The sequence below is a fragment of the Pseudarthrobacter sp. C4D7 genome, from assembly GCF_013359725.1.
In the GTDB taxonomy this organism is placed as follows: domain Bacteria; phylum Actinomycetota; class Actinomycetes; order Actinomycetales; family Micrococcaceae; genus Arthrobacter.
Window position 1 is genome coordinate 50095 of the sequence record NZ_JABFMW010000016.1, and the last position, 41185, is coordinate 91279.

At 67.4% G+C, this 41185-nt stretch carries 38 protein-coding genes and 1 tRNA gene; 20 read left to right on the forward strand and 19 right to left on the reverse strand.

Going from position 1 to position 41185, the window contains the following annotated elements; genetic code table 11:
* The 3 genes from HNO81_RS12505 (at position 1) to HNO81_RS12515 (ending at position 1867) form a co-directional block, all read left to right on the forward strand.
* A tRNA-Val gene (locus tag HNO81_RS12505) sits at positions 1-72 on the forward strand.
* A gap of 147 nt (positions 73-219) precedes the next feature.
* Positions 220-483, forward strand: a complete 264-nt coding sequence (locus HNO81_RS12510) for an antitoxin (RefSeq protein ID WP_175318437.1) — start codon at positions 220-222, stop codon at positions 481-483.
* A 139-nt stretch (positions 484-622) separates the two neighbouring features.
* On the forward strand, positions 623-1867 hold the full coding sequence (locus HNO81_RS12515; RefSeq protein ID WP_175318438.1) for a benzoate/H(+) symporter BenE family transporter: 1245 nt from the start codon (positions 623-625) through the stop codon (positions 1865-1867).
* Here HNO81_RS12515 and zapE read toward each other — a convergent pair.
* On the reverse strand, positions 1864-2901 hold the full coding sequence (gene zapE / locus HNO81_RS12520; RefSeq protein ID WP_175318439.1) for a cell division protein ZapE: 1038 nt from the start codon (positions 2899-2901) through the stop codon (positions 1864-1866). The two genes, HNO81_RS12515 and zapE, sit on opposite strands and share 4 nt — an antisense overlap.
* Positions 2902-3115: 214 nt before the next feature.
* Between zapE and HNO81_RS12525 the strand changes: the two genes are divergently transcribed.
* From HNO81_RS12525 to ybaK, 3 genes are read left to right on the forward strand one after another with little or no spacing between them, the layout of a single operon-like run.
* Positions 3116-4042: a sulfurtransferase gene (locus HNO81_RS12525; protein WP_175318440.1), complete on the forward strand. Its 927-nt coding sequence runs from the start codon at positions 3116-3118 to the stop codon at positions 4040-4042.
* Positions 4043-4069: 27 nt separating this feature from the next.
* The gene (locus HNO81_RS12530) at positions 4070-4519 is read left to right on the forward strand and encodes a SufE family protein (RefSeq protein WP_175318441.1); all 450 of its coding nucleotides are present in this window, start codon (positions 4070-4072) and stop codon (positions 4517-4519) included.
* A gap of 10 nt (positions 4520-4529) precedes the next feature.
* Positions 4530-5042 (forward strand): Cys-tRNA(Pro) deacylase, encoded by a 513-nt coding sequence (ybaK, locus tag HNO81_RS12535; protein ID WP_175318442.1) that lies wholly within the window; start codon positions 4530-4532, stop codon positions 5040-5042.
* Here ybaK and HNO81_RS12540 read toward each other — a convergent pair.
* From HNO81_RS12540 to HNO81_RS12550, 3 genes are read right to left on the reverse strand one after another with little or no spacing between them, the layout of a single operon-like run.
* Positions 5039-5872 carry an SDR family oxidoreductase gene (locus HNO81_RS12540; protein WP_175318443.1) on the reverse strand — a complete coding sequence of 278 codons (834 nt, stop codon included), beginning with the start codon at positions 5870-5872 and terminating at the stop codon, positions 5039-5041. The two genes, ybaK and HNO81_RS12540, sit on opposite strands and share 4 nt — an antisense overlap.
* Before the next feature lie 36 nt (positions 5873-5908).
* A complete protein-coding gene (locus HNO81_RS12545; RefSeq protein ID WP_175318402.1) occupies positions 5909-7480 on the reverse strand; it encodes a succinic semialdehyde dehydrogenase in 1572 nt (523 codons plus the stop codon).
* Between the two features lie 2 nt (positions 7481-7482).
* Positions 7483-8754, reverse strand: a complete 1272-nt coding sequence (locus HNO81_RS12550) for a S9 family peptidase (protein ID WP_175318474.1) — start codon at positions 8752-8754, stop codon at positions 7483-7485.
* Positions 8755-8921: 167 nt separating this feature from the next.
* On the opposite strand from HNO81_RS12550, the gene HNO81_RS12555 reads away from it, so the two are divergent.
* The 9 genes from HNO81_RS12555 to HNO81_RS12595 all read left to right on the forward strand — a co-directional run bounded on the left by HNO81_RS12555 (position 8922) and on the right by HNO81_RS12595 (position 19058).
* Positions 8922-9413: a hypothetical protein gene (locus HNO81_RS12555; RefSeq protein WP_175318444.1), complete on the forward strand. Its 492-nt coding sequence runs from the start codon at positions 8922-8924 to the stop codon at positions 9411-9413.
* Positions 9414-9427: 14 nt separating this feature from the next.
* Positions 9428-9946, forward strand: coding sequence for a peptide-methionine (R)-S-oxide reductase MsrB (gene msrB / locus HNO81_RS12560; protein ID WP_175318445.1), 519 nt, complete (start codon positions 9428-9430; stop codon positions 9944-9946).
* A gap of 201 nt (positions 9947-10147) precedes the next feature.
* Positions 10148-11515, forward strand: a complete 1368-nt coding sequence (locus tag HNO81_RS12565) for a DUF6421 family protein (protein ID WP_175318446.1) — start codon at positions 10148-10150, stop codon at positions 11513-11515.
* Complete coding sequence (locus tag HNO81_RS12570) at positions 11512-12258, forward strand: SDR family NAD(P)-dependent oxidoreductase (protein ID WP_175318447.1); 747 nt, start codon at positions 11512-11514, stop codon at positions 12256-12258. Before HNO81_RS12565 ends, HNO81_RS12570 begins: the two co-directional genes overlap by 4 nt.
* Positions 12259-12300: 42 nt before the next feature.
* Positions 12301-13398: a low specificity L-threonine aldolase gene (locus HNO81_RS12575; protein ID WP_175318475.1), complete on the forward strand. Its 1098-nt coding sequence runs from the start codon at positions 12301-12303 to the stop codon at positions 13396-13398.
* A 58-nt stretch (positions 13399-13456) separates the two neighbouring features.
* A complete protein-coding gene (locus tag HNO81_RS12580; protein WP_175318448.1) occupies positions 13457-14146 on the forward strand; it encodes a DUF3000 domain-containing protein in 690 nt (229 codons plus the stop codon).
* Positions 14147-14158: 12 nt separating this feature from the next.
* Entirely contained in the window at positions 14159-15493 is a 1335-nt protein-coding gene (locus HNO81_RS12585; protein WP_175318449.1) for an HRDC domain-containing protein, read from the forward strand.
* Positions 15494-15615: 122 nt separating this feature from the next.
* On the forward strand, positions 15616-16896 hold the full coding sequence (locus HNO81_RS12590) for an acetyl-CoA C-acyltransferase (protein WP_175318450.1): 1281 nt from the start codon (positions 15616-15618) through the stop codon (positions 16894-16896).
* Positions 16893-19058, forward strand: a complete 2166-nt coding sequence (locus HNO81_RS12595; RefSeq protein WP_175318451.1) for a 3-hydroxyacyl-CoA dehydrogenase NAD-binding domain-containing protein — start codon at positions 16893-16895, stop codon at positions 19056-19058. The genes HNO81_RS12590 and HNO81_RS12595 overlap by 4 nt, the downstream gene beginning before the upstream one ends.
* 12 nt (positions 19059-19070) lie before the next feature.
* Here HNO81_RS12595 and HNO81_RS12600 read toward each other — a convergent pair whose 3' ends face one another.
* The 11 genes from HNO81_RS12600 to HNO81_RS12650 form a co-directional block, all read right to left on the reverse strand.
* A complete protein-coding gene (locus tag HNO81_RS12600) occupies positions 19071-20693 on the reverse strand; it encodes an ABC transporter ATP-binding protein (RefSeq protein ID WP_175318452.1) in 1623 nt (540 codons plus the stop codon).
* Positions 20686-21474 (reverse strand): CbiQ family ECF transporter T component, encoded by a 789-nt coding sequence (locus tag HNO81_RS12605; RefSeq protein ID WP_175318453.1) that lies wholly within the window; start codon positions 21472-21474, stop codon positions 20686-20688. Before HNO81_RS12605 ends, HNO81_RS12600 begins: the two co-directional genes overlap by 8 nt.
* An 11-nt stretch (positions 21475-21485) precedes the next feature.
* Positions 21486-22358, reverse strand: coding sequence for an ECF transporter S component (locus HNO81_RS12610; RefSeq protein ID WP_175318454.1), 873 nt, complete (start codon positions 22356-22358; stop codon positions 21486-21488).
* Between the two features lie 149 nt (positions 22359-22507).
* The gene (locus HNO81_RS12615) at positions 22508-23533 is read right to left on the reverse strand and encodes a nucleoside hydrolase (RefSeq protein WP_175318455.1); all 1026 of its coding nucleotides are present in this window, start codon (positions 23531-23533) and stop codon (positions 22508-22510) included.
* A gap of 6 nt (positions 23534-23539) precedes the next feature.
* Positions 23540-24517, reverse strand: coding sequence for an aldo/keto reductase (locus tag HNO81_RS12620; protein WP_175318456.1), 978 nt, complete (start codon positions 24515-24517; stop codon positions 23540-23542).
* 9 nt (positions 24518-24526) lie between these two features.
* The gene (locus HNO81_RS12625) at positions 24527-25087 is read right to left on the reverse strand and encodes a hypothetical protein (protein WP_175318457.1); all 561 of its coding nucleotides are present in this window, start codon (positions 25085-25087) and stop codon (positions 24527-24529) included.
* On the reverse strand, positions 25084-25704 hold the full coding sequence (locus tag HNO81_RS12630; RefSeq protein ID WP_175318458.1) for a YgaC family protein: 621 nt from the start codon (positions 25702-25704) through the stop codon (positions 25084-25086). The genes HNO81_RS12625 and HNO81_RS12630 overlap by 4 nt, the downstream gene beginning before the upstream one ends.
* Positions 25701-27674 carry a 1-deoxy-D-xylulose-5-phosphate synthase gene (gene dxs / locus HNO81_RS12635; RefSeq protein WP_175318459.1) on the reverse strand — a complete coding sequence of 658 codons (1974 nt, stop codon included), beginning with the start codon at positions 27672-27674 and terminating at the stop codon, positions 25701-25703. The genes HNO81_RS12630 and dxs overlap by 4 nt, the downstream gene beginning before the upstream one ends.
* 129 nt (positions 27675-27803) lie before the next feature.
* Positions 27804-30617, reverse strand: coding sequence for an aconitate hydratase (locus HNO81_RS12640; RefSeq protein ID WP_175318460.1), 2814 nt, complete (start codon positions 30615-30617; stop codon positions 27804-27806).
* 166 nt (positions 30618-30783) lie between these two features.
* Complete coding sequence (locus HNO81_RS12645; protein ID WP_175318461.1) at positions 30784-32190, reverse strand: class I SAM-dependent RNA methyltransferase; 1407 nt, start codon at positions 32188-32190, stop codon at positions 30784-30786.
* Complete coding sequence (locus HNO81_RS12650) at positions 32187-34163, reverse strand: APC family permease (RefSeq protein WP_175318462.1); 1977 nt, start codon at positions 34161-34163, stop codon at positions 32187-32189. The genes HNO81_RS12645 and HNO81_RS12650 overlap by 4 nt, the downstream gene beginning before the upstream one ends.
* A 118-nt stretch (positions 34164-34281) precedes the next feature.
* Here HNO81_RS12650 and HNO81_RS12655 point away from each other — a divergent pair, with 118 nt between their 5' ends.
* A complete protein-coding gene (locus tag HNO81_RS12655; RefSeq protein WP_175318463.1) occupies positions 34282-34956 on the forward strand; it encodes an NAD-binding protein in 675 nt (224 codons plus the stop codon).
* On the forward strand, positions 34953-35711 hold the full coding sequence (locus HNO81_RS12660; protein ID WP_175318464.1) for a TrkA family potassium uptake protein: 759 nt from the start codon (positions 34953-34955) through the stop codon (positions 35709-35711). The genes HNO81_RS12655 and HNO81_RS12660 overlap by 4 nt, the downstream gene beginning before the upstream one ends.
* A gap of 33 nt (positions 35712-35744) precedes the next feature.
* On the opposite strand, the gene HNO81_RS12665 is transcribed toward HNO81_RS12660, so the two are convergent.
* The 4 genes from HNO81_RS12665 to dut form a co-directional block, all read right to left on the reverse strand.
* A complete protein-coding gene (locus HNO81_RS12665) occupies positions 35745-36518 on the reverse strand; it encodes a DUF3159 domain-containing protein (RefSeq protein ID WP_217509372.1) in 774 nt (257 codons plus the stop codon).
* Positions 36515-36895 carry a hypothetical protein gene (locus tag HNO81_RS12670; RefSeq protein ID WP_371818252.1) on the reverse strand — a complete coding sequence of 127 codons (381 nt, stop codon included), beginning with the start codon at positions 36893-36895 and terminating at the stop codon, positions 36515-36517. Before HNO81_RS12670 ends, HNO81_RS12665 begins: the two co-directional genes overlap by 4 nt.
* Positions 36867-37580: a DUF3710 domain-containing protein gene (locus HNO81_RS12675; RefSeq protein WP_175318465.1), complete on the reverse strand. Its 714-nt coding sequence runs from the start codon at positions 37578-37580 to the stop codon at positions 36867-36869. The genes HNO81_RS12670 and HNO81_RS12675 overlap by 29 nt, the downstream gene beginning before the upstream one ends.
* 107 nt (positions 37581-37687) lie before the next feature.
* Entirely contained in the window at positions 37688-38206 is a 519-nt protein-coding gene (gene dut, locus HNO81_RS12680) for a dUTP diphosphatase (protein WP_175318466.1), read from the reverse strand.
* A gap of 116 nt (positions 38207-38322) precedes the next feature.
* Here dut and HNO81_RS12685 point away from each other — a divergent pair, with 116 nt between their 5' ends.
* The 3 genes from HNO81_RS12685 (at position 38323) to HNO81_RS12695 (ending at position 40989) form a co-directional block, all read left to right on the forward strand.
* Positions 38323-38811, forward strand: coding sequence for a DUF3093 domain-containing protein (locus HNO81_RS12685; protein WP_175318467.1), 489 nt, complete (start codon positions 38323-38325; stop codon positions 38809-38811).
* 129 nt (positions 38812-38940) lie between these two features.
* Positions 38941-40272 carry a septation protein SepH gene (gene sepH, locus HNO81_RS12690; protein WP_175318468.1) on the forward strand — a complete coding sequence of 444 codons (1332 nt, stop codon included), beginning with the start codon at positions 38941-38943 and terminating at the stop codon, positions 40270-40272.
* 129 nt (positions 40273-40401) lie between these two features.
* Positions 40402-40989 carry a dihydrofolate reductase family protein gene (locus HNO81_RS12695; protein ID WP_217509373.1) on the forward strand — a complete coding sequence of 196 codons (588 nt, stop codon included), beginning with the start codon at positions 40402-40404 and terminating at the stop codon, positions 40987-40989.
* The last annotated feature ends 196 nt before the right edge of the window (positions 40990-41185 follow it).

Here is a 41185-nt window from a genome sequence, read left to right on the forward strand (position 1 = left end):
GGGCGATTGGCGCAGCGGTAGCGCGCTTCCCTGACACGGAAGAGGTCACTGGTTCGATCCCAGTATCGCCCACACACGAACAGCAGCTCTCCGGAGCTGCTTTTTTCGTTTCCGCGTATCCGCTGCAGGCGAACGCAATTCCCTTGGCACGCCTCCCCCGCCCGGCTAGGATCGAATGCGCGAGGAGCGACCTGGCTCCGCGATAGAAGGGAGGTGCCCGTGGGTTTGATTGACGATCTAAAGGGCAAGGCTCAGGGTCTCATCCGCGGCAACGAGCAGGCCATCAAGGACGGCATCACCAAGGCCGGCGATTTCGTCGACACCAAGACCGGCGGCAAGTACGCAGGCCATGTCGACAAAATCCAGGATGGCGCTTCCAAGCTCGTTGACAAGAACGGCACCCCGGGGCAGTCACCTGCTCCAGGGCAGGTTCCCCCGGCAGCTCCCGAAAATCCGGTTCCGCCGGTTGACAGGGCTCCGTAAAGGATTTGGCCAGGGCTTTGCCCGGCACGTCAAGGAGGTGCGGGTCCGCCGGGAGGCGGCGCCCGCACCTTTGGCGTTTAATGGCGACTCAAAGTGCAGTGATTGCCGGTTGCCCAACCCGCGCAGGTAACCTGCCGGTATGCCCAAGTCCCCCGCATCCACCACGGCAGCAAAGGCCGGAGCGATCCGGACCGATTCCCGGCCGGCAGTCGCCGGAATCGTGACCGCACTGGTGGGCTTCACTTCCTCCTTCGCCGTAGTCCTGGCCGGCCTGAAGGCCGTGGGCGCCGACCCGGCCCAGGCTGCGTCCGGTCTGCTGGCCGTCACGCTCACCGTTGGACTCGGCGTCCTGGTCCTTGCATGGCGTTCCAGGGTTCCCGTGACCCTGGCCTGGTCAACTCCGGGTGCAGCCCTGCTCGCGGCATCGGGCGTGCCCGACGGCGGGTGGCCGGCCGCCGTCGGAGCCTTCCTGGGAGCCGGTGTCCTGCTGGCCATGACTGGACTGGTGCCGGCGCTCGGCCGGCTGATGGCGCGCATCCCGTCTTCCCTGGCGCAGGCCATGTTGGCGGGGATCCTCCTCCAGCTCTGCCTGGCACCCTTCAAAGCACTCGGCACAGTTCCGGTCTTTGTTGCTCCGGTGATCCTGTGCTGGCTGCTAATGATGAAGTTCGCACCGCGCTGGGCGGTGCCCGGAGCCCTTCTCGTGGCCTTGGCAGTGATCGGAACAACGCTGGCCTCGGCAGGAACCCCGGTTGCACCGGCAACCCTGCTTCCGGCACTCGCCTGGACCACCCCAGTGTTCAGTCTCCAGGCGATGGTGGGCATTGCGGTCCCGTTGTTCGTGGTGACCATGGCCTCGCAGAACATTCCCGGGGTGGCCGTGCTGAGGTCCTTCGGCTACGAAACACCGTGGCGGCCGACGATGCTCGTCACGGGAGTGGGGACCGTTGCGGGGGCGCCGTTCGGCGGCCACGCCATTAACCTCGCAGCACTCAGTGCCGCCCTTGCCGCAGGCGAGGAAGCCGGCGGGGACCGCAGCAGGAGGTGGATCGCGGGCGTTAGCTCCGGGCTGGCCTACCTGGTGTTGGCTGCTTTCTCGGCCGCGCTGGTGTCGGTGGTCAGCAAGGCGCCGGCCGGGATGCTGGAAGCCGTTGCCGGGCTTGCCCTGCTGGGCACCCTTGCCTCGGCCGTCTCGGCTGCGCTGGCGGACCCGGAGGACCGGATCGCCCCGGCCGTGACGTTCCTGATGGCCGCGTCCGGCCTGGCGTTTGCCGGGATCGGGTCCGCGTTCTGGGCGCTGCTGGCCGGCCTGGTGGTCCGGCTGGCGCTGCGGCCCCGGACCGGGAAAGGGACGATGCCCGCAGAGGCAAAGAAGTCCGCCTAGGAGGGCTCGTGGTTCTGGCCTTCGCGGGCCAGCGCGGTGAGGCGGGAGACGGCGCGGAAGTACTTCTTCATGTACCCGCCGGCCATCATTTCTTCGGTGAACAGTTTGTCGAAGGGGACGCCGCTGGCCAGGATCGGCACGTCCTTGTCGTAGAGCCGGTCTGCGAGGACCACGAAGCGGAGCGCTACCGCCTGTTCTGTGATGGTCTCCACATTGCGCCAGACCACGCCGTCGATGCCGTCGATCAACTGCCGGTAGCGGCTGGGGTGCACCCCGGCCAGGTGGTGGATGAGGGTGGAGAACTCATCCTGGGCCACGGTCTTCCCGTCGAATTCAGCCTTCATGTGTGCACTGAGTTCACTGTTCTTCAGCGGTGCCGGCGCCGCCGGAAGGCCGCGGTGCCGGAAATCCTCGCCATCGATCCGGACCACGTCGAACTGGTCCGCCAGGACCTGGATTTCGCGCTGGAAGTCCACCGCAGCGAACCGGCCGTCCCCCAGCGAGCCGGGCAGCGTGTTGGATGTGGCGGCCAGCTTGACTCCGGCATCGGCCAGCTCACGCATGAGCCGGGACATCAGGACGGTGTCGCCGGGATCGTCCAGTTCGAATTCGTCGATGCACACCAGCTGATAGCTACTCAGGGCCTCCACCGTTTTGCGGAAAGAAAGGGCACCCACCAGGTTGGTGTACTCCACGAACGTCCCGAAGGCCTTGGGACCGGGAGCTGCGTGCCACAGGGAAGCGAGCAGGTGGGTCTTGCCCACGCCGAAGCCGCCGTCGAGGTAGATTCCCGCCCTGGACTCGTCCTTCTTGCCGAATAGCTTCTTGAAAAGCCCGCCTCCGTTGCCCGACCCCACGCCGTCGGCAAATCCCTCCAGGGCGCGCACGGCGGCGGCCTGGCTGGGCTGCTTGGGATCCGGGCGGTAACTCGAAAAGGAAACTTCCCCGAACCGGGGCGAGGGGTAGAAGCCCTTAAGGAGTTCGTCCACCGATACTGCCGGGGTGCGGGCGGCAAGCTGTTCGATCTGTACCAAGGTGGTCCGTTCTGCTGGTGGTTGGTCCCCAGAAAGGATACCGGCAATGCCGGCCCCACCCGGGCGGGACGCCTTCCTGCCGTCCCCAGGCGTGACGAAGGCAACATTTCGCCCTATTAACGGAATACGGACATCCCTCCGGGCGCTGGCTAGGGTGGGAACAGGTTCCAATGCATGTTCCGCGGTTTCCCGCGCTCTAGTGAAAGGCCAAGCCATGCCCTACCCGGTTGACGAGAATGAGAAGTTCGCAGCCTACGCCCACCCCGAGCGGCTGGTCTCCACCGAGTGGCTTGCTGCCGCCGTCGAAAGTGGTGCAGTGGCCCGAGGCGAACTTGTGGTGGTGGAGTCCGATGAGGATGTGCTCCTGTACGAAACCGGCCACATTCCCGGCGCCGTCAAGATTGACTGGCACACGGACCTGAACGACGAAGTATCCCGCGACTACATTGACGGTGCCGCCTTCGCTGAACTCGCGGCATCGAAAGGCATCTCCCGCGACAGCACCGTAGTCATCTACGGCGACAAGTCCAACTGGTGGGCCGCCTACGCCCTCTGGGTCTTCACGCTCTTCGGGCACCAGGACGTCCGGCTGCTGGACGGCGGCCGGGACAAGTGGGTTGCCGAAGGCCGCGGACTGACCAGGGACCGCCTTGCTCCCACCCCCGGAAGCTACCCGGTGGTAGAGCGTGACGACGCCCCGATCCGCGCCTTCAAGGATGATGTCCTGGCACACCTGGGCACCGGCCCGCTGATCGACGTCCGCTCCCCCGAGGAATACACCGGTCAACGCACCCACATGCCGGCCTACCCCGAAGAGGGCGCCCTGCGCGGCGGCCACATTCCTACGGCGGCTTCCATCCCGTGGGCACGCGCCGCGGCCGAAGACGGCACTTTCCGCAGCAGGGAAGAGCTGGAAGCCATCTACCTCGGCGAGGCCGGCCTGGCTGAGGGCGACGACGTGGTGGCGTACTGCCGCATCGGCGAGCGGTCCAGCCACACGTGGTTCGCCCTGAAGTTCCTCCTCGGCTTCGAGAACGTCCGCAACTACGACGGTTCATGGACCGAGTGGGGCAATGCCGTGCGCGTACCCATCATCAAGGGCGCGGAGCGTGGCTCCGTTCCCGCCGCCGTCGGAGCCTGACCAGGCTCCCCGGGTAGACTTGGAACGATGACTACTCAAGCTCTGCCGTCCGCCTTGGCGGCGATCGTGGACGACTTCCAGGCCCTGTCCGAACCCGAGCGGCTGCAGCTGCTGCTGGAGTTCTCGGAGGGACTGCCCGAACTCCCGGACCGCCTCAAGGACCACCCCGAACTCCTGGAGCAGGTGGTGGAGTGCCAGTCTCCTCTGTTCCTCACCGTGGAGACGGACACCAACGACGACGGCGCGGTCCGCCTGTTCTTCAAGGCACCGCCCGAGGCCCCCACCACGCGGGGCTTCGCCGGGGTGCTGCATGAGGGCCTGGACGGTTTGACGGCCGTGGAGATCCTGTCCGTGCCGGACGACATGCCCGAACTGCTGGGCCTCACCCGTGCCATCACTCCCCTGCGCATGCGGGGCATGACTGCCATGCTGGGCCGGATCAAGCGCAAGGTTGCTGCCTCCAGCAACCAAGGCTGACCACACCTGCATGGCCCGCAAGAACACCTCCCAGGGAACCCCGGCCGCAGCGGCCCTGACCGCGGCCGGGGTTCCCTTTGTGCTGCATCCGTACACCCATGACCCCTCGGCTGCGAGCTACGGGGCGGAGGCCGCCCAGGCCCTGGGAATCGATCCGTCCCGCGTCTTCAAAACCTTGATGGTGGATGTTGAGGGCAGGCTCGCGGTGGGTATTGTCCCGGTGAGCGGAACCCTGGACCTGAAGGCGATGGCCACTGCGCTGGGTGCCAAGAAAGCCGCCATGGCGGATCCGGCGGCCGCGCAGCGCCGCACCGGGTACGTCCTGGGCGGCATCTCCCCGCTCGGCCAGCGGCAGCCCTCCCCCACCGTGCTGGATTCCAGCGCCCTGGCACTGGGCAGCCTGCTGGTTTCGGGCGGCCGGCGGGGCCTTGACATTGAGCTGGCTCCGGCTGACCTTATCCGGCTGACAGGCGCCGTCACGGCTCCCATCAGCTCACTGGCCGCAGGCAGGATCCAGCCTTAGCCGAGGGGCTCTCCGGTACGGCTGCCTTTACGGCCCGTGAAGTGGTCCATGGTGCGGTTCACGCCCAGCACATCCATGACCCGGTCAAAGACGCTGACCGGAAGGACCCGCAGGACCGGAAGCAGGTTCACCAGGGGTGGCAGGACCAGCTTCCGGCGGCCGGCCTCAATCGCGTCAAGGACTGCCGCTGCCACGTCCTCCTCTCCGAGGATCGGGAGGATCCGCGGCCAACGGGTCTGGACGCCGTCGAACATTCCCGTGTTGATGTAGTAGGGGCACACCACCAGTGTGTTGACACCGGTGTGATCCGCCCGGAGCTCGGCGCGGAGGGACTCGTTGAATCCGAACGCAGCGAACTTGCTGGCTGAATAGTCCGTTTGGCGGGCCACGCCCACCATCCCGGCGGCACTGGCGATGGTGACCACGGTGCCGTGCCCGCGCTGGACCATCCCGCCGAGGAAAGCCCGGGTGACCCAGTACAGGGCCAGGACGTTCACGTTCATGGTCCGTTCGATGGCCTCTTCGGTGGCGTCCAGGAGACGGCGGCCGCTGACCACCCCCGCGTTGTTCACCAGGACATCCACAGGCCCCGCCTGGGCCGCGGCGGCCCTGACCGCTTCCCGGTCCGTGACATCCACCGCCTGCGCTTCCGCCTGGCCGCCGGCGGCCCGGATTTCGTCGCGGACCGCCGCGCCCGCTGCCGCGTCCACATCCCAGACCAGCACCCGGCTGCCGCGCCGGGCGGCCCCGAGGGCCATGCGGCGGCCCAGCCCGCTGCCTCCCCCGGTGATGAGCAGGGTTGAGCCGGAAAGTCGGGTTCCTTTGGCCATTTTCGTTCTCCTGGGTTTCGGCACGTGCGGGTCGGGTCAGCTGTTACGCGAAAGGCGCCCCATCAGGGTGATGGCGGCCCTCATGAGCCGGGCGTAGGCCTGGTTGGACATTCCCGGTGCCGGAGCCACCCGGAGCAGCCGCTGCACGGCGATGGTCTGGGGTTCGGTGTATTTGAGGATGCCTTCCCGGCCGTGGCGGCGGCCCGCACCGGAGTCCTTCATGCCGCCGATCGGAGCATCGTGGGAGGCCCAGGTGGCGGCGTAGCCTTCGTTGACGTTGACGGTTCCGGTCAGGAGCCTGCGGCCCACGGCCTCCCCGTGGCGGGCGGACCAGACGCTGGCGTTGAGCCCAAAGTCGGAATCGTTGGCCTGGGCCACGGCGTCGTCATCATCTGCCACCCTATAGACGGCAACCACCGGCCCGAACGTCTCCTCCCGGGCAACGAGCATCCCATCCGTGACCCCGGCCAGGACGGTGGGCTCGTAGAACAACGGACCCAGGTCCGGCCGGCGCCGTCCTCCGGCCAGGAGCCGGGCGCCTTTGGCCAGCGCATCCTGGACATGTTGGTCCACCCGTTCCACCTGTGCGGCGCTGATCAGGGAGCCCATGCCGATGTCCCAGTCCGCGCCGGAGCCCAGTCGGATGTCTTTCACCTTGGCAGTGAGGGCCGCCACGAAGCGGTCGTAGATGTCGGCGTGGACGTAGATGCGCTCGATGCTGACGCAGAGCTGCCCGGAGTTGGAGAAGCAGGCGTGCACTGCACCCGCGGCTGCCTTGCCTGCGTCCGCATCCGCCAGCACCAGCATGGGGTTCTTGCCTCCCAGTTCGGCGGAGAAGCCGATCAGCCGCTCACCGCACTGCCGTGCAACGGTCTTGCCGGTCCGGGAGGAACCGGTGAACATGAGGAAGTCCACCCGCGCTATCAAGGCAGGCCCGATCTCCGTGCCCGGCCCGGTGACGATCCGGAACAGGTCCTCCGGAAGGCCTGCCTCCCGGAGGAGCCGGAGCATCAGCAGGGCGGTGAAGGGCGTCTGCGAGTCAGGCTTGAGCACGATGCCGTTCCCCGCCAGCAAAGCGGGGATGGAATCTGAAACCGCAAGCGTCAACGGATAGTTCCAGGGGCTGATGACCCCTACCACCCCCTTGGGGATGCAATATTCGGTGGTGCGGGTCAGGACGGGGGCGGCACCTTTGCGGCGGCGCGGGCGGAGGTACCGTTCGGCGTTGCGCTCGTAGTAGTTTGCCGTGAGCACAACATCGGCAAACTCCTCGAAGGCGCTCAACCTTGATTTGCCGCTTTCTGCCTGGACCAGGTCAAGGACGTCCTGCTCGCGGTTCAGCAGCAGCTCGCGGAAGCGGCGGATCACGGCCCTGCGCTGGGAAACCGGGAGCGCGGACCAATGGTGCTGGGCGGTGCGGGCACAGTCAACGGCGGCGTCGACGTCGTCCGTGGTGCAGACGGGAACTTCCCCCACCAACCTGCTGTCGAAGGGGGCGTGCGAAGCCTGGGTGGGCCGGCCCGCTGCTGCCGCCACCAGCTGGGAAAGGTCCGCGGCCAGCAGCCGTCCCCGGTCAACCAACGCCCCGGTCCCCTGGTGTTTCGCCAATGTCAGGCCCCCGTCGCAGTGTGTTGCGCCGCAGGTCCCTGGTGGGCCCCGGAGCCGGGATTGAGGCGCGGAGCGAGTTGCCGGCGCAGCCAGGCCTTGACCAGCCGTTCCCACCGCGCCGGGTCCACGTTCCATTCCTTGGTGTGCCGGGCGTGGTTGAACGTCTCGAACGTCACCATTTCCGGATTCCGCTCAGCCAGTAGGGCAGACGGCCCGTACGGGACGTACTCGTCGTCGACGCTGTGGATAATGAGGGTTGGCGTCCGGAGTTCAACGGCCCGGGACACCCAATCCATGACTTTCAGGTCCACGGGGGCCGAGAGGCCGGTAAGCCTGCGCCCCAGCGGGTGGCCCAGCATCAGCTGGCCATACCTGCCCACCAGTGACGGGATCCGGTTCAGCTGCGCGTGGTGGGCCAGCACCGTTACCCAGTCAATGACCGGAGCATCCAGTACCATCGCCCGGATCAGGTGCCGGTGGCGGGACAGGTCCGCGGTCTGCAGGCAAATGGCCCCTCCCATGGACCAGCCGAACAGGACGACTTCCTCGGCTCCGTTGTCCAGCGCGTACCCGATGGCGGCTTCGATGTCCTGCCACTCCGTCGACCCCAGGCCATACCGGCCGTCGTCGGCTGACGGCGCCAACCCGTCATTCCGGTAGGACACCAGCAGGCTGGTCAGGCCCAGTTCCAGTGCCGGCCCCACCGCCCGCAGCGCCTCCTGCCGGGTGGCCCCGCGGCCATGCACCATGATGGCCCAGGTCCGGGCTGTTCCCTTTGCCCGGACCAGCCAGGCGGGAGCTTTGCCGCGTTCGACGGGAATCAGCACGTCCTCGGCGGGAATTCCGACGGCGGCCGGGTCCGGATACGTGGCACCGCTCCACCATCCCCAGCGGGCCGTGGAGAGGTCCCCGCTGTACACGGCCTCGACCTCGCGCAGCACGGTCCGTTCGGCGGGCGAGTAGGAAACAATGCGGCCGATGCGCGCGTGGCCCTTGCCGCCGTCGAAGAAGAACCCGTAGACACCGTCCACCGTGGTGTCGTCGTTCGCGGCCAGGATCACCTGCTGCTTCTGCCCGTCCCGGATCACGGCCAGGATTTCCTTGTCCGCCGCCCGCTGCCGGGCCGGAGTGATGACCCGGCGCGCAAAGTACACGGCGAGCGCCGAGGAGCCCGCGCCCAGGAGGCCAGCCACCGAGCCGCCCGCAATGGCTCCCCCGATGGCCCATTTAGCTCCTGGCGACACTCCGGCGGATTCCCTGGTGGGTGCGGTCATTGCAGGGCGCGCTCGCCGGAAAGGTGCCATGGCACTATTCTTACCGGCACCGCCGCGGATACCAGCATTCCAGCACTGCAGCGGCACGGCGCCGCGGTTTCCTGCGCCGGGTGCAGTTCACGGCGGGGTTCAGTGCGGGGGTCTGCGGGCGGGACTAGGCTAAGGCCATGAGTGATCCCATCGTCATCCTGACTGAAGAGCCCCTGGGCGCGGAAGACCGCCTGAACATCGAGCGCCTCGTGGACGGTGCGGACAGCCGCCTCCTGGTCCTGGTCCCGGCCAATACGGAGCGGCACCTGCTGGTGGACTTCCTTGAGAACCTGTCCATGCTGGACGTTGCCAAAGCGTTCCGGGACCTGGCCGACCGCAACCCGGATGCCGCCACCGAGCGGGCGCATGCCGACGAAACCCTGGCGGCATCGCTGGTGGCGCTTGAAGGCCTGGGCTCCGGTGTGAGCGGCCAGGTGGTGGACGGCAAAGCCGTGGACGGCCTGGTGGCCAAGGTCCGCGAAACAGGCGCATCGCAGGCCGTGGTGATTACCCGGCCACACGCCGTGGCCGATACGTTCCACACCGACTGGGCCAATAAGGCCCAGGACCAACTCGGCGTCCCCGTGCTTCATCTGTACGCGGGCTCGGGATTTATCGGCGACTCCTGAGCGTTGAAAATGCCATGAGTATCTTTGGAAACAGCATCTTCGGCAACAAGGCACCCGGCGTTGGTAACGGAACAAAGAACGGCAGCACCCAGGAAGCTGCGGACAGCGGGGCGCCTGTCCAAAAGAGCGATGCCCAGTGGCGTGAGGAACTGACCCCGGAGGAATACCACGTCCTGCGGCAGGCGGGGACGGAACGGCCCTACACCGGCGAATACTGGGACACGCACACCGAGGGCGTGTATCAGTGCCGCGCGTGCGGCACTGAACTGTTCACCAGCACCGAGAAGTTCGACTCCCACTGCGGCTGGCCGTCCTTCTGGGCCCCCCTGGCGGAGGGCAAGGTGCGCTACATCCACGACCGGACGCTGGGCATGGAGCGGATTGAAGTCCGCTGCGCTGCCTGCGACTCCCACCTGGGCCACGTTTTCGAGGGCGAGGGTTACGGGACGCCCACGGGCCAGCGCTACTGCATTAATTCAGTCTCCCTGCGCCTTGTGGCCAAAGAGAGGGACAGCGACGGATCCCAAGGCTAGTCAGTAAGTATCACCGGGAGTCCGCGCACCCGCTCCAGGCACTCCGGCCCCCTGCTGTTCCCACAGCCGGGGGCCGGTCTCGTTCCGTCCCTACGGCCCTCAAGGCCAAGAAGTGCTTATTCATGGACATCTTGGGCATAAGTCTTGCTGGCTGCTTGTTACGCTCACCAGAGAAGCAAGCAACCAGAAAGGCAGCTGACGATGACAGAGACCCTGACCACCGCCATCACCGGGATTTCCGAGCAGAACAAGGATTGGCTGCGGCTCAAGGGTGCAGCCACCGCCCTGCAGGACCTCCAGGTTCAGGATGGTTCGGTCCCCGATCCCGCGAACCACGCGGCCGCGGCGCGGCACGTGGAAACCATCGTGGAGGCCGTCTCTGCCCTCTCCCCTGCCTTCCCGCACGATGCCGCCTACCTGGAAGCCGTCAGCGCTGATTTCCGGGCCTGGGCCGCCGGCGGCTTCGCTGTCCCGGATTTCCTGTCGTCCCTGCTGGCGTTCCAGCCCCAGGAGCAGCGCATTGACGGCCTGCAGCACCTGGTGGTGTTTCCCATGTACACCCAGAACGGCAGCAGCAACCGCTTGGTGGAAGCAGTCCTGGTGGAGGTCATCTGGCCCGAGTTCATCGACGGACTGGAAGCCGGCGAATACTCCAACAAGCTTTTCGTCCCGATCCGGTTCGTCGATTTCACGCCAGGCTACGACACCAACTCGGCAGTCCTTTTCCCCGAGACGGTAGCCGTCAGCCAAACCCCCACCTTCACTTGGGGCGCCATCTTCGCCGACCGCGAGGCCGCCCGGTTCCGCCGCGTGCTGAAGGCCGCCGCGGACGTTACCTCCCTTGAGCTCCCGGAGGGCGCCGCGGAACTGCTCGCTGACCAGGACCTCACCGAGGCCACCTTCGTGATGTGGGACCTGATCCACGACCGGACGCACATGCGCGGCGACCTGCCCTTCGATCCCTTCATGATCAAGCAGCGGATGCCCTACTTCCTGTACTCGCTGGAGGAACTGCGCTGCGACCTCACCGCGTTCCGCGAATCCGTCCGGATCGAAAAGGATGACGACGCCGACCCCGAGGCCCGGCGGCACGCGAAGCTCGTGCAGTACGCCATCATCTTCGACCGCATCTTCCGCTTCGCCATCACCGGCAGCCGGGTCCGTAATTACGACGGCCTGGGTGGCCAGCTCCTTTTCGCGTGGCTCCACCAGCACCATGTACTGCACTGGACGGACACCCGGCTTACCATCGACTGGGATGAGGTGGCGGACGCTGTGATCGCCCTGGGAGCCAGCATCGATGACCTGTACTGGCGCTCCATCGACCGGCCCAAGACTGCGCACTGGCTGGCGGCCTACCAGCTGGTGTCGGCCACCGTCACGCCCAACCCGGCCTCCGTGTGGGCCAAGGGCCCGGATGCGCTGCCGCTGGCGGGGACACCCCGGGGCCTCACGGACCAGGTCCTGGACGACGAATTCCCGCTGTCCATGTTCTACGAGGCATTGGAGAAGAAGATGCGCCCCGTCATCGAATCAACCGCCGGCATCACCGGCCACTCAGCCCTGTGACCGGTTCCGGCACCGCTGCCGCCGCCCACGCCACCGGGTCCCTGACAGTCCTGGTGGCGGGCGGCAGCGGCGCGTCCGGCGTCGCTGTTGCGCGCGCACTGGCTGCGGCCGGTCACCGCGTGGCCACCGTGGGATCGGAACAGGCCAGGATCGCGGCGGCGGCGGAAATGGCGGGCGACGGCGTCACCCCCTTCACGTGCGACCTCGCCAATTTCCAGGCCGTCCGGCAGCTTCGTGCCGAGGTCAGTGCCGCCTCCGGGCCGGTGGACGCTGTGATCCACCTGGTGGGTGGCTGGCGCGGGGCCAAGGGCATCGCCGACCAGTCCGACGACGATTGGGATTTCCTGCAGCGCGGGGCCATCACCACACTGCGCAACGTGTCGCGCGTCTTCTTCGACGACATCGCCGCATCACCATCCGGCCGGTTCGCCATGGTGTCCTCCACGGCCCTGGACAAACCAACCGCGGCGGTGGCCAGCTACGTTGCGGCGAAGGCCGCCGCAGAGGCCTGGACCATGGCCGTGGCCGATGGCTTCCGCCGGGCCGCGGGGGACGGGGGCAGTCCGGCGGCAGCCAGCATCCTGGTGGTCAAAGCCCTGGTTGACGACGAACTGCGCCGCGCCCACCCCGAGCGGAAGTTCCCGGGGGCCACGGACGTGGCTGACCTGGCCGCCGCCGTCGTACGCCTTTTCGATACGCCGGCCGCGGAACTCAATGGAGCCCGGATCCGGCTGGCGGACTGATTCCCGCCCCACCGTACCTAGACTGGAAGCGTGAGCAACCCTATGACGACAACAGCAGAAACAGGCGCGGCGCAGCGGCTGCACGACCCCAGCGTGCGCGGCTTTGCCTCCGACAACTACTCCGGCGTCCACCCCGAGGTGCTGGCAGCCCTGGCCGCCGCCAATGAGGGGCACCAGGTGTCCTATGGCGAGGATGATTACACCGCCCGCCTGCACGAACTCATGGTTGACCACTTCGGCCCGGGTATCGAGTGCTTCCCGGTCTTCAACGGCACCGGCGCCAATGTCCTGGCCCTGCAGTCCCTGCTCCCCCGCTGGGGAGCCGTGGTGTGCGCCAGCACCGCCCACATCAACATGGACGAAAACGGCGCGCCCGAACGGATCGGAGGCATCAAACTGCTGCAGGTCCCGACGCCGGACGGCAAGCTGACCCCGGAGCTGATCGACCGCGAGGCCTGGGGCTGGGGTGACGAGCACCGCGCCCAGCCGCTGGCCGTCTCCATCACCCAGACCACGGAGCTGGGCACGTGCTACACGCCGGAGGAAGTGCGGGCCATCGCAGACCATGTCCACGCGAAGGGCATGAAGCTGCACATGGACGGGGCACGGCTGGCCAATGCTGCCGCCCACCTGGACCTTCCCCTGCGCGCCTTCACCAGGGACGCCGGTGTGGACATCCTCTCCTTCGGCGGCACCAAGAACGGGCTGCTTTTCGGTGAAGTGGTGGTGGCCCTGAACCCCGAGGCCGCCCACGGCCTGGTCTACCTGCGCAAGATGAACATGCAGCTGGCATCCAAAATGAGGTTCCTGTCCGCCCAGTTCATCGCCCTGCTGGACGGCGGCCTCTGGCTGCACTCCGCCTCGCATGCCAACGCCATGGCCGCCCGGCTGCGCGCCGCCGTCGACACCATTGAGGGCGTCCGCCCCACCCAGAAGACGGAGTCCAACGGCGTCTTCGCCATCCTTCCACCCGGTGTAGCAGACCGCCTGCGCAGTACCTTCCGCTTCTACGATTGGGACGAGGCAGCACGGGAAGTCCGCTGGATGTGCTCCTTCGACACCACTGAGGAGGATGTTGATGCCTTCGCCGCCGCGATCCGCGAAGAACTGCGGGACCACCGGGACAGCCAGGGAGTCTAAGCATCCGCCGACGGCGAGCCTTCCTGCCCTGCCCCGTCACGCCCCGTAATCTGCCAAGGTGAACGCACTTGACCAGGTTCCCCCGGATTTTCTCCACGCCTTGGGAACCCTCAGGAAAGCCCAGTGCCGCAAGGAACTGCGCCTCGCGGAAATTCCCGCCCCTGCCCGCCTGGCACCCTTCGCCGTCGCCCTTGGCGCGGAGGTGATGGCCCCCGGCGCCCACACCCCGTCCACCCCCGTGCACGGACCGGCAGCTTTGGCCTTCGCTGCAGCCTCCGGCACCGCGGCCGACGCCGCCGACGAGGACGAAACGGAGCTCGCCACGGGACGGTTCATCCTGCTGCACGATCCCGACGGGTCAGCAGTCTGGGACGGCGGGTTCCGCATCGTCACCTACATCCGGGCCGAGCTGGAACCCGAAATGGGCAACGACCAAATGCTGGGAACCGTGGCGTGGACGTGGCTGGTGGAAGCGCTGGAGAACCACAAGGCCGAATACCGCGCCGCCGGCGGAACGGCCACCCGCGTCCTCTCGGAAAGTTTCGGCACCCTGTCCGGGCGACCGGGGTCCATCGACATTGAACTCCGGGCCTCCTGGACGCCCGATTCGTCCGATATCCAGGCGCACCTGGAGGCCTGGTCCGACATGGTGTGCATGTTCGCGGGCCTGCCACCGTTGCCCGATGGCGTGACAGCGCTTCCGCCCCGGCGCCGGGGTCCGCAGGGCGGTTATGGGCCGGCCCGGTAAACTGGGGGCATCATGACCCCAAACATTCCGGAAAACACCACAGCCGGCGTCCCGGCTGCTGCTGCCGCAACCCACATCACGGTGGAAGGCTTTGACAGCCCCATCCCCGAAATCATCGACCTCGACGCACCCCGGGACGGCGTTCCCCTGGTCATCGAAACCCAGTCAGGCCTGGAGCGCTGCGCCGCCGCCATCGCCGCAGGCACCGGGCCGGCAGGGGTTGACGCCGAGCGCGCATCCGGGTTCCGGTACGGGCAGCGCGCCTTCCTGGTCCAGATCCGGCGCGAAGGTGCCGGGACCTGGCTGATCGATCCCGAACCGTTCGGCAACCTGGAGATCATCAATGACGCCCTGCGCGGCGTCGAGTGGATCCTGCACGCCGCCAGCCAGGACCTGCCCTGCCTGTCCGAACTGGGGATGTGGCCGGACAAGCTGTTCGACACCGAACTCGCCGCCCGCCTGGCCGGGCTCCCCCGGGTTGGCCTCGCCGCGGTTATCGAACAGCTGCTGGGATTCGGGCTTGCCAAGGAACACTCCGCCGCCGACTGGTCCACCCGCCCACTTCCGGAGCCGTGGCTGCGCTACGCCGCCCTGGACGTCGAGGTCCTCACGGAGCTGCGCGAGGAACTCATTGAGTTGCTCCAGGCCGACGGGAAGCTGGAGTACGCCGAGCAGGAATTTGCCGCCATCCTGGCCGCCGGCATCGCCCCGCCCCGGGTTGACCCTTGGCGGAAGACCTCCGGCCTGCACCAGATCCGGGACCGCCGCCAGCTCGCCGCCGTCCGGGAGCTGTGGCTGGAACGCGATTCGCTGGCGCAAAAACGCGACGTAGCACCGGGCAGGCTCATTCCGGATTCAGCACTTGTTGCAGCGGCGAAGGCCATGCCCGCCACCGTCCCGCAGCTGCTCAGCACCAAGGGGTTCCATGGCCGCGCTGCCCAGCGAGAAGCTCCCCGCTGGCTGCGCTGCATTGCCGCCGCAAGGGACATGGAGGACCTCCCGCCGCTGCACCTGCCCACCAACGCCCCGCCGCCCCCCAGGGTCTGGGCAGACCGCGACCCCGAGGCGGCCGCCAGGCTGGCCACGGCCCGGCCGCTTCTCCAGGCGAAGGCCGAGGAGCTGAACCTCCCCTTGGAAAACCTGCTGACGCCGGACTACCTGCGGCGCGTGGCATGGCGGCCTCCCGCGGACGTCACCGAAGACTCGATCGCCGCTGAGCTGCGGGCGCTGGGGGCCCGCGGGTGGCAGGTTGACCTGGCCGCACCGCTGATTGCCGGCGCGTTCCTCGACCCCCAGCCGCTGGCGCCCAAGGATCCCAAACCCGCTGCTGCGGCCGGCGGCCAGTAGCCGGCCCCAACCCGGCCCTTGCAGGCTAAGTTACTCACGAGTAACATCGGTGTGACTGACGCCAGGCTGCTGCCGCCCTCCGGCATGCACCCGGCGCGCCACATCTCGATGAGGAGTTACACGTGAGCCAGCACGGAAGCGGCGCATCTACGCGCACCGTCCGCGACGTCGTCTTTGTGGACGGCATCCGCACACCCTTCGGCAAAGCCGGCGAGAAGGGAATCTACGCCGGAACCCGGGCCGACGACCTGATCGTGAAATGCATCCGCGGCCTGCTGCGCCGCAACCCGTCACTTCCGGCGGAACGGATCGACGAGGTGGCCATTGCCGCCACCACCCAGACCGGCGACCAGGGCCTCACCCTGGGCAGGACCGCCGCACTGCTGGCCGGCCTCCCCCGCACGGTCCCCGGCTTCGCCATCGACCGTATGTGCGCCGGGGCCATGACCGCCGTGACCACCACCGCAGGCGGCATCGGCTTCGGTGCCTACGATGTGGTGATTGCCGGCGGTGTGGAGCATATGGGCCACCACCCCATGGGCGCCGGCGCCGACCCCAATCCCCGTTTCATGTCCGAGCGCCTGGTGGACCCGGCCGCCTTGAACATGGGGAACACTGCGGAAAACCTGCACGACCGCTTTCCGGCCATCACCAAGCAGCGCACCGACGCCTACGCCGTGGCATCCCAGGACAAGCTTGCAGCCGCCTACCAGGACGGCCGGATCCAGCCTGACCTGGTTCCCGTTGCCGCCCAGAAGCCCGGCGAAGGCTGGACTGTCCACAGCAAGGATGAACCGCCCCGTCCCGGCACCACGGTGGAAGACCTTGCCGGCCTGCGCACACCGTTCCGCGCCCACGGCCGGGTCACCGCCGGCAACGCTGCCGGCCTCAATGATGGCGCAACGGCTGCCGTCCTGGCGTCCTCGGAGGCCGCCGCAGAGCTTGGCCTGCCCGTCAAGATGCGCCTGGTCAGCTACGCCTACGCCGGTGTGGAGCCGGAGGTCATGGGCATCGGCCCCGTCCCGGCCACCGAAAAGGCACTGAAGAACGCCGGATTGACCATCGACGACATCGGCCTGTTCGAAATCAACGAGGCATTCGCCGTCCAGGTCCTGAGCTTCCTGGACCACTACGGCATTTCCGACGACGACCCCCGGGTCAACCGCTACGGCGGCGCCATTGCCGTGGGCCACCCGCTGGCCTCCTCCGGCGTCCGGCTGATGATCCAGCTGGCCCGGCAGTTCGAGGAAGACCCGTCCGTCCGCTATGGGATCACCACCATGTGCGTGGGCCTGGGCATGGGCGGCACCGTGATCTGGGAAAACCCGCACCACCCCGACTACAGTGGAACCCCCGCCGGGGAGTCCGCCTCCGCTACCGTTTCCGAAGGAGCCATGGCATGAGCGCCGCAGACTACCGCATGTTGGCGGACCTTTTCCCCAACGAAACCGTGACCCACTCCTACGTCCAGGACATCGTCCTGCCGGGAACGGCGGGCCAGGCAAGCCCGGGCACCTTCGCCCTGGTCACCCTGGACAACGACGTTGACCACACCAAGCCCACCACCCTGGGCCCCAATACGCTGGTGGAGCTCGGCACGGTACTTGAAGGCCTGCGGGACCGCGCCGCCCGCGGGGAAATTGTCGGCGTAGGTGTTACCGGAAAGCCGCACTACCTGGTGGCAGGGGCTGACCTTTCCGCCGTGAAATCCCTTGAAGAGCGCGAACACGGACTCTGGATGGCGAAGCTGGGCCACGACGTCTACTCCACCCTGGCCAACCTGGGCGTCCCGAGCTTCGCCTTCATCAACGGCGTCGCGCTGGGCGGCGGCCTGGAGATCGCCCTGCAGTCCACCTACCGCACGGTGTCCACCGGGGCGGGCGCCCTGGCGCTGCCGGAAGGCTTCCTGGGCCTGGTTCCCGGTTGGGGCGGCGTGTACATCCTCCCCCGCCTGGTCGGCCCGGAAAATGCCGTCAAGGTGATGATCGAGAACCCGCTCAGCAACAACCGGACGCTGTCCGGTGCACAGGCGTTCGGCATGGGAATCGCGGACGCCCTCTTTGAGCCTGCCGACTTCCTGGAACAGTCGCTGGCCTGGGCCGCGGGAGTCATCACCGGCGAGGTGGTCCCTGAGCGGGCCAACGCCGTCGACCCGTCCTCCCCTGACACTGCCGCCCGCTGGAGCGCGGCCGTGGCCGCGGGCCGGAAGTTCGTGGAAGGCAAGACCTCCAATGCCTCCCCGGCCCCCGCCAAGGTCCTGGACATTCTGGAAGCCAACCGCACCATGACCGCCGCGGAATCCGCCACACTGGAGTGCGAGACCCTGGCGGACCTGATGCAGACCGATGAGTTCCGGTCCACCGTCTACGCCTTCCTCGACCTGGTGCAGAAGCGCGGCAAGCGGCCCGCCGGCGCTCCGGACCGCAAGCTGGCCCGGCCTGTCACCAAAGTGGGCGTGGTGGGCGCCGGCCTGATGGCCGGCCAGCTGGCTCTGCTCTTCGCGCGGCAGCTGAAGGTGCCTGTGGTCCTGACCGACATCGACCAGGCCCGGGTGGACAAGGGCGTGTCCTACGTCCACGGCGAGGTGGATAAACTCCTCGCGAAGAAGCGCCTCAGCCAGGACGCTGCCAACCGCACCAAGGCGCTGGTAACGGGCTCGGTGTCCAAGGAAGCCTTCGCGGACGCCGACTTCGTGATCGAAGCGGTGTTCGAGGAACTGCACATCAAAAAGCAGGTCTTCGCCGAACTTGAGGCCATCGTGTCGCCGGAGTGCATCCTGGCCACCAACACGTCGTCCCTCTCGGTGACGGAGATGGCCGCGGACCTGCAGCACCCGGAGCGGTTGGTGGGCTTCCACTTCTTCAACCCCGTGGCTGTCATGCCGCTGCTGGAAATCGTCCGTGCCCCGCGGACCGACGACGCCGTGCTGGCCACCGCCTTCGAGCTGGCCAAGGCCTTGAAGAAGACCGGCGTACTGGTCAAAGATGCGGCAGCATTCGTGGTCAACCGCATCCTGCTGCGGCTGATGGGTGAAGTGACGGCTGCGTTCGACGAAGGCACACCGGCCGAGGTGGCGGACGCTGCGCTGCGGCCCATGGGACTGCCCATGACACCGTTCACGCTGCTGGCCATGGTGGGCCTGCCCGTGGCCCAGCACGTCCAGGAATCGCTGAACGCCGCCTTCGGTGACCGCTTCCCGGTCTCCGACAACCTCAAGAAGCTCATCGACAACAACGTCAAGGCACTGTGGGAGACCGCCCCGGATGGTTCCCGGGCCATTCCCCAGGCCACCCTTGAGCTGATGTCCTTTGGCTCCAACCCGTCCACGGCGGAGGAGGTGCTGCGCCGCGTGCAGGACGCCCTGGCTGAGGAAATCGGCCTGATGCTGGACGAAGGCGTCGTGGCCGGGGCCGAGGACATCGACCTGTGCATGATCCTGGGCGCCGGCTGGCCCATGTTCCTGGGCGGCATCACGCCGTACCTGGACCGGGTGGGCGCCTCGGAGCGGGTCACCGGCAAGCGCTTCCTGGCGTCCGGCGTCGCGTCCAGCCCCGTCCGCGGGTAGGCGGACCGGCGGTCAGGCCGGAACCAGCCGGCCGCCGTCAAGCGACAGAATGCGGTGCGCCGCCGCGCGTGCATAGCCCAGCTCATGGGTGACCAGCACGACGGCGGCGCCCGCCTCCGCTGCCGACCGCACGGCGGCGTCGAGCATGGCCAGCCCGGCGCCATCCAGCGCCACGGTGGGCTCATCCAGTGCCAGGACCGCCGGCCTGCGCGCCAGGACAGTGGCCAGCGCGAGCAGGCGCTGGGCGGACGCCGGAAGTTCGGCCGGATGCTCCCGGGCCGCGTCCGCAAGGCCAACAGCCTGCAGGGCCCTGGCGGCACGCTCCGCAGCCATGGCCGGCCCAACCAGGCGTTCCAGGCCAAACCCGACCTCCCGCAGCACTGTCCGTTCGAACAGCTGGTCGCGGGGGTGCTGGAACACCAGGCCCACTGACGCCGCAGTTGTTCCCACCGGAGCGCCGGCGATGTCACTGCCGCGGACCAGGACTGTGCCCGCGGTGGGGCGCATCAGCCCGTTGAAGTGGCGCAGGAGTGTTGACTTGCCGGCGCCGTTGGGCCCGGTGACAGCGACTATTTCTCCCGGGTGGACCGCCAGGTGGACGTCCTGGAGCACCAGGGGCCGGCGCACTGGATCCCGCCGTCGACGTGCACGGCGGGAAACCGGCGCTTCCTGGTAGCCAAAAGACAAGCCCTGCAGCTCCAGCGCTGCGGGTTCCCCCTGCTTCGGGCGGCTGGAGGTCGCGACGCTGGACGGTAGTGACGCCGGCGGGGCGACCAGCCGCCGGATGGCACGCGGCAGCCGCCCGGAGCCAGGTCCGAAGAAGGAAGGCGGCCCTCCCGCAGTGAGCGTGCCGCCCTCCAGGACCAGCCAGGTGCCGGCCTCCAGCAGCAGCGGCTCCACTGCCTGGCTGAGGATGACGACAGCGGTCCCCCGCTTGACCAGGTTCCGGACCAGGGCGGCAAGCCCGGCGGAGCCGGCCGCGTCCAGGGAGGCGAACGGCTCGTCCATCACCAGCACAGGTGGCCCCGCAATGATGGCGCAACCAATGGCCAGACGCCGGAGCTGGCCGCCGGACAGCCTGGCGGGATCCCGGGCCAGGATGCCGTCCAGTCCCAGCAGGCCCGCGGTGTTATCCACGGCTGCCTTCATGCTGCCGCGGTCCATACCGGTGTTCTCCAACCCGAACGCCAGTTCCTCCGCCACAGTGGCCCTAACGGTGGACAGCACCGCAGCAGGGTCCTGGGGCACGAATCCCACGTGCCGGCCCCACTGGGCGGGATCGATCCGCGGGTCCCCCGTGCCGCCGACGAACTCCAGGCGCGTGCCGGACAGCTCGAGGTACCCCGCCAAGGTGCCGTGGCCGCCCGGCGGCAGCCAGCCCGCCAGCAGCCGGCCCAGGGTGGACTTGCCGCTGCCGGAGGCGCCCAGGATGGCCGTGAAGGAGCCCGAAGCCACGGAAACAGCTGCGTCCTTCAGGGCGGGGGCGTGTGCGTCGTGGAAGGTGAAGTCCCTGATGCCGGCAGCCAGGACGGGCGCGGATGCACTGCCGGCTGCCTTCTCTGCACCTGCGTTCTGTGTGCCTGTGTTCTGTGTGCCTGCGCTCCCGAAACACTGCGGGGCCACGTGTTCAGCCATTCGCGCCTGCCTGCACCACGCGGGCAACGACGGCGGCCAGGGCTGCCAGCACCAGGAGGACGCGCACTGCCCGCTGCAGGACGGAATCGGGTACCTCGCGGTAGCTGGTCCGTGGACCGGCGTTACCCAGTCCACGGGCTTCCAGGGCAGCAGCCCGAGTACCGGCGTCCTCGATCAGGGACAGGACCAGCGGGACGGCCTGCAGCCGGAAGGCGGCCACCCTGGAGGCCAGGCCCCGGGAGATGACCAGGCCGCGCGATTCCTGGGCTTGGCGGATGCTGCGCGCCCGCCCGGCAATGGCCGGCAGCAGGGTCAAGGTTGACGCCAGCACGAAAGCGAACCGGCCCTGCACGCCACGGGCGGACAGCGCCGCCACCAGGTCCGGGACGCTGACGCTGAAGGAGAACAGGAGCAGGGCGAGAACCACTGCGGCCAGCTGGAGGATGCGCTGCACGGCGAATTGCAGGCCCTCGGCCGTGATGCGGGCGGGTCCCCATTCAGCCAGCACGGTCCTTCCTTCCGGGAAGAAGAGGCCGTGCAGCACCAGCAGTGACAGGCCCAGGGGAACCAGGACCGCCGCAGCAGCGGGCACCACGCGGCGCGCCGTCCCCGCAGCCGCCGACAGGCCCAGGCAAGCCGCAACCACGGCCACTGACAGCACCCAGTCTGCTGCCGCCGTCGTGATGGCCGCTGCGCTTCCGGCAGCAGCCAGCAACGTCAGCGGGTTGACCCGCCGATGCCGGGGCGCGGGAAGGGTCCTGCCTGCCGGAGATACTGACACGGTGCCCGGACTCAGCCGTTCAGGGTCGGATCGTTGGCCTGGCCGGAAGCGCCGGCGCGGGCGTCCACCTTCCCCGCGGGAGCCGCGTTGGTGCCGGCGAGGACCCGGTGGCGCCGGATGAAGGGGAACTGCTGGCGTGTGCGCCCGGGCAGCGCATAGACCAGGACGGCCACGATGGTGAACACGATGGCTTTGTCCATGGGGTCGGACAGCAGTGCCTGCTTGGTGATGGCGGCCAGGAGGGTGTCCCCCATGGCCCGGAAGGCGCTGACGATGGCGCCGGTGGCTACGCCCGACGTTCCGCCGAAGACGAAGGCGGCCACGGGGGCGGACACCACACCGGCGATGATGCCTGTGATGAAGCCGGCCACGGGTGCCAGATAAAAGCGGCGGAAGAGGCCATAGCGGGCGGCGAGGCCGGCAAGGCAGCCGATGAGCGCGGCGCCTGCGGCGAACGGGAGCACGGTGGGGTTGAAGAAGGACCAGACGATGCTGCTGAGGGCGCCGGTGGCAGCACCGGCCGCCGGCCCGGCCAGGACGGCGATCAGCACGGTGCCGATGGCATCGAGGTAGAAGGGAACAAGGGTGCTGCCCACGAACTGGCCCAGGATGATGTTCAGGACCAGCGCCACCGGGATCAATACCAGGGTGGAGGCGGGAAGGGTGGGCAGGACGGCGGCGATCAGCAGGACTGCTCCGGCCAGGAACCCGGTGAGGGCAATCAGGGCCGACGCGCTGCCCGGACCGCCGGTGATGTCTGCCGGCTGGTTGAGGACCAGGTAGACGTAGGTGGCCGCGATGGCCAGGGCGCCGAGGATCTCCAGCAGCCGGCGGCGTGCGGTGGGGCGTTCCTGGGACGGAAGCGTCAAAGATGGCGATGACATGGGGAGCATTCCTTTGGGTGCAGGCAGTGGGCCCGGCAGTACCGGGTGGATGTGGACTGCCTATGTCACCTCGGCAGAATCCGGCGGCAACTGCGCCGGGCCGGTCCGGATCCCATTCTACCGGCCGTTGCCACGGGGAGGTCTGTTCCTCAGCCCGCGCGGCGGGCAAGGGCTCCGACGGCGGAGACCAGCTCACGGAACGCCTGCTCCGGATTGTTCCGGGAGACAATCCGGGCGTTGGGGGGTGCGCCCCAGAGTCCCCGGAAGTCGGCCACTGTTGTTCCCATCAGGAGCGGCGACTCCGTTTCGACGTCGATGGTGGCGGGGCGGGTGCTGTACTCGAGAGTCCCGGCAGCCACCCCGGCGGCAAAGAAGTCGTGGACGTGGGCCAGGTAGCCCTGGTCGTAGTGGCGGTGGAACTCGAAGTAGAAGCGAAGCGCATCCGAGAGATGCCTGATGAGGGTGTTGTCGGAGGTGCTGCGGCGGCCTTCCGCGTCCCCGGGGAGGACAAGTTCCGGAACGGCGGCTCCCGCGGCCCGGGCAACCTCTGCCACGTGGGCCGGGTGCAGTTCCATGCGTTCAGTGCTGTCGAGGGAGCAAACGATGGGCAGCCTGTCCAAGGGTCGGCCGCGGTAGGCGGCGTAGACCTCCTTGGCGGCGTGCGGATCCACGTGGGTGTTCCACTCTGCCGTGGGGGTGGTGTTGCCCTGGTGGTAGAAGGCGCCGCCCATGATCACCACCTTCGCCAGGAGCTCCGGGAGTTCCGGTTCCTGCCGCAGGGCCAGGGCGAAGTTGGTGAGCGGAGCGGTGATGAGGGCAGTCAGCTCCCCCGGCCTGGCCCTGGCGTGTTCGATCCACAGGTCCACCGCATTGCGTGGACTTGGCTGGCCGGACGGCTCCGGCAACACCGCGTAGCCGATCCCCTGCGGCCCGTGAGTTTCAGGGGTGGTGACCAACGGGACGGACAACGGCTCGCGTGCCCCCACCGCCACCTGCACGCCCGGCCGGCCGCACAGCTCCAGCAGGGCGAGGGTGTTGCGCGCCACCTGGTCGGCGTCGACGTTGCCCGGGGTGGCCGTGACCGCCACGAGCTCCGTGTCCGGAAGGGCGGCCAGGTAGGCAAGGGCCAGGGCATCGTCGATGCCGGTATCGACATCAAGGAGGTAGGCAGGCACGGCTGACTAGAAGAGGGCGACCTTGGGCACGGCCGGGAAGATCCCGTCCAGGGCTTCCAGGTCTTCCGGGGTGGGCACCCAGTCTGCTGCCACCGCGTTCTGCCGGATCTGTTCCGGCCGGGTGGCGCCGGCGATGACGCTGGCCACCGAGGGCTGCGCGGCCAGCCACGAGAAGGCCACCTCGATCTCGGTCAGGCCGCGCTCCTTGGCGAAGGCGCTGAACCTGCCCAGCTGGTCCCAGTCGGCGTCGTCCACCATGCTGGTGCGGGTGTGGCTGAGCCGGGACCCTGCGGGCGCGTGGCCCGGGGAGTACTTGCCGGTCAGCAGGCCGTTGGCCAGCGGGAAGTACGGCAAAACGCCCAGGCCGAACTCCTCCGCCGCCGGGGTCACTTCCAGCTCGGCACGCCGGTCCAGCAGGTTGTAGTGGTTTTGCGAGGAGATGAACCGTTCGGTGCCCAGTTCGCGGGCCACGTACTCCGCCTGGGCGATCTGCCAGCCGGCGCGGTTGGAATGGCCGATGTACCGGACCTTTCCGCTCCGGACCAGGGTGTCCAGCGCTGCCAGGGTCTCCTCAATAGGCGTGAGCGGGTCCGGGGTGTGGAACTGGTAAAGATCGATCCAGTCGGTACCCAGGCGCCGCAGAGAGGCCTCCACCGCCTGGACGATGTACCGCCGGGAACCGCGGGCTCCGAAGTCCGGACCGTTGGCGCCCTGGGCATCCATCCCGAACTTGGTGGCAACCACCACGTCCCCGCGCCGGCTGCCGAGGGCCCTGCCCAGCATGGTTTCGCTGAACCCTGGTTCCTTGCCATAGTTGTCCGCCACGTCGAACAGCGTGATGCCGGCGTCAATGGCGGCATTCACGACGGCGTCAGTGGCATCCTGCTGCTCCGTGGCAGTATTGGCCCGGCCCAGGTTGTTGCAGCCCAGGCCGACGGTTGAGACGGTGAGGCCGGATTTTCCAACGCGGCGGTAACTGGTCACGGACGACTCCTAGAGGCTGAAGCTGGTGGCGGATTTGGCGGAATGCTTGACCTTGAAATGGTCCGGGTCGCCGTACGGCGCGGCACCGATGCTGAGCTTGGTGAAGTCGAGGTCTTCCCCGCGGGCGCACACCTTGATGGCGTTGACAGCCTTGTTGACGTCGGGGCACAGGCAGAAGATGTTCAGCTTGTAGTCCGTGAACTCTGAACGTTCCACGGTGCCCAGGCCGCGCCAGGCAAGGTGGCCGATGAGCGCGTCCTTGGCTTTCTGCTCCAGCCGGCGGTCCCGGTCCGTGCCCTCCCGGGTCTTGAGGGCGAACTGTGCCACCACCCAGAACTGCTCTTCGGCGGGAATTTCGGCGTAGCCGTCCTCCGCGCACTGCGCGGCAAAAGCGTCCAGGAGGCTGTCGGCTGCGCCGGCTTCGTCGACGTCGGTTTCCTCGGTCCTGCTTTGGTGCCCCACGGCACCAAAGTTCATGACGAACTGGGAGTACTCCTCATCGAACCAGGCTTCCCTGAACTGGAGTGCGCCCTCGTCGTCGCGCTTGTAGACCCTGACTATGCCGCTCATGTGGTGCGTCCTTTGGTAAACCATGCGACGTCGGTGCCGTCGAATGGCGCGTGCTGTGCCGTAACGGCGTGGTAGAGCCCGTCAGCGGCAGCCTGGATATCCTCGATCAGCCGGTGCGGGTAGTGCATGGAAACGCTGTGTTCGGCGAACTCGTCCTGGTCGTCGATGAAGACGCCGCGGTCAGCGGTGCGGATGACATCGAGGTCCATGTCGATCACGTGGAATTCGGTCACCGCGGGCCGGATGTGCGTCCACTCGTGGCCCACCGCAAGATCGATGTAGACGCGGACTCCGCCGGGGTGGGCGGAGTCGTAGAACGTGGCCACCCAGTCGCCCTGGCGCGGCACCAGCAGGACGGCATCCGACCTGGTGTAGAACGCGGCACCGGGGCGGGAACAGAACTCGTTGGTGCCCTGGAAGATCCACCACCCGTGGTCGTCTTCGCCAAGGTAGCGCCCGGGCACCACCCAATGCGCCTTGCCGTTCCACTTGCGGTTCCGGGAGACCACCAGCTGGCCCGGCAGAAGTCCGCTGGGGACGCGGGTGGTGGTGGTGTGCAGGACAGGTCCGGACTCCCCTGCGGCACCCGGATATTTCAGTTCGTCTTCGTCCCTCACAGGATGGGAAGGCTGCCGGTGGTGGGGTGCTGCTGCCCGGGAAGGGGCCGCGCAAACGGAACCTTTGTTCCCAGGACCTGCGCAACGACGTCGTGGGTGATCTGCTGGGCGGTCAGCCCAACGCGCTCCATCACCTGGTTGCGGGTGCCGTGCTGCAGGAACTCCACGGGCAGGCCCACCTCGTTGAGGGCGGTGTCCACGCCCGCGGCGCGCATCTCCTGCCGGATGCGGGAGCCGACGCCGCCGGCACGGACGCCGTCCTCGATGCAGATCACCAGCCGGTGGTGCGACGCGAGGGCGATGATGGAGCGGCGGACAGGAAGGACCCAGCGGGGGTCCACCACGGTGGTGCTGATGCCCTGGGCGCCGAGCCGGTTGGCGACGTCGAGGGCCAGTTCGGCCATGGCGCCCACGCTGACGATCAGGACGTCGTTTTCGGTGGAGCCTTCGGGCCGGCGGGCCAGGATGTCCACGCCGTCGCTGAGGCGTTCCAGTGCTTCGACGGCGGGCCCGACGGATCCCTTGGAGAAGCGGACAACGCTGGGGGCGTCATCGATGGCGACGGCCTCGCGCAGTTCCTCGCGGAGCCGGGTGGCGTCGCGGGGCGCGGCCAGGTGCAGCCCGGGGACGATCTGGACCATGGCCATGTCCCACATGCCGTGGTGGCTGGCGCCGTCCGGGCCGGTGACGCCGGCGCGGTCAAGGACGATCGTGACCCCGGCCTTGTGGAGGGCCACATCCATGAGCAGCTGGTCGAAGGCCCGGTTCAGGAAGGTGGCGTACACGGCAACCACCGGGTGCAGCCCGCCGAAAGCCATGCCGGCGGCGGCGGTGAGTGCGTGCTGTTCGGCAATGCCGACGTCAATGACGCGGTTGGGGTGCTTGGCCGCGAACTTGTGCAGGCCCACCGGGATCAGCATGGCCCCGGTAATGCCCACGATGTCTTCGCGTTCGTCGGCGATAGCGGCGATCTCCTCCGCAAACACGGACGTCCAGGATTGCGCACCGCCGGTGCCCGTCGGCTCGCCGGTTTCGGGGTCAATGATGCCCACCGCATGGAACTGATCAGCTTCATGGGCGCGCGCCGGAGCGTAGCCGTGGCCCTTCTCCGTCATGGCGTGGACGATCACGGGCCCGCCGTAGTTCCTGGCCGTGGACAGTGCGTGTTCCATGGCCTGCAGATTGTGGCCGTCCACCGGGCCGATGTACTTCATCCCCAGGTCCTCGAACATGCCCTGCGGCGCCCACCAGTCCTTAATGCCCTTTTTCATGGCATGCAGGCTCTTATAGGTGAACTGCCCCACGGGGCCGCCGTCCTGCAGCTTCTTCTTCCACCAGTCAAGCGCGCCCTCATACGCCGGGGCGGCACGGAAAGAGTCGATGGTGGGCCGCAGAGACGCCAAGTAGTCTGCGAATCCACCCACGGTAGGGGCATATGACCGGCCGTTGTCGTTGACGACGATGACCACGCGGCGCTTCTTGTCGGCCGCAATGTTGTTGATGGCTTCCCAGGCCATTCCGCCGGTGAGGGCGCCATCGCCGATGATGGCCACCACGTGCCGGTCGCCTTCGCCGGTGAGCTGGCGGGCCCGCGAGATGCCGTCGGCCCAGGACAGGGACGACGACGCGTGGGAGCTTTCCACGATGTCGTGTTCGGATTCGGCCCGGTCCGGGTAGCCGGAGAGGCCGCCCTCCTGGCGGAGCGTGCTGAAGTCCTGGCGTCCGGTGAGCAGCTTGTGGACATAGGACTGGTGTCCCGTGTCAAAGACAATGCTGTCGCGGGGGGATTCAAAGATGCGGTGCACGGCCAGCGTCAATTCCACGACGCCGAGGTTGGGCCCGAGGTGGCCGCCCGTCTGGGAGACGTTAGTGATCAGGAAATCCCTGATCTCCGTGGCCAGCTTCTCCAGCTGTTCCTCGGTCAAGTCGTTCAGGTCCTGCGGATTCCGGATGGTGTCCAAGATTCCCAATGACCCCTCCTTCGGGTGGTAGACGTGCCGTTTAACTCTAACGCCTCGGTGTGAATGCAAAGCCGAAGCCCCGGCTGGTCGGTGACCGGCCGGGGCTTCGGGGTGGATGGTGACTGCTGTCAGGACCCGCTAGTTTGCGGAGATCTGGCGCAGCACGTACTGCAGGATGCCACCGTTGCGGTAGTAGTCCGCTTCACCCGGGGTATCGATGCGCAGCACGGCGTCGAACGACTTCGAGGAGCCGTCCTCCGCGGTGGCGGTGACCTTCAGGGTCCTGGGCGTGGTGCCCTCGTTGAGCGCGGTGACGCCCTCAACCGAGAAGGTTTCCGTGCCGGTCAGGCCCAGGCTGGCAGCGTTCTCGCCGGCCGGGTACTGCAGCGGCAGGACGCCCATGCCGATGAGGTTGGAGCGGTGGATGCGCTCGTAGCTCTCGGCGACAACAGCCTTGACGCCCAGCAGGGCGGTGCCCTTGGCGGCCCAGTCGCGCGATGATCCGGAACCGTATTCCTTGCCTGCCAGGACCACCAGCGGGGTGCCGGCTGCCTGGTAGTTCTGGGCGGCGTCGTAGACGTAGGCCTGCGGGCCGTCGGCCTGGGTGAAGTCGCGGGTGAAGCCACCCTCCACGCCGTCCAGGAGCTGGTTCTTGATGCGGATGTTCGCGAACGTGCCGCGGATCATCACTTCGTGGTTGCCACGGCGCGAACCGTAGGAGTTGAAGTCCTTGCGCTCCACGCCGTTGGCCAGCAGGTACTGGCCGGCGGGGGTGTCGGACTTGAAGGAACCGGCCGGAGAGATGTGGTCGGTGGTGACCGAGTCGCCGAGCTTCAGGAGCACGCGGGCGCCTGAAATGTCCTTGACGGGCTCCGGCTGGGCCTTCATGCCCTCGAAGTATGGGGGCTTCCGGACGTAGGTGGACTTCTCATCCCAGGCGAAGGTGTCGCCGGCCGGGGTGTCGAGTGCCTTCCAGCGGTCGTCGCCTTCGAAGACGCCCTCGTAGCCGCGGGCGAACATGCCCTTGTCGATGGAGGAGTCGATGACCTGCTGGACCTCGACCGGGTTCGGCCAGATGTCCTTCAGGAAGACGTCGTTGCCGGCTTCGTCCTGGCCCAGGGCGTCGTTTTCGAAGTCGAAGTCCATGGTGCCTGCCAGGGCGTAGGCGATGACCAGTGGCGGGGAGGCCAGGTAGTTCATCTTGACGTCCGGGTTGATGCGGCCTTCGAAGTTGCGGTTTCCGGAGAGGACTGCGGTGACGGAGAGGTCGTTGGCCTGGATGGCCTCGGAGATCTCGGCGTCCAGCGGGCCGGAGTTGCCGATGCAGGTGGCGCAGCCGTAGCCCACGATGTAGAAGCCGAGCTTTTCCAGGTAGGGGGTCAGGCCCGACTTGTTGTAGTAGTCGGTGACGACCTTGGAACCGGGGGCCACGGAGGTCTTGACCCACGGCTTGGCGGCAAGGCCCTTTTCGACGGCGTTGCGGGCCAGCAGTGCTGCCGCCAGCATCACGGACGGGTTGGACGTGTTGGTGCAGGAGGTGATCGAGGCGATCGACACCGCACCGTGGTCCAGTTCGAACTCGCGGCCATCGGCGGTCTTGACGGCCACCTTCTTCGAGGGGCGGCCATTGGACTTGGGTCCGTGGGCGTGCGGGGCTTCCTCGGAGAGGTGCGTTGCCGTGGCGGTGAACGACGGCGAATCGGAGGCCGGGAAGCTCTCATCGATCGCTTCGTCCAGGCTGCCATCGGCGAGGTCCACCTTGACGTAGTTGCGCAGGTCCTCACGGAACTGGGCCTTGGACTCGGAGAGGATGATGCGGTCCTGCGGACGCTTGGGGCCGGAAATGGACGGCACCACCGTGGACAGATCGAGTTCGAGGTACTCGGAGAACTTGATGTCGCGGGAAGGATCGTGCCAGAGGCCCTGTTCCTTGGCGTACTGCTCAACGAGTGCCACGTTCTGGTCTGAGCGGCCGGTCAGGCGCAGGTAGTCCAGGGTGACGTCGTCGATGGGGAACATCGCCGCGGTGGAACCGAACTCGGGGCTCATGTTGCCGATGGTGGCGCGGTTGGCCAGCGGCACGGCCGCGACGCCTTCGCCGTAGAACTCGACGAACTTGCCGACGACGCCGTGCTTGCGCAGCATCTCGGTGATGGTCAGCACCACGTCCGTGGCGGTGGCGCCGGCGGGGATGCTGCCGCTGAGCTTGAAGCCCACGACGCGCGGGATGAGCATGGAGACGGGCTGGCCGAGCATCGCTGCCTCGGCCTCAATGCCGCCCACGCCCCAGCCCAGCACGCCCAGGCCGTTGACCATGGTGGTGTGCGAGTCGGTGCCGACGCAAGTGTCGGGGTAGGCGCGGAGCGCACCATCCACTTCGCGGGTCATGACAGTGCGGGCCAGGTATTCGATGTTCACCTGGTGCACGATGCCGGTTCCCGGGGGGACCACCTTGAAGTCGTCGAACGCGGTCTGGCCCCAGCGCAGGAACTGGTAACGCTCACCGTTGCGCTGGTACTCGATCTCCATGTTGCGCTCCAGTGCGCCGGAGTTGCCGAAGGCGTCGATCTGGACGGAGTGGTCAATCACCATTTCAGCGGGTGCCAGGGGGTTGACCCGCTTGGGGTCGCCGCCCAGGTCCTTGACCGCTTCACGCATGGTGGCCAGGTCCACCACGCAGGGAACGCCGGTGAAGTCCTGCATGATCACGCGCGCCGGCGTGAACTGGATTTCTGTATTGGGCTCCGCATTGGGATCCCAGCCTGCCAAAGCGCGGACGTGATCGGCAGTGATGTTCGCGCCGTCCTCGGTCCTCAGCAGGTTTTCAAGCAATACCTTGAGGCTGAACGGAAGGTTTTCTGCACCTTCAACGGAGTTCAACCGGAAAATTTCGTAATCGGTTCCGGCTACATTAAGTTTGCCTTTTGAACCGAAGCTGTCCACAGTGCTCATCGCAGGACTCCTCTCGCAACAGTTTCATCTTTGTCGCGCGGTTGACCGCCTGCTAGTTAGGAAGCCCTAAGTAGTTCCAGGGCCCGAAAATTTGCACACGGCCGGCCGAGAATTCGGGCGCGACGTGGGACTACTACGGCCATCGTAGTCGAAAACGTTGACGGCATCACGGAGCCGGAGTCAGCAGTGCCACCGTCTCCAGGTGGTGGGTATGGGGGTACAGGTCGAAGGCACGAAGCCCGGCCAGCTCCCATCCGGAGCGGCGGAAGTAACCGAGGTCACGTGCGAACGACGCCGGATCGCAGGACACATAGGCAATGGCCCGGGGCTGCGAGGCGATGAGCTGGCCGACCACCGCTTTCCCGGCTCCGGCACGCGGAGGGTCAAGGACCAGGGCGTCGAAGTTCCGCGGTTTTTGGCGCAGGACCCGTTCCACGCGTCCCTGGACCACCTCCACCTGCGGAGCGGAATGCAGGTTCTTCCGGGCGTCGCGGCTGGCCCCCGGCGCCCCTTCCACGGAGAGCACCGAACCCGTTTCCCCCACCGCGTCGGCCAGTACGGCGGTGAAAAGACCGGCACCCGCGTAGAGGTCGGCAACCACGGCGCCGGGGTGGAGGAAGTCGCCCTGCCGCAGGAATTCTGTGACAGCCGCCACAAGGGTCCCGGGCGCGTCGCGGTGGATTTGCCAGAAACCTTCGCCGGTTACCCGGAATTCATGCCCGACGGCGCTTTCCTGGACCCAGGTGCGTCCCCGCAGCTGCGTCACTGTGCCGGCCATCGGTTCGAAGGCTGCCACCGACACTTCTGCCGGCATTGCCGCGGCAATGGCCCTCAGCCGCTTGTCCTTCGTGCCGGGCGCAGGGGCCAGGAGGACCAGCGGCCGGCTGCCGTCGGCGGGCGCTGCCACCTCAACCCGCTCAATGCCCTGCAGGTCCAGGTCCCATAAGCGCAATGCGTTGATGGCCCCGCTGGCCAACGGCATCTCGAGCACGGGAACAATGTGGCTGGAACGGTGGGCGTGCATGCCCAGCTTTCCGCCGGGGGTGACCGAAAAGCTGGCCCGCGTACGCCAGCCAAGGCCGGTGCCGCCATCGTCCGCTTCCCCTACTGGTTCCACCGTGCCGGTCCACGCGGCGGGCACCTGCTCAAAGCCGGCAAGGCGCGTGAGCTGCTCGGCAACGACGTCAGCCTTCAGGCGCCGCTGCCTGGCCAGTGTTATGTGTCCGAACTCTGCCCCGCCCACCGGCGGGTGCCCGTGGCCCCAGGCACGCATGGAATCCGCCGCGTGCCAGAAGTGTTCCACCCGGTCCGGGGACGCCTCGAGCACCTCGACCACATCACCGCGCCAGAATTTGGCGCCATCCCCGGCATCGGTGAGCCGGACACGGACCTTTTCGCCTGGAATGGCGTGCCGGACGAAGACCACCCGGCCCTCGTGGCGGGCAACGCAGTGCCCGCCGTGGGCCACGGGTCCGACGTCGAGGACGGCTTCCCCACCGGTGTGGCCTGCGGGCTCCCCTGCCGGCCGGGACGTATCTGATGGCTGGGTGGCGGTGGAAAGTTCGGGATTCACTGGACATCCTGGAGGTTTTTGGCTTCTTCGGAGGATTTGAGCTGCCAGGGAACACTGGCAACCATGACTCCGGGTTCGAAGTGGAGGCGGGTCTTGATGCGCAGGGCGGTCTGGTTGTGCACCAGCTGCTCCCACCACTTGCCCACCACATACTCGGGGATGTAGACCACCACCAGGTCCCGCGGGGAGTCCAGGCGCATCTGCTTGACGTAGTCCATGATGGGCGTGACCGTCTCGCGGTAGGGGCTGGCCAGGACGGTGAGCGGGACCGGGATCTCGAGCTTTTCCCAGTCGGCGATGGTGTGCGCGGTCTCGTCCGGGTCGATGTCCACCGTGATGGCGTCCAGCCGGGACGGGCGGGAGGCGCGCGCATAGGCCAAGGCACGCAGGACCGGCTTGCGGACGTGCGAGACCAGCAGGACGGCATGGACCCTGGTGGGCAGGGCGCGCGGTGACGAGTCCTCGTCCACCGCCAGCTCCTTGGCGACGTTGTCGTAGTGGGCCCGGATGCTCCACATGATCAGGAACAGGACGAACATGGCCAGCAGCGCGATCCAGGCGCCCTGCTGGAACTTGGTGATCAGGACGATCACCAGCACCAGGCCGGTCATGCCAAAGCCGATGGTGTTGATGGTCCTGGACTTGATCATTTTGCGCCGGACGGCCTTGTCCTTGGCCAGTTTCAGTTCGCGGCCCCAGTGCCGGATCATGCCCAGCTGGCTGAGGGTGAAGGAGATGAAGACGCCCACGATGTAGAGCTGGATGAGCTTGGTGACATCGGCGTCGAACGCAAGGATCAGGACCAGCGCACCCGCTGCAAGGGCCAGCACGCCGTTGCTGAAGGCGAGCCTGTCGCCGCGGGTGCGGAGCTGGCGGGGCAGGTAGCCGTCCTGGGCCAGGATGGAGCCCAGGACCGGGAAGCCGTTGAAGGCGGTGTTGGATGCGAACACCAGGATGACGCCGGTGGCGGCCACCACGATGTAGAAGGGAATGGAACCGGCCCCGAAGATCGTCTGTGCGATCTGGCTGATGGCCGGGTTCTGGATGTAGCCCGCGGGCAGCGGGTTGCCGTTGAGGAGGAATTCCTTGGCTGGATCCAGGACGATGTGGACCTTGGTGGCGTTGGCCAGGTAGATGATGCCGGCCAGCATGGCGGCGCCAATTACGCCGAGGAGCAGCAGCGTGGTGGCCGCGTTCTTGCTCTTGGGGTGCCGGAAGTTGGGGACGCCGTTGCTGATGGCCTCCACGCCCGTCAGTGCCGCGGCGCCGGAGGAGAAGGCCCGCAGCAGGAGGAACGCGCCGGCCAGGCCCACCAGCCCCTGGTCGAAGCCCTCGGCCGGGACGATGGTGAAGGCAGCCGAGGGCGCCTGGCCCAGCTGGCCCGTGGCGGCCTGGAACATGCCCACCGCGGTCATGCCCAGGATGGACGCCATGAAGATGTAGGTGGGGACAGCGAAAACGCTGCCGGCCTCCTTGATGCCCCGGAGGTTCACCAAGGCAAGGATGACGACGCCGACCGTGGCGATGACTGCCTGCTCACCGTGCAGTGACGGGACGGCGGTGGTGAGGTAGGACGCTGCCGACGACATCGACACAGCGACGGTCAGGACGTAGTCCACCAGGAGCGCCGACGCCACGGTGAGCCCGGCGTACTTGCCGAGGTTCTCGTTGGCAATCTCGTAGTCGCCGCCGCCGGACGGATACGCGTGGACGTTCTGCCGGTAGGAGGCCACCACGGTCAGCAGCACCACCATCACGGCCAGGCCAACCCAGGGGGAGATCGCCACGGCACTGACACCGGCCAGCGCCAGGGTGAGCAGGATCTCGTCGGGGGCGTAGGCCACGGAGGACAGGGCGTCGGAGGCAAAGATCGGCAGGGCGATCTTCTTGGGGAGCAGGGTATGGGCCAGGCGGTCATTCCGGAAGGGCCTGCCCACCAGCACGCGTTTGACGGCGTTCAGTATTGTCAACACCCCACAAAGCTAGTCTGATTCGCTGGCGATGTCATGACGGGCCCTTGCCGGTCCCGGGAGGGGCCGTGCCGGTAGAGTTCTAGCTGCACGATCCTGACTTAGATACAGAGGAGATACGGTGGCGCATTTCGTGATCATGGGATGTGGCCGGGTGGGGGCAACGCTGGCGCATACGCTGGAGGACGCCGGTCATTCCGTGGCCATCATCGACCAGGATGACCGCGCGTTCCGCCGGCTCCGCCAAGGCTTCACCGGCCGGAAGGTGACCGGTGTGGGCTTTGACCGGGACACCCTCAAGCAGGCCGGAGTCGGCGAAGCCTATGCTTTCGCTGCTGTTTCCAGCGGTGACAACTCAAATATCCTGGCCACCCGCGTGGCCCGCGAAACCTTCCACGTTCCCCACGTGGTCGCCAGGATCTATGACCCGGGCCGCGCCGAGATCTACCAGCGGCTGGGCATCCCCACGGTGGCCGCCGTCCGCTGGAGTGCTGACCAGGTGCTTCGCCGGATTCTTCCCGAACAGCATCTGGCCGGCGATTTCCGCGAGCCGTCGGGCCGGCTGGTCCTGGCTGAGCTGGACCTGGACGCCGGCTGGATCGGCCACCGCATCAGCAGCATCGAGAAGGCTGCCGGTGTCCGCGTGGCCTATGTCACCCGTTTCGGCGAAGGCCTGCTGCCTGACGCCGGAACGGCGTACCAGGACGGGGACACGGTGCACGCCATGCTGCAGGTGGACCGCAGCGCCCACATCGCCCAGATCCTCGCCAAAGCCCCCGCCAAGGAGTACCAGTGAAAGTCGTTATCGTCGGCGCCGGCAGTGTCGGGTCGTCCATTGCCAGGGAGCTGCTGTCGCACAAGCACGAGATCCTGCTGATCGACCTCAAACCCGAGGTGATCGGCCGGAGCGGCCTGCGCGGCGCGCACTGGCTGGTCGGGGACGCCTGCGAACTCTCCACGCTGCAGGGCGCAAAGGTGCAGGACGCCGACGTCGTGGTCTCCGCGACCGGAGACGACAAGGTGAACCTGGTGGTGTCGCTCCTGGCGAAGACCGAATTCGGCGTCGGCCGCACCGTGGGCCGGGTGAACAACCCGAAGAACGACTGGATGTTCAATGATTCCTGGGGCGTCGACGTCGCCGTCAATACCCCGCAGCTGATGACCGCGCTGGTGGAGGAAGCCGTGGAAATCGGCGACCTGGTGCGCCTGCTGACGCTGCAGACCGGGGTGGCGTCGCTGGTGGAATTCACCGTGCCCCACGATTCCCACGTCATCGGCATGACCGTGGGTGATATCCACTGGCCCGAGGACGCCACCCTGGTGGCCATCCTGCGGGACCAGGCGCCGATCACGCCCAGCCGGGACGACGTCATTGATGGCGGCGATGAACTCTTCTTCGTGACCACCATTGCCGCCGAGGACCGCCTGCGCGAACTGCTCTCCTCCGCCCCTGGGAGCATCGACACCGGGGAACATCCGGAAGGCAGCGGCCCGGAGGCCTCGGCGGGCAGTCACGGCCACGCCATGGAGGACGACGGCTTCGACGGCTGAGCCGCGCCTGGCTGCCTGGGGATTGCCTGGGCGTCAGGCAGTTCGGTCTGCGCCGGCTTCTTCGTCAGCGTCAGCGGGAGCCGGCCGGGTCACCAGCCAGGCAACCCAGATCCCGAGGATGTACAAGGGCGCGCCCATGATGAGTCGGGTGGTGGCGAGTGCGGCCAGGCCCTCGGTACCCATGAGGTAGAGGGGCACCTGGACGATAAGCCGGAGCGCCAGTACGGTGACGATGATCCAGGTGCCCAGCCGGTAGGCCTTGACCCGTGCAGGGTCCTTCCGCCATTCCACACCCTCGTTCCGGATGAAGCCGAAGAGCAGCCCCGCCACGGGCCACTTCACTGCAATGGAAAGGACCATGGCGAGGATATAGGCGCCATTGGTGAAGAACCCGGGAAGGTAGAAATCTTCCGCCTTGCCTGTGGTGTTGGCCAGCCAGGCGGATATGCCGACGCCGGCGACGCCCGCCAGGGCCTGGGTCAAGGGGCGACGCTGGACCAGACGGACCACCGTGAACACGGCCGCGGATGCCAGGGCTGCCACCAGGGACAGGCTCAGCTCGCGGGAAATGGTGAACGCCACCAGGAACACGAGTCCGGGAACGATGCTTTCGGCGATGCCCTGCACTCCCCCGGCGCTGCGCAGCACGTCCACCCGGCCGTCGTGGGTCCGGTGCAGGCCCGCTTTGGCAGCGTATTCAGCGGCAAGGCCGGCCACCGGGGACGGAGCATCCTGCGCGCCGCCCTGCTGGCCGGTCCTGCCCCGGTTCTCCGGGGCGGTGGGCTGTTCGGGCTGGTTCGCGGTCATTCGTTCTCCTGGCGGGACAGTATCTCGTAGCGGGGATTGAAGATGGTGGGCATGTCCTTGCCCCGGGCCAGCATCCCCTCGACGCGGATTTCAGCTCCGGCTTCGATACCCGGCACTCTGCGCCGGCCAAGCCAGACAATACGGAGCCGGGGCGGCCTGCGTTGTCCCGGAGCGCCGGGCCGCCCGGCATCGTCCTCGGCAACGATGGCACTGAATTCAGCCGTCCGGTCGGCCGGAACGAAGGTCACGGATTCGATGTGGCCCTGGCACATGACACGGCCCCGGTCGGGCAGTTTGCCCAGGGGCGTGATCCCACCTGATGCCGTCGCAGTGCCGCCCTCGGGGGACTCAGCCGATCTGGGTAACTTCGGGACCACGTTCGGGCTCCTCCAGGGTGGGCGCTGCAGGCGGAGGAGTGGCTGATGCGTCCTTGGGCAGCCTCAGCTGCAGGAGATCGCGGGGCGGCATGGGGCTGTCGCCGCGGACCACCACCACCTGCCGGAACAGGGCCTCGAGCGGTTCGGCGGCGGGCCGTTCCAGCGCAGCAGGTCCGCCCAGGACACCGCGCAGGAACCAGCGGGGACCATCGACGCCAATGAAGCGGGCCACCCGGTAGCCCTGGCTGCCGTCCGGAAGTCCGGCGGGAAGCTTGGCCACCAGTTCGGTGCCAAAAGCGCCTTCCACTTCTTCGACCTGGCCGCCCTGCGCGCCTACGGACTGGCCGATCTGCTCACGGATTTCGTCCCAGAGGGTCTCTGTCTTGGGGGCGGCGAACGCCTGCAGCTGCAGGCTGGAGCCGTCCAGGTCCAGGGTGACTGCGACAACCCGCTGCGTTGCCTCTTCCACCTCGAGGCGGAGTTGAAGGCCTTCGCTGGGGGTAATCAGCAAGGCACCGAGGTCCACGAAGCCGTCGCGGCTGGTGATCTCGGATTCGTCGAAGGGTCCGTTCCCGCTGCGGGCTGCAGCGCCGGGTCCGCCGTCTTCGGCCTCCGCGGTCGTCAGCTCTTCAGCCGGCTGCGCCGGCTCTTCGTTCTTTGCTTTCCTGCCAAGCCCAAAGACCATGGGTGACTCCTTATTCCTGGAAATGTGCCAGTTCTGAATGGTGCAGGCGGGCCCTGCGGAGGTCCCGCCGTCGTACGTGCCGGCGAAGCAGCTGGTGCCTCCGGTGGTCAGGCTCCTGGAGCCTTGAACCCGCCGGTGGACCCAAAGCCGCCCGTGCCGCGCACGGAGCCGCTCAATTCGCTGACAGGAATGAACTGGGCGTACTCCACCCGTTGGATGACCATTTGGGCAATTCTATCGCCGCGCCGCAGCTCTATCGCCTGGGATGGGTCGGTATTCAGCAGGGTCACCGAGATCTCTCCGCGGTAGCCCGCGTCCACAGTGCCGGGTGCGTTGACGATCGTGAGGCCGTGCTTGGTGGCCAGGCCGGAGCGGGGGTGGATCAGCGCTACGAATCCGTCGGGGAGTGCAATGGCGACGCCGGTGGGGACCAGTTTGCGCTCCCCTGGCAACAGCACCACGTCCTCGCGGGCTCGCAGGTCCGCGCCGGCGTCGCCCGGATGCGCGTAGGACGGTGCTTCCAGCTCCGGATCCAGCATTTTTAACTGAACCTGGAGGGTGGGGGCAGCAGCGGCGGGTGATGCTGCGTCCGGGACAAGGTCTGCCGTGGCGGGATGATCAGTCACAGTCACTCACTCTAACCCGCGCCCTCCAGTCGGTCCTAAGGCACCGGTCCCCGGAGGACGGGCACGGCGGCCCGCACCAAGGTGAAATAGCGGGCCAAAGGTGGAAAGCTTGGGCCATGCCCGAATCAAGCTCGCCAGCGTCCGTGCCCAGTTCTTCGTCCACTGGAGGGCCGGTTGTTTACCGGGAGAAACTGTGGCCCAACGCGTGGATCTGGGTGATCGCGGCAGGTGTTTCAGCGGCGGGCATCCTGGTCTTCGCTCCCATCAGCATGGAAGCCGGGTTCATAGCGGCAGTGGTTCTCCTGGCCATCATCACGGTCCTCCTGGTGCTTTCCACCCCTGCCATAACGGTCACGCCCGACACCCTGACTATCGGCCGGGCCACCATTGAACGCCGCTTTGTGGGTGCCGTGCAGCAGTTCACGGCCGGTGACGCGACGGCGGAGCGCGGCACCCGGCTTAATGGCCTGGCTTACCTGTGCATCCGGGGCTGGATCGATCCCGTAGTGAAAATCGAGATTACCGACCCCGCCGACCGGACCCCCTACTGGCTCGCCTCGACCCGGCACCCCGATCGGCTGACGGCCGCCCTGGCCGGGCGCTGACACCGCCGTGGGGCCCCTCCCGGGCCTTGCTGCACCGGAAAATCACGGCGCGCCCTGCCTCTTGAGCCAAATAGAAGCAACCGGATGGCAGAGTTTCGATTGATAGTAATGCCAGGGTGGAGGATTTGTATGCAGGATCTACGGCTTGTAGGCGTGCACGACGACGGGACGCATGTCCTGTTGAGCGGGGCCGGCGGCGAGATGTTCCAGCTGCCAATCGATGAGGCTTTGCGGACGGCCAGCCGTGCCACGGCCAAACCTCGGGCGGAGCGGCCTGCCGTTCCCATGTCCCCAAGGGACATCCAGGCCCGGATCCGTGCCGGCGCCACCGCGGCCGACGTCGCGGAGTTGTCCGGGATGCCCTTGGCCAAGGTGGAGCGTTACGAGGGCCCGGTCCTGGCCGAACGTGAGTACGTTGCACAACAGGCCCGGAAGGTGGAAGTCGCAGCGCCCTCCCCCGGCCACGACGCGTACCGCTCAGCCTTCGGCGACAACCCGGCAACCCTGGATGACATGGTGGCGCACCGGCTTTCCGCCCATGGCATCAATCCCGCCTCCGTGGAATGGGACTCGTGGCGGCGCCAGGACGGGACCTGGACTGTATCCGCCAGCTTCGAAGCCAAGCCCGGTGGAACTTCCGGAATCGGCGAGGAACCTCCTGCGCTCTGGACCTTCAACCCCGGCCGCAAGTCATTGCAGAACACCAACCGCTGGGCGCAGCAGCTGAGCGAACTCGAGCCCCTGGACGGCCCAGTTCCCGCGCGCCGGCTCACGGCCGTTTCCGACCGTCCTTTTGATTTTGAAACCGACGCCGACTCGGCAAAGGCATCCGCCACAGGTCTGAACGGCGCCCAAGATTCCGGCAAGGAATCCGACGGCCTCCTGGATATGCTCCGTTCACGTCGCGGCCAGCGGCTGGGAGTGGACGAGGATTCGGACGACGCCCTGGCGCTGCTTTTGGCGCACGGCGTTCCGGCTGCCCATCCGCGGCCTTCCGAGGTAGCCGCCGAGGCAGCCCCTGAGGCTGCACCGGAAGAACCCGAGACCCAGGACGGGCAGGCGGACGCCCCTGCAGCCCAGGGCGATTCGTTTATCCGGCGACGGGAGACCAGGCCGTCCATGCTGTCCAGGCTGAGCCTGCTCCCCTCGCACCGGGATGGCCACGATGACTCGCTGCGGCTGCACGACGGCGTCAGCACCGACACGCGCGAAATCACCATCGCAGCGTCCCCGCAAAAATCGTCGGGCTCCACACCGGCAGCGGGCTCAACCAACTCCGCCGGCACCGGGTTGGACGAGCTGCTGGGCAGCACCCCCCGCCGCCCGGCTTCCAAGCAGAACGATGCAGCCCCGGATACCGGGCAGTTGCCGGAAACCGAGGCGCCGGAACGGCCCGCACGGCCCAAGCGTTCCAGTGTGCCGTCGTGGGACGAAATCGTCTTCGGTACCCGGGGCGACTAGGACCACTTTCCCTCCCGCTGTCCCGGGAGGGGTCGTTGCCGGTGCTCCCGCGTGCTAGGCTCCCCGCAGCCAGTCGTCAAAGACTGCACTCATCACGGGAGGTTTGCTGTGCCGGATACCACCTGCCACATGTCCATGTCACTCGACGGCTTCGTCGCCGGCCCTGACCAAAGCCTCGAAAACCCGTTAGGGAAACGCGGACTGGAACTGCATGGATGGCATATCGGCGATCCCCGCGCCACAGAGGCCAACGGGATCGCCGCTGATTGGCTTATGCGTCCGCGGGGCGCCTACGTGATGGGCCGGAACATGTTTGGTCCCGTCCGTGGGGACTGGACCGAAGACTGGAGCGGGTGGTGGGGCGCTGAACCTCCCTACCATGCACCGGTTTTTGTCCTCACCCACTATCCCCACGACCCGATCCAAATGAAGGGCGGGACAACCTTCCACTTTGTCACCGACGGCTTCGACGCGGCATACGCCGCGGCGGTCGAGGCTGCGGGCGGCAAAGGCGTGGATATTGCAGGCGGGGCTTCAACCGTGCGTCAGGCATTGGCCGCAGGCGTGATCGACGAGCTCACCCTCGACATCGCTCCGGTGCTGCTCGGTTCCGGCGAACGGATTTTTGATGGGATGGAGTCGTTTGGCTTTGAACCCGTGGAAGTGCTCAACTCTCCCCTGGCAACGCACATCCGCTACCGACGCGTTTCCCAGTAGCAATTAGCGCTCCTCAACCCGGCAGTGCGCCGGAGATGGGCGGGTCACACGGCCAGTTGCTGGAGGAGTGCATCTTCCAGAAGGCTCCGTTCTCCAGGCTTATTGCGGGCCCCGGGCAAGATTCCGGACGGCCATCCCGGTGGCCATTGGGGTGGTTCCCAGTCCTGGTGTTCGCTTTGGTAGTGCCGGCCGGTGG

What these genes read in the sequence shown, in the direction of transcription:
- HNO81_RS12585 (WP_175318449.1), top strand. Translation starts at nt 14,159, where the DNA reads ATGACCCCAAACATTCCGGAAAACACCACAGCCGGCGTCCCGGCTGCT.
- HNO81_RS12565 (WP_175318446.1), top strand. Translation starts at nt 10,148, where the DNA reads ATGACAGAGACCCTGACCACCGCCATCACCGGGATTTCCGAGCAGAAC.
- HNO81_RS12610 (WP_175318454.1), bottom strand. Translation starts at nt 22,358, where the DNA reads ATGTCATCGCCATCTTTGACGCTTCCGTCCCAGGAACGCCCCACCGCA.
- HNO81_RS12575 (WP_175318475.1), top strand. Translation starts at nt 12,301, where the DNA reads ATGACGACAACAGCAGAAACAGGCGCGGCGCAGCGGCTGCACGACCCC.
- ybaK (WP_175318442.1), top strand. Translation starts at nt 4,530, where the DNA reads ATGGCCCGCAAGAACACCTCCCAGGGAACCCCGGCCGCAGCGGCCCTG.
- HNO81_RS12515 (WP_175318438.1), top strand. Translation starts at nt 623, where the DNA reads ATGCCCAAGTCCCCCGCATCCACCACGGCAGCAAAGGCCGGAGCGATC.
- HNO81_RS12640 (WP_175318460.1), bottom strand. Translation starts at nt 30,617, where the DNA reads ATGAGCACTGTGGACAGCTTCGGTTCAAAAGGCAAACTTAATGTAGCC.
- HNO81_RS12540 (WP_175318443.1), bottom strand. Translation starts at nt 5,872, where the DNA reads ATGGCCAAAGGAACCCGACTTTCCGGCTCAACCCTGCTCATCACCGGG.
- msrB (WP_175318445.1), top strand. Translation starts at nt 9,428, where the DNA reads ATGAGTATCTTTGGAAACAGCATCTTCGGCAACAAGGCACCCGGCGTT.
- HNO81_RS12665 (WP_217509372.1), bottom strand. Translation starts at nt 36,518, where the DNA reads ATGACCGCGAACCAGCCCGAACAGCCCACCGCCCCGGAGAACCGGGGC.
- HNO81_RS12595 (WP_175318451.1), top strand. Translation starts at nt 16,893, where the DNA reads ATGAGCGCCGCAGACTACCGCATGTTGGCGGACCTTTTCCCCAACGAA.
- HNO81_RS12625 (WP_175318457.1), bottom strand. Translation starts at nt 25,087, where the DNA reads ATGAGCGGCATAGTCAGGGTCTACAAGCGCGACGACGAGGGCGCACTC.
- sepH (WP_175318468.1), top strand. Translation starts at nt 38,941, where the DNA reads ATGCAGGATCTACGGCTTGTAGGCGTGCACGACGACGGGACGCATGTC.
- HNO81_RS12525 (WP_175318440.1), top strand. Translation starts at nt 3,116, where the DNA reads ATGCCCTACCCGGTTGACGAGAATGAGAAGTTCGCAGCCTACGCCCAC.
- HNO81_RS12530 (WP_175318441.1), top strand. Translation starts at nt 4,070, where the DNA reads ATGACTACTCAAGCTCTGCCGTCCGCCTTGGCGGCGATCGTGGACGAC.
- HNO81_RS12695 (WP_217509373.1), top strand. Translation starts at nt 40,402, where the DNA reads ATGTCCATGTCACTCGACGGCTTCGTCGCCGGCCCTGACCAAAGCCTC.
- HNO81_RS12685 (WP_175318467.1), top strand. Translation starts at nt 38,323, where the DNA reads ATGCCCGAATCAAGCTCGCCAGCGTCCGTGCCCAGTTCTTCGTCCACT.
- HNO81_RS12675 (WP_175318465.1), bottom strand. Translation starts at nt 37,580, where the DNA reads ATGGTCTTTGGGCTTGGCAGGAAAGCAAAGAACGAAGAGCCGGCGCAG.
- HNO81_RS12600 (WP_175318452.1), bottom strand. Translation starts at nt 20,693, where the DNA reads ATGGCTGAACACGTGGCCCCGCAGTGTTTCGGGAGCGCAGGCACACAG.
- HNO81_RS12555 (WP_175318444.1), top strand. Translation starts at nt 8,922, where the DNA reads ATGAGTGATCCCATCGTCATCCTGACTGAAGAGCCCCTGGGCGCGGAA.
- HNO81_RS12550 (WP_175318474.1), bottom strand. Translation starts at nt 8,754, where the DNA reads ATGACCGCACCCACCAGGGAATCCGCCGGAGTGTCGCCAGGAGCTAAA.